The following is a 41,129-nucleotide window of genomic DNA, read 5'->3' on the forward strand; positions in this document are numbered from 1 at the left end:
AACGCCCTTTAATGATATTGTTGCTGTTTCCAAAAAAATCCATTCTTCTGAAGAAAGAAAGAGGTTGCAGAAAATCGTGGAAGCCATCAAAACTCCTAATTTCGGAGTGATTGTGCGCACCGCCGCTGAAGGAAAGAAAACTGCTGAACTGCACGAAGATCTGACCACGCTTGTTCAAACCTGGAAAAATATCCAGGCCAATCTTAGTGGCGCCCAGGCTCCACAGAAGATACTCAGTGAGCAGACAAAGACGACCAGCATTCTCCGTGACCTGCTTAATGAGAGCTTCAACCGCATCGTTATCAACGATAAGAATATCTACACAGATACCAAAACATATATTCAGAAGATAGCTCCTGAAAAGCAGGACATAGTTAACTATTATAATAATGGTTCGCCCATCTTCGATAACTTTGGTATCACCCGTCAGGTAAAAGCTTCTTTCGGTAAGACGGTGAACCTCGACAGCGGTGTGTACCTTATTATTGAAGCTACAGAAGCCCTGCACGTAATAGATGTTAACAGCGGATATAAGAGCTCAAGTAATAACCAGGAACAGAACGCTCTTGCCTCCAACCTGGAAGCTGCTGCTGAAATAGCCCGCCAGCTTCGTTTACGTGATCTCGGCGGCATCATCATTATTGACTTCATTGATATGAAACTGCCTGAAAATAAAAAGACAGTTTTTGAAGCAATGGAGAAATTCATGGCGCAGGACAGAGCCAAACATACAATCCTGCCCATCTCTAAGTTTGGTCTCATGCAGATCACCCGTCAGCGGGTGAAACCAGAGATCACCATTTCGGTTGCTGAAGATTGCCCGACCTGCAAGGGAACCGGCAAGATCGGAGCTTCCATGCTCATTCTGGAAGATATTGAGAAAAATCTCCAATATCTCCTTAATCATCAGCATAAAGGATTAACCATCCGCATACACCCCATATTACATGCTTATCTGACAAAGGGCTTCCTCACTTCCAAACAGTGGAGATGGTATTTCCAGTACAAAAAATGGATCAAGCTCAAAGCCGATAATAACTACCACCTTACAGAATATCGGTTCTTTGATGCCAATGATGAGGAAATAAAACTTTAGTATTTTGGGATTTGTGAATTTTGAGAGTTCGAAATTCCTAAATCCCAAAATATTTTCTACCTGTAATCATCTCTAGGAGGGCTGAAGCTATCTATAATCTTACAGTCTTCTACTGCGCGCCCACCATGTGGTACATTGGGAGGAATTACCAATACATCATGCTGTTGCATCATGTACTTTGTACCATTCATCTCCATTTCAAAAATACCTTCAGCGATATACGTAATCTGCTCATGAGGATGCTGATGCTGTGGAGATACAGAACCAGCTGTAATTTCCCAGAAAGCCAGTGTACTTTGCTCACCATGTACAAAACGGCCGTAAAAGCCGGGAATCGTATTTTTTGCAGGCATATTGCTTAATGCTTCAGGTTTGGTCATATGGGATCAGGTTTTGTTGTTTATCCAATATAGTCCACGAAATAGTTTTTCGCAAATGGTAACAGGATAAGTGTATATATTTCATACATTTATATCCAAAATGCAGTTTAATCCCAGCACTGTATACCTGTCATGTATGTTTTCAGCATAAAATACATCCATTACGCATATGAATATACGATTTTACACTCCCCTCGTCTTACTGGCCTTTATCATATTTGCTGCCTGCCAGCAGCAGGGCAAGGCACGTCGCAAAATGAAAGTCAGGGACACGACCCATTACACTAAACAGGAGTATATTGACCAGTCACTTGACAGCAATTACATCAACAGTTTCCTGGCTTCGAATCACTCGTTTGATTCTTATGATGAATACATCCGCAATTTCTATCGTAAACGAGATTTCCATTATGCATGGATAGACAAAGATAGCCTCACAGAACAGGCAGGTAACTTTATCAACATGATGAAGAATGACGCTTCTTATGGTATCAAGGACAGCAGTCTCATGAATCCGGAACTACAGCAGCTGATTGATACCCTGCTGATTAGCGACGTGAAGCTGAAACGTGGTGACACTTCCATCCCCCGGCTTGAAATGTTGCTTACGGCTCAGTTCTTTGCTTATGGAAATAGGGTATGGGGTGGTCTCACGGCAGATTCGGCAAAAGACCTGGAATGGTTTATTCCACGTAAAAAAATAGACATGGAAAGCCTGCTGGACTCCATGATCAACAAGAAATCAAATGCTTTTGAAGCTGATGAACCCGTAAACAGACAATACAAACTGTTGCGTGAGCAACTGAAGAAACTGGCTAACCTTGAAGCATCTACGAAATGGGACTCCATTAGAATTGCGCAGAAAGCCACTTACAAAAAAGGTGACTCTGCAGCGGTGATAGCTGTCATCAAATCAAGGTTGGAAGCTTTCGGTGATCTGCCGGGGAAAGACAGCAGCACCCGCTTCAATATGGCCTTGGATAGCGCTGTACGGTACTTCCAATCGAGAATGGGACTTAAAGAAGACGGGATTATTAAACAAAGCGTAGTAGACGCACTCAATACACCGCTGGAGGCGCGTATTCGTCAGGTACTGGTGAATATGGAGCGTTTACGTTGGGTGCCAGTAGAGCCGCCTGCCAGTTATATCCTCGTGAATATCCCGGAATTTAAAATGCATGTGTACGACAGTGGTAAGCTGGCCTGGAGCTGCAATGTGGTGGTAGGAAAACCGGGCGCCAATACAGTAATCTTCAGCAAAGATCTCCGTTATGTGGTGTTTAGTCCTTACTGGAATGTGCCTCCCGGTATCCTGGCGAAAGAAGTGCTGCCGGGGCTGAAACGTAGTGGTGGTGGGTACCTGGCGCGGCAGAACATGGAGATTGTAGGCGCTAGCGGAAAAGTGATCCCTGCAGGGTCCATTAATTTTAGCAAATATTCCGGCGGTAATTTCCCTTATATCGTAAGGCAGCGTCCTGGTGGCAGGAATTCACTGGGTAAAGTAAAGTTCTTGTTTCCTAATGAATATAATATCTACCTGCATGATACGCCTGCACGCTACCTGTTTGGGGAAAACAAACGGTCATTCAGTCATGGATGTATCAGGGTCGCTGAACCCAAACATCTTGCTCAGTGGCTGCTGCGCCATGATACAACGTGGACAGAACAGAAGATAGATGATGCTATGAATGCGGGCAAAGAGAAGTTTGTGACATTGAAAGAGAAGGTTCCGGTATACATCGGTTATTTTACAGCCTTTGTGGATAGTCAGGGCAAGATGAATTTCCGTGATGACGTATATGGGCATGATGCAAGACTGGCGACTACTTTATTTGGAACGAAGTAAGAACGCAGTATAAAACAGATAGCTTTTAGTTTCACTGGGAAAAGTAATTCCCAGTGAAACTAAAAGCTATCTGTTTTAAGCAACAGCTTAAAATTATAATGCGATCACAGAGATCTCTACGTTCACGCCTTTAGGCAAACCCGCCACTTCTACGGTTTCACGGGCAGGGTAATTGCCGGAAAAGTAACTGCCGTACACTTCGTTTACTTGTGGGAATGTGTTCATGTCAGTCAGGAAGATGGTGGTTTTTACCACATTGTTAAAGCTAAGGCCTGCTTCCTTCAGGATGGCTTCCAGGTTTTTCATTACCATATGGGTCTCATCCACGATACCTGATTTAACAAGCTCGCCGGTGGCCGGATTCAGGGGAATCTGTCCGGATACGAAGAGGAGGTTACCGGCTTTTACAGCCTGATTGTAAGGCCCGATAGGAGCGGGTGCGTTATTGGTATTGATAATTTGCTTTTCCATGAAAGCGAAAATAATTAATAATTGAGAATGGAGGAAGGTGGGAAGATGCAGATGTGCTATTATTAATGATTCTTTATTAGGTTTGCCGAAATTTATTGCATGAATATCCTGGTAATAGCAGATGCCCAGCGGTATGAAGAACTGCAGCAACGTGATTTGTCCAAGCATGAAGTGCAGTGGAAGACCAGTCTGGAAGAAGTATTGTCTGTAAAGGCGTTTGATCTGGTGATAGATCTTTTGTTTGACGACAGACCGGAGCACGCAGCCGTGTACGCGAAAAGTCCGGGTGTGCCGGTGCTGGCAGGGACGGTAAAGACTACTTTATCGGAGGTGATGCATCAGTATGCCTTTGAACAAGGATTCAATATTATCGGCTGTAATTTTTTGCCAGGGTTTATCAGTATGCCCGTACTGGAAACAACAGTGATGGATGAAGGGCAGCAGGAAGCACTGGCAGATATTATGCAGCAGCTTGGCTGGGAATATTCGCTGGTGGCCGACTCTATAGGAATGGTGACACCACGGGTGGTATGCATGATTATCAATGAAGCATATCTCACCGCGGAGGAAGGTACTGCCTCCCGCGCAGATATTGATACATCCATGAAGCTCGGTACCAATTATCCTTTCGGGCCTTTTGAATGGTGTGAGCGGATAGGTGTAAAGCATGTTTATGAAGTACTGAAAGCTGTGCACGACATTACTGGTGATGACCGTTATGAAGTAGCTGCACTGCTGCAAACAGAATACGAAGCGATTTAGCATTTATTATGGCACTTATACTTAGCATTGATACAGCTACAACTACCGGCTCTGTGAGTCTGGCGCGCGATGGAAAGGTTTTGCAGACCCTGGTGAATGAAAAACAGCAGGATCATGCAGCTACGATGGTAGTGTTTGTGCAGCAGCTGCTGGAAACACAGCAATTGCTGGCTGCTGATATTGATGCAATAGCCGTGAGTGCAGGTCCGGGGTCTTATACTGGTTTACGTGTAGGCGTGGCCACTGCTAAAGGGTTATGCTATGCCTGGAATAAGCCGCTGCTGGGTATTTCCACATTGCAGATGATGACGCAGGGGGCTAAGGATGCAATACATGATGATAGCGTTTGGTATTGTCCAATGATCGATGCGCGCAGGCAGGAGGTTTTTACCGCCGTATATGATTCAGCGTTAGTGCCCGTAATAGAGCCACAGGCAATGATCCTGGAAGCTTCTTCGTTTGATTCGCTGCTGGCGCAGCACAAGATTGTTTTCTTTGGTGATGGTAGTGCCAAATGGCAGCAGTTACTGCCTGTCAATAGTAATGCTGTCTTCGTTCCGCACGTAATGAGTGCAGCTCACATGGCGCCACTTGCCGAGCAACTTTTCAATAAAAAATCCTTCGCGGACCTCGCATATTTCAGTCCTTTTTACCTGAAACCCTTCTTTTTTCCACAAAAACCCTGACACATTTGTTTATTTTGTCATAATACTGTCAAATTACATCTAATTTGCAAGTATCCCCTGATTATATATGATAAAATAAGGTATAGAAATTTTTTTTATTGTGACAGATATTATATTTTTGTATAAATCGATAACCGCATTTGTTGTCTAACTGTTTTGCGATTACTGTCCGTTGATCCCTTTCATTTCATCATTTTTTAAAAACTATTATGCGATGGAAAAAACATTATTAACTACCTCTTCTAATACTCTTATTATTTCTAGAGGTAACAATGAAAAAGACCAGATCAAATTGGATTACATTGCCGTGAAAAAGGCCGCTATGGTTTTGCGGGCTATCAATCATAAGTTACGCCAGCAGATGATAAAGCTGCTGGAAGACCATAAGAAAATGACTGTGACAGAGATTTATGTGAAGTTGCGCCTCGAACAATCAGTAGCATCCCAGCATCTCGCGATATTGAGACGCGCGGGCATTGTAATCACAGAGAGAGATGGCAAATTTATCCACTACACTATCAATAAACAGCGTATAGCTGAGGTAGCGAAGTTTGTGGAAGAATTGGTAGGTTAATTTTATCAACTTTTTTAATACGAGTAGTATTATATAAAAAAGTAGCCATACGGCTACTTTTTTATTTTGGTATAGATTTTATCCATATCCCCCGGCAATGTATAATTCGTAAATTTGTGAAAATCAAAAACCATGTTCGTAAAGCAATTGTACACGAACTGCCTTTCTGAGGCGGCTTATTTCATTGAAGCCGGGGGAGTGGCAGCGGTAATAGACCCACTGAGGGATATAGATGTATATCTTGACCTGGCAAAAGAACAGAATGCAGTTATCAAATATATTTTTGAAACACATTTTCACGCTGATTTTGTTTCGGGGCACCTGGAGCTGGCGAAAGCCACTGGTGCGCAGATCATATATGGCCCTAATGCGGAAACCGGATTTGAAACCTATGTAGCCAAAGACAATGAAGAATTTGCTATTGGTCCATTAACGTTGAAAGTATTGCATACGCCAGGACATACACTGGAATCTTCCTGCTACCTGTTGCTCGACGAACAGAAAGCTCCATATGCTGTATTTACCGGCGACACTTTATTTGTAGGAGATGTAGGTCGTCCGGATCTTTTCAGCGGTAACCTCACCAAGGAGGAACTGGCAGGTCATCTCTTCGATTCTCTCAATAACAAGATTAAAGCTTTACCGGATAACGTCATCGTATATCCTGCGCATGGTCCTGGTTCCGCCTGTGGAAAGAACCTCGGTCCTAATACGTACAGCACCATTGGTGATGAAAAGAGTAGCAACTATGCATTGCTGGCGACCGATAAACAAAAATTCATTGAAGAAGTAACGAGTGGGCTTACTACGCCTCCTTCCTATTTCCCGATTAATGCGAGGATCAACAAAGAAGGCTATGATGCGCTGCAGGCTGTAATGGATAAAGCTCTGCAACCACTGACTCCTGCTGAGTTCAAGAAGCGCACTAAAGAAGGGGCATTGATACTGGACACCCGCCCTGCCACCGAATTCGGAGATGGTTTTGTGCCAGGTTCCATCAGCATAGGCCTGGAAGGCCGCTTTGCAGAATGGGCGGGCAGCTTGCTTCCGTTTGACCAGGAGATTATTCTTGTAACCACTCCAGGTAAAGAAGAAGAAACTGTGGTAAGACTGGCACGTGTTGGTTTCGATAACGTTAACGGCTATCTGAAAGGTGGTTACCCTGCCTGGGAAGCTGCTGGCGAGGCCAAGGATTTGATCATCACTGTAGAGCCGGATGAACTGGCCATGGACATTCCTCACGATGATCACCTCGTTATTGTGGATGTGCGTAAGCCGGCAGAGTACGCAGACGGACACATCAAAAATGCTATCAGCCTGCCTCTTGGCGATATGACAGATCCCGGTAAACTCGCAGATTTTGATGACCATCAGAATCTTTATGTACATTGCCAGGGCGGTTATCGCAGCATAATTGCCTGCTCTATCCTGAAGAGAGAAGGTATTCACAATCTCCGTAACGTGGATGGAGGATATAATAAAATGAAAGATGAAAAAGGTCTGGAAGTAGTACAGGAAAAAAATGTACTGAACTAATCCGATTCGTTTACACTAGCATAAAGCCTTTGGCTTTCAGCTCCCCGAAGGAGGAGACCGTTGAAAGTCAAAGGCTTTTTACAATTTGTTAATTCAAAAAAAATTGTCTGTTAACTGGTTATTCGCTAACTTCTTACACTAAAACAGTTAGCTATGAACAGAAAATCCTTGGCACTTGCCCTTATTATGCTCATGGGCATGTTCTTCTTCGCCTGTAAACCTTCGGATAGTAAGATACAGCAGGCAGTGAATGAAAAACTGAGTACAATTCCAGGCATCACTGCAGAGGTGAAGGGAGGTGTGGTAACTCTCTCGGGAGAAGTAGCAGACGAAGCGGCGAAAACATCTGCTGAAGAAGTACTCAAAGGTGTATCCGGCGTTAAGTCAGTAAGCAATAACATTACTGTAAAGGCGCCAATGCCTGAAGCACCAGTAACTATCAATCCTGATGATGTACTCAAGAAAACATTGGACTCAGCTTTTGCTGCAACCGGATTCTCGACTGTTACAGTATCCGTAGCCAATGGGGAAGTTACGCTGGAGGGCGAAGCAAAGAAAAGTGACCTGCGCAAGATTATGCAGACAGCGCAAGAATCAAAACCCAAGAAGGTTAATAATAAACTGAAGCTGAAATAATTTTCCAGGCAGATATTAAAGAGGCATCGGAAAAATAATCTCCGATGCCTCTTTGTATCTGCCTACATAGAAAACTTTATTGTTGATCTTCCTGATATTTATGTTTCCATCTGCGATGGCTCCACACCCACACTTCCGGTTGCTCCCGGATATTTTTTTCGAGGAAGTTGACAAAGGTTTCGGTGATCTTTCCGGGAGGTTCATTCTGCGGCTCTTCAAACATTACTTTCATATCGATGGTATAATAACCGCGCTTTACTTTCCGTATATCCACAAATACTACCGGTGTATTACTGCGCCTGGCACTCATTTCAGGCCCTTTGTAAAAGGGGGTCATCTGGTTCAGGAAAGGATACCATAAACAGCTTTTGGGATTGCCTGGGTTCTGATCTGCTACTAATGCAATGAGGTGTTGTTTGTGGTTCCAGTCTTTCATACTGTTGGCCATGTCATTGGCTGGTATGAGAACTGATCCGAACCGCTCGCGGAAGTAACGGAAAAGGCGATCCGCAGGCTTGCTGGTCAATGGCATATACACCACCAGGAAAGGAAACTTTACGTCCTGCATGCAATACAGATTAGCCCACTCCCAGTTAAAGTTATGGCCAAGGTGCAACTGGCAGCTTCTGCCCTGATCGTAGAGGCGGTGTAGCGGAGAGAGATCGCAGATAACATGTTCCCTTAGCTGTGCTTTCGTCATGGAAAGCGATTTGAGGGTTTCCACCATCATATCGGTGAGGTTGCGATAATATTTCTTAGCGAGTATTTTTATTTCTTCTTCAGACTTCTCAGGGAATGCCTGTTTCATATTTGCCATCACCACAGTTTTCCGGTATCCGAATACATGGTACACCAGCACATAGCATATATCGCTGATGAAAAATAGTACCGGGAATGGCAGCAATGAAATAACATAACAAATCGCAAACAGCAGGTAGTACATATTCCGGACAATTGTAATTGCAGCGCAAAGGTAACGAAAGCGCGCGCGCTTACAGTACGATATTTTGCACCAGATTACTCTTGTCAGGGTAATCGGTGTTGTAGTGGAGGCCTCTGCTTTCCTTACGGAATGCGGCGCCCTTTACGATCAGGTATGCAGCTGTGATCAGATTGCGCAGCTCGCAGAGTTGCGGCGATACAGCTGTTTTCTGATACAACTCTTCAGTTTCTTCATGAAGCATATCCAGGCGGCGCAAGGCGCGTTGTAGGCGCTCATTGGTTCTTACGATACCAACATAGTCACTCATGATCTGTTTCAGTTCCTTGAGACTTTGTGTGATAAGGATCATTTCTCTGGGAACAGTGGTGCCGCGGGCATCCCAATCGGGAACATTTTCCTTGAAATCAATAGACTCAATTTTACTGGTAGCATCCATGTAGCAGCGGTGTGCGAATACCATTGCTTCCAGCAGGGAGTTGGAAGCAAGGCGGTTGGCGCCGTGCAGCCCTGTGCTGGCACATTCGCCGCATGCGTAGAGGTTGCGTATGGATGTCTGCCCCCATTCATTGGTTTTGATACCGCCGCAGCTGTAGTGGGCTGCAGGGGCTACTGGAATCATCTGTGTGCTGACATCTATGCCTGCTTTCTTGCAGGTTTCATATATATTAGGAAAGTGATGGATAAATTTGTCGATGTCCATGTGGCGGCAATCAAGGTACACATACTCAGTACCGGTGATCTTCATCTCACTATCGATAGCGCGGGCTACTATATCGCGTGGGGCCAGTGACAGGCGAGGGTCGTATTTGTGCATGAAGTCTTCGCCGTGAATGTTACGCAGGATACCACCATCGCCGCGCACCGCTTCTGAAATCAGGAAGGAGGGGTTTACCCCAGGTTGGTGCAATGCAGTAGGATGGAACTGGATAAACTCCATGTTCTCAATACGTCCTTTGGCGCGGTATACCATAGATACGCCATCGCCGGTGGCAATGGTCGGATTGGTAGTGCTGCGATAGACCTGTCCGTTGCCGCCGGTGGCTAGTAGCGTGACTTTGGCCAGTATTTTCTCAATCTGTTTATTATCCAGGTTAAGCACATATACGCCATAACATTCGATGTCAGGTGTGGACTTGGTGACGAGATAGCCCAGGTGATGCTGTGTGATAAGATCCACCACGAAGCAATGGGTGATAAGTTCTATATTGGGACGGCGGTGAATGGCTTCCAGTAGCGCTCTTTCTATTTCTTTGCCGGTAATGTCTTTGTGATGTATTACCCTGAATACGGAGTGGCCTCCTTCGCGGCCCAGAGAGAACTCTCCGTCAGGGTTCTTATCGAAATTGGCGCCCCATTCAATAATCTCGTTTACCCGTTCAGGCCCTTCCGTGACAACAATCTCCACTATGCGCTCATTACAGAGCCCATCGCCGGCGATGAGGGTGTCTTCAATATGTTTTTCGAAGCTGTCGTTTTCCGGATCGTTTACCACTGCCACTCCGCCCTGTGCGTACTTGGTATTGGTTTCGTCTTCATGACTTTTCGTGATGACAGTAATTTTTTTATCAGGGCATTGCTGTGATACTTTGAGTGCATAGGTTAAACCTGCAATCCCTGAACCGATGACAAGAAAATCTGTTTGCTGCATAGTAAGCGAAATTACGAAGAAAAGTACTTAATACTGCCATATACCAGGCCGCATTGAGCAAGACCATAGGTAAGCATTACCCATATTCCGCCTGCCGGGAGTGGATGGTAGAATTTGTCTACTGCTATAAGAGAGTCCGAAATCATAAACAGTACCGCGCCTGTCATGCAATACCAGGCAGCCGGCTGTGTGCGGAAGTGAAAGCAGTGCAGTACGCTTTGTACCATGATGAAGATGACGGTGCAGTACACCATTACCGGGATCAGCATACTTCCAAGGTAAGGCAGCATGAACATGATGAAACCAATCAATAGTGCTGCATTGAGGAATATCAGCGGATACCTGCAAAGCACTACAGGGGGATTTGTATAACGTATCTTCAGGAAGAAAACAATGTAGCAGATATGTGCGCACAGGAATGCAATAAGCCCTGGCAGGAAAAGGTTGTTAAACAGCAATAATACATCTCCTGCAAAAGAGAATAGCAGTGCTGCAAACATAATCAGGCGTCTGTTCTGGGGCATTGGGGTGCGTGCGCTGAGAAAATATACGGCAAGTATCAGCATCAGCAAGGGTTTCGTTGCATAGCGATAAGGCTCCATCTGTAAACCGATAAGGATAAGATCGGCCAGCAGGGTAATAAAATAGATGATCAGCCATTTTGATTTCAACATGGAATAAAATTGTAAATACAATATAAGCATTCTTTAAGAATGCATCAGGTATTGAGTAAGATAAAAAACGTAGTACCGTTACCGTTATTGCCAGGGCTGCTGACTTTCAACTGGCCGCCGTGCATCTGAATAATCTGCTGGGAGAGGCTCAGCCCAATGCCGGAGCCGGTTTTTTTGGTGGTGAAGAAGGGAATAAAGATTTTATTCATGGCATCGGTGTCGATACCGGGGCCATTGTCCGTGACCTCAATGCATATCTGTTGAATATTGTTGAGATATACTTTCATGCTAATAGTGGGATCTGGAGTATGTTCCAACGCATCCATCGCATTTTTAACAAGGTTAATGAGCACCATCTGTAATTGAGATACATCCGCATGTATTTCCAGGTTGTCTGCTTCTGCGGAAAGATGGAAGGTAATGCCGGACTGTTTCATATCGGCCTGGAAAAGATGGCTTACTGAAGACACCAGGTTTCTGAGGTTTACATTGGTGAATTGTGGCTGGGGCAGGGTGGTGTAGTCACGGTAGGCATTCACGAAGTTCATGATGCCTTTGCTGCGGCTTTCCACTGTTTGCAGTGCTTCACGCAGATCAGTGATGCCTTCCTGGTTGGAGGTGCCTGGTGCGATGTCCAGGTCCACGATTTCCTGCATGGTGCCAATTAGTGAAACGATGGGGGTTACTGAGTTCATGATCTCATGACGCAGTGTTTTGGTGAGGTTCTGCCATGCTTCCAGTTCTTTTTTCTGCAGTTCAGAATGGATATTCTGAATGGAAATAAGTTTGATCAGGCGCCCTTGTAGACGCACCGTGGCGGCATGTATAGAGAGTTGTTGTTCCTGACGTGTGGCATACAGCAGCTTTGTACCGGATTCCATTTCCATGAGCATTTCGGCAAGCCCACGGTGTACTGTTTTCAGTTCATTGATGTTCCTTAATCGATAGATACCCATGAGCCGGAAAGCGGCCGGGTTGATCAGTTCTATCTTTCCGTCTATATCAAAAGAAAGTACGCCGATGCTGATATGCTGAATGATGGTATCAATGTATTTCAGGTTGGCTTCTCGTTCCGCTCTTGTTTGGCGGAAGGCTTCCAGTACTTCATTAAACTGATGGTTGAGCATACTAAAACTCTTGCCCAGCTTATTGTCTGCACTGAAGCGGATAGAGAAATCCTCATACCGGATAGACTCGAGGAATAGTGTGAGCTTGCGGTTGATCCGGTTCAGGTAGTGATAGATCCCATATAGCTGCAGTAGTACCAGTGGAATCAATATCAGTGCAAATAGCAGCATGTCATGCATAGACACCCACACGGTGGCGGCCAGTGTAAGTGCAAGTAACAGTACTCTGAGACTGATATTGATGCTGAAACGATTCATGGAACGGTGTTAACTGACGTCTATATGTTGTATTTTTCCAGTCTTCTGTAAAGGGCAGCTCTGCTCAGGCCTAGCTCTCTGGCTGCTTCGGTGATATTGCCGTTACATTTTTTCATGGCCTGGGTAATGATATTTCTTTCCATTTCTTCCAGGTTGTAACCGGTATCCATGGTTTGTTCGGCGTGATTGCTATTGCTTTTTACAAATACGTCTTTAGGCTGAAGGGTCTTGCTCTGGGAGAGGATCACGGCTCTTTCCATGGCATGTTGCAGCTCACGGATGTTGCCAGGCCATTCATATCGTTCCAGTTGTTGAACCAGTGAGTCGTGCAAGCTGTTTACCGGGCGCTTATATTTTTCGCGGTACAGCTGAAGGAAGTGTTCTGCCAGCGGAATGATATCTTCTCTGCGTTCACGCAGGGGAGGAAGATGTACTTCAATAGTGTTGATCCTGTAGAGGAGATCCTGTCTGAAAAGGTGCTGCGCAGCCTGTTGCTGGATATTACGGTTAGTGGCGCATATCAGTCTTACATTGATAGGAATGCTTTTATTGGAGCCTACTTTGGTAACGGACCTGTTTTGCAGTACTGTCAATAGTTTGGCCTGGAAAGGGATGGTGATGTTTCCGATTTCATCCAGGAAGATGGTACCACCTGATGCTTCTTCAAAGCGACCGGTGCGGTCTTCGCGGGCATCGGTGAATGCGCCTTTCACATGTCCGAACAGTTCACTTTCAAACAGTGTTTCACTGATGGCGCCAAGATCCACGCTCACAAATGGTTTTTCGCCGCGTTCAGAAAGCTGGTGTATATGTCTTGCCAGCATATCTTTACCGGTACCGTTTTCTCCGAGTATCAGGATATTGGCGTCAGTGGCAGCTACACGTGAGACAGTATCGAAGATGGCTTGCATAGCAGGGCTCTGACCTACAATGAGGTTCCCGTGATTGATCACCGGCCCCGGCCTTTCTGTTTTAGCAGCCCGTTTGTTATAGGCGGATTGTATGGTAGCGAGGAGCTTTTCGTTTTCCCAGGGCTTGAGCACAAAGTCAACAGCGCCGGCTTTTATTGCTCTTACGGCCATTTCCACATCACCGTAGGCGGTGAATAATACCACCGCAGTTTCTGGCTTAATATCCAGTATACGGTCCAGCCATTCGAAGCCTTCTTTGCCGCTGCTGAGATCACGTGTGAAGTTCATGTCCAGCAGTATCACATCATAATCAAAATTTGTGACCAGATAAGGGATCTTCTGCGGGTTCTTTTCAAAATCCACTTGCTCGAAATGTCGTTTCAGTAGTAATCGTGCTGCACGTAATACATCTACATCATCATCAACGATCAGGATTTTTCCAGGTTGCATTGTACTCATGGTAAACAAGATGAATGGGACAATATTACATAAAGATTCATATACATCCACGCTTATTTTCGGGCTGGTTGTAAAGTGTCCGCTTATGAACACCTGTTGTCCGCCAAAGGACATTTTCAAAAGGGTAAAACCTTTTGAAATGAGCTGTAGTAAAGGATTATTGGCTTTGGCATATGGATTGGATTTACCTGTTCAGCAAAATTTTTTCGCTCATAATATGGATAGAAAAATAGAAAAGAGGTTCTGGAACAAAAAGCGCATCCTGATGATAAGCGGAGGCGCGCTGATAGCTTTGCTGCTGTTATATACACTGATCTTTGCTGATCACAGGGCTTCGCTGAACGTTGAAAAAGACAAGATCACGATCTCCGCTGTCAAGAAGGGGACCTTCGATGTATACATCGCAGTTACAGCCGTAGTTATGCCGCTGAAAACTATTCGCCTGGATGCGATTGAAGGTGGTTATGTGAGCCGCAAGTATCTTGAAGGCGGCAGCATGGTGAAAGCAGGAGACTCTATCCTGAAGCTGGACAACCAGCATATGCAGATGCAGTTTGTAACACAGGAAACAGAAATCTACAGATTACAGAACGATCTGCAGAATACGCGTTTGAAGATCAGGCAGGACCGCTTTTCCATGCAACAGGCGATATATGATTATGATGCTAAAATAGCTGCGGCGCAGGATCTTTATGATCGTAACAAACAGTTGGTGGATGAGAAGATCGTGTCAAGACAGGAGTTTAATAAGAACAAGATCGAACTGGAAGGGTTGGTGAAACAACGCAATATCCAACTGGAATCACAACGCTATCAGGAAGAAAACGCGAAAATGCAGATTTCGCAGCTGGAAGGTACATTGGCCCGTACGCAGCGTAACCTCACGCTGATGAAGGAGAACCTCAACAGCCTCATTGTGCGCGCCCCGGTATCAGGACAACTTTCATCTATTGATGTGGAAGTGGGCTCCAGCATACAGGCTGGCCAGAACATTGGCCAGATCGATGACCTTAACGGTTTTAAATTACGCGCAGATATAGATGAACATTATGTTTCACAGGTATTTGCAGGACTGAAAGCGACATTCGAATTCGACGGAAAGTCATACGAAATGGTAGTAACCAAGGTATATCCGGAGGTGAAGAATGGACGTTTTCAGGCCGACATGAATTTTGAAAAAACTACGCCTGAAGGAATCAGACGTGGACAGTCCTCTCCTATCCGCCTTGTATTAGGAAAGTCCGCAGAAGCCCTCCTGTTACCACTGGGCGGATTTTTCTCCGATACTGGTGGTAACTGGGTCTATGTGGTGGACAGAGGTGGTAAGAAAGCCATAAAACGGAATATTACGCTGGGTCGCAAAAATCCATTATATTTTGAGGTGCTGGATGGGTTGCAGCCGGGAGACCAGGTGATCACTTCATCCTACGAAAACTTCGGCAACAAGGATGTGCTGGTGTTTTAATCTTCATCCATAATTTTATATATCACAACTTAAACAACATCTATGATACGCACCGTTAACTTACAGAAGTTATTTACAACCGAAGAGGTAGAGACTACGGCCCTCAATGGCATCAACATGGAAGTGCAGGACGGGGAGTTTGTGGCCATTATGGGACCCTCCGGTTGCGGGAAGTCGACCCTGCTGAATATACTGGGGCTGTTGGATAATCCAAGTGATGGTGAGTATCATTTCTGGGGAAAGGAGGTCGCGAGAATGAGCGAGCGGCAAAGAGCCCAGCTCCGTAAAGGCTCCATAGGCTTTGTATTCCAGAGCTTCAACCTGATTGATGAGCTGACAGTTTTTGAAAATGTGGAGCTGCCATTGCTTTACCTGAAAGTACCTTCAGCTGAAAGAAAGCAACGTGTGGAAGAAGTGCTGGAGCGTATGAATATTATGCACCGTCGCAACCACTTCCCACAGCAACTTTCCGGTGGTCAACAGCAAAGAGTGGCTATTGCGCGTGCTGTGGTAGCCAAGCCTAACCTGATCCTCGCCGATGAACCTACCGGTAACCTGGACTCCTCAAATGGTGAAGAAGTAATGAAGTTGTTGCAGGAGCTTAACAACGCCGGTACTACATTGATTATGGTTACACACTCGCCCTATGATGCGGGCTTCGCGCACCGTATCATCAACCTGTTTGACGGACGTGTGGTGACAGAAAATATCAAAGAACAATTTCACGTGTGATTTTATTATCGCTATTCTAAAACCACATCAATACCTGAGTAATATATTTCGTATATGCTTTTTCGTTATATACATATCGCATTCAGGAATCTCCGTCGTCAAAGGCTGTTTGCATTCATCAATATTGCGGGACTGGCCGTGAGCATTATGGTTTGCCTGATAGCGCTGATGTCTGCCAGAAAGAACCTGAGCTATGATCTGTTTCATCCGGATATAGCGCATACCTGGCGTATTACTTCCAAAGTACAGACACCGGATGGCCGTAAATATCACATGGCAAGCGCTCCACTGGCCCTGGGAGAGGTGCTTCGCAGCAACTATTCCATGGTGCGCGAGGAGGTAAGTATTTATGCCGCTTTATCTGGTGAGGTGATGATAGGCAGAAAGAAGATGAACATCTATGCTGCCTATACAGAACCTTCATTCTTTGCCGTGTTCGGATTCCGACTGAAAGCCGGTGATCCGCGCACGGCGCTATCTTCACCTAACAGTATTGTTCTTAGCAGCGATGCGGCGCTGAAATTCTTTGGTCACAACGATCCTATGGGCAAGGTGCTTCACATACCCTCACGTGGAGATTATACTGTGACCGGTGTCCTGGAACCTGCTCCCGGGGCATCTCATATCGACTATGAAGCTTTTGCTTCCTTGTCTTCTGTACCATCGCTTGAGCAAAGCAAGACACTGCCGGAGAGGCTACACAACTGGGACATCTTTCAGGATGCCTATACTTACGTGGTATTACAGCCCGGCGTGACGAAGGATGGCCTGGAGCAGGCACTTATGGCAGAGGTCCATCGTTATGACACAGGGCCTGTTGAGAACAGGACAAAGATCGAATTTGCACCGCAGGCATTGAATAAGATCACACCTTCGCAGGAATTGTATAACGACATTGGTGATGGCGCGCCCTGGGGTAAAGTGATAACAGTACTGGCAGTAGCCCTCACTATTCTGTTGAGTGCCTGCTTTAACTACACTAACCTTTCTATTGTGAGATCGTTACAACGGGCGAGAGAAGTGGGCGTCCGCAAAGTAAACGGAGCACTGCGCTGGCAGGTGTTTGCGCAGTTTATAGTAGAATCCGTAGTGATCTGCCTGTTGTCGTTGGTAATGGCATTGGGGCTACTGGTATTGCTCCGGAGTTATCCTGTACTTGGGATACCGGTAAATAATGACATGCCACTGGATGGGCCTATGATAGGAGGTTTCCTGTTATTTAGTATAGCCACTGGCATTATAGCGGGTATCATCCCGGCATGGGCTATCTCGTCTTTTCAGCCGGCAAAAGTGCTGAGGAATATGGTAGATATTAAGTTGTTTGGTGGCCTGGGGTTGAGAAAAACACTCATTGTTATTCAATTCAGTCTGTCACTGATTACCGTGATATTCTTTGTTACCGTATACCGGCAGTTTCAACTCAAAGCGAATATGGATATGGGGTTTCACAGAGACGGTATTTTGAACGTGCCACTGGCCGGAGCTGATTACCAGCTGATGAAAGACCGGCTGGCGCAAGTGAAAGGAGTGGAGACAATCACCGCCAGTTCTGGTACATTGGGAATGCCCAGGGAGACGGGCTTCTGCCATATGAAAGCAGAGAATGGTAAAGAAGCGCTGGAACTGGGGTATTATGCAGCCGATGCTGATTTCCTGAAAGCCATGCAGCTGCAGCTCGTGGCAGGTGAAGGATTCCCGGCATCTGTTACGGGAGGGAAGGAGAAGTACATTATCCTCAATGAAAAAGCTGTTGGGGCAATGGGGATCAAAACACCTGCTGACGCAATCGGAAGAACTGTCTGGTTGTCAGATTCAACACCGGTAAGCATTACAGGGGTAATTAGAGATTTTAATTATCAGCCTATAGAAGTATCTATCCGCCCGATGGCGATACGCTTTGTTCCTGACGAGTTCCGGCAACTTCAGCTGGTAACGTCAGGTACGCATAAAGAAGAACTGGTGGCTGTTGTGAGAAAGGCATGGGAGGAAATGCATCCGGGAGAAATATTTTCATCCGGGTGGATGGACGAGGAACTATACAGCCGCAACAGTGGTGAAGATACGGTATCTGTGCTGGGCTTCCTGGTATTTATGATTACCATGATTGCCGTTATGGGGTTGCTGGGAATTGTATCCTATACCACATTTACACGGAGAAAGGAAATTGGTATCCGTAAAGTAATGGGGGCCACTGTGGCCAACCTGGTGTTCATGCTGTCGAAAAATTATCTGAAGCTGATCATAATAGCGGGCTGTATTGCATTGCCACTGGGTTTTCTGGGCAGCAGCATGTTCCTGCAGATCTTTACCTACCGGGTGAGCATCGGCGTATTTACACTGTTGGGCAGTTTCCTGGCATTGTTGGGTGTGGCATTGTTGGCTATTATGTCGCAGACCTGGAAGGCTGCCGGCATCAACCCGGCGATCAGCTTACGAAATGATTAAAAGTTACGAGTAGAATAACAAGTGAACAGCAAACCGGAGTGTGTATCTACGCGCCCTGTTTCCTTAAAAAAAATCAATTGAATTATGATCAGGAATTATCTCAAAATCGCATGGCGTTCATTATTAAAGCAGAAAATATTCACTGCTGTCAATGTGCTGGGAATGAGCGTAGCTATCAGCGCGGCGTTGATGCTATCGCTGACGGCTTACCGTGAATGGTCGTTCGATAACTTCCATGAGCATGGCAAAGATATATACCAGGTTTACCGTAAAGACAGAGACCAGCGACGTGGATCGCGGATGTTTACCAGCGTAGCAGAGCCATTCGCTGATGTATTGCGGAAGGAGGGACAAGGTGTGAAATATGTGACCAGGGTGGCAGGGGGAGATATGCCGGTGAGATATGGAGAGAAGCTGGTATATTTTAGTGTACAGATGACAGACCAGGATTTTCTGAAAATGTTCAGCTTTCCGCTGCTGAAAGGAAATCCGGAGAATGCACTACAACAGCCTAATCAGGTGATATTGACACAGAAGACAGCGGCGGCCCTGTTTAAGGATCAGGAGGCTGTCGGCAAAACCATAGAAATAAATATTAACAACAGTTGGCACCCGTTCATTGTATCGGGGGTAGCGGCTGATATTCCGGATAATTCCGGTATCTATTTTGAAGCGCTCACCCGCTTTGAGAATGCGCCTGACTATGCAGAATCTAAGGGGAACTGGGACGCTTCCCATTATCCGCTGTTCATGCAGCTGGAACCGCGTATGACAGCTGCGGCCTGGGAAAAGTCCATTATGCCGGTTTTACATAAGTACTACGCACCACAGATAGAAAGCATCAAAACGAGCGGTAATACGCCAGATGAAAACGGAGAATGGCTGATGATGAAGACTATTCCATTGAAAGACTTTCATCTCACACCCGGAAGCACTTTCGGCAATGGGTCCAATCGTTTCTATCCCTGGCTTATGCTGATCCTTGCCATTATGGTGATCGGTATTGCCTGCATTAACTTCATCAATCTTTCTGTGGCAAAATCGTTTATCCGTGGCAGTGAAGTAGGGCTCAGAAAGGCGCTGGGTGCTATGAACCGGCAGCTGATGATACAATTCTGGAGTGAAGCCTTCCTGCTCTGCGCAATTGCGCTGGTGCTGGGTATCATATTTACAGTGCTACTGTTGCCATACTATAATGCATCCTTTGGTCAGCAGATCGGCCTGAGACTATTTGCGGATGCGAAATTGCTGATAGTGGCGCTGGTAGCGTTTTTTGCGGTCACCCTGCTCGCTGGCGGTTATCCTGCCTGGCGGGTATCTGGTTTCAATATTGTGCAGGTGTTGAAAGGAAGAGTAAGTCTTAGCAGTAAGAGCACACTGCGCAGCAGCCTTATTCTGATACAGTTTGTTGCAGCAGTAGCCCTGATCAGCAGCACCGCCATTATCTGGCAGCAAATGAATTTCGTACGATCTACACCGTTAGGGTATAACACAACCAGTGTAATCAGTATACCATTCGATAATGCCCCCTTGCAGGCTCTCACTGCTTTACGGAACAGGCTGAGCGCCGTGCCGGATGTAGAAAGTGTTACGGCGGGCTTACAAAACCTGGGCATTGGTAATGATGATAACTCCGGCAACTGGAATCGGGGTTTCACTTATAAAGGCCGCCAGATCAACTCACAGTGTATTGTGGTAGACTATGACTTTACCCGTACACTGGGTCTACAAGTGCTGGCTGGTCGCGACTTTTCAAAGAACTATGGAGCAGATAGCTCGGCGGTAGTCATCAATGAAACGATGGCAAAACAGCTGCAGGAGAAAGACCCGGTAGGTACAGTGATCAACCTTGGCGACGGCAAAATGCGTGTAATAGGTGTTGTAAAGGACTATCATTATGAGTCTTTACACAGAAATATTGATCCGCTCATCATGACAATGAAAGAGCCTCAGGCACTTAATTACATCTTTGTAAAAGTAAACACTCCCAACCTCGTAGGTGTCATGCAAAAAATAGCAACTGCCTGGAAAGAAATAAACCCGCTGGCCAAAAATGATCCTTCGTTCCTGGATGAAAATGCACGCCGTCAGTACCGCCAGGACCAGCGATTTTCAAAGGTATTTATGAGTGGGGCACTGCTGGCAATATTTATATCCTGCATGGGACTATTTGCCATTGCGGTATTGGTGATTACGCAACGGAAAAAGGAGATAGGTATAAGAAAAGTACTGGGTGCTTCCGTAAGCAGTATTGTGGTGCTGCTGTCTGGCGATTTCCTGAAGCTGGTGCTGGTGGCTGTATTGATAGCCACGCCATTGTCCTGGTATTTAATGCAGCAATGGCTGGACGGGTTTGAATTCCGTGTAAGTATCCACTGGTGGGTGTTTGCGCTCACCGGCCTGTTGGCAACAGCAATTGCATTTATCACTATCAGCCTGCAATCTGTAAAAGCGGCTCTTTCCAATCCAGTAGAAAGTCTGAACTGCGACTAAACGATAAAGTATCGAGTATGTGGAAGAATTATCTGAAAATAGCTGTAAGAAACCTGCTGAAACGCAAATTGTATACAGCTATCAACATCTTCGGCCTGAGCACTGGCATTGCCTGTTTCATTCTCCTGGCCCTATACCTGCAAAATGAATGGACCTATGACCGGTTTAATCAGCATGTAGATAAGCTGTATCGTATACGCCTGGATTATGGCGAAAAAGACCAGCCGCTTACACAAACTGCCATGAATCCCAGTGCGCTGGGACCTCAGTTGAAGACTTTCCCGGAAGTGAAACAGATGTCCAGGGTGTATTATTCTCCGATTACCGTCAGGTATGGTGATAAGGCAGCTAATGAAAAGCGGTTTATATACGCAGATGAAGCGTTTTTCAATATGTTCTCTTTCCGGTTGCTGCAGGGCAATGCAGCAACGGTGCTCAAAGGTGCCGGCACAATGGTAGTCTCAGCAGACATGGCCAGGAAGTATTTTGGAGATGTTGACCCAGTCGGTAAAACCATGCGTATCGGAAAGGATAAAGACTTTCTGGTAACCGGTGTAATGGCCAATGTACCTTCTAACTCTCATCTGAAATTCGACTTTGTAGCCAGCTACGCATCACTGGGTATTGCAGATACATGGAATGCCCCCAACTATTATACATATGTACAGCTCGACAGGGTACAGGATACAGCTGCCTTGCGCAGTAGTCTCCGCCAGATGCTGGTAGCGCGATTTGGTAACGAGATGCGCAGGAGCGGCGCTACATTTGATTTGGTACCTGAACCTGTCGCTGGTATTCACTTGTATTCCCAGGCGGGCAACTCTCCGGAAGTGGGTGGAAATAGACAATACAACTACCTCTTTATGGTAGTAGCTATGCTGTTGCTGGTAATAGCCAGTATTAATTTCATGAACCTGGCAACGGCGCGTTCTGCAGAAAGAAGCCGTGAAATAGGTGTTCGTAAGGTACTGGGAGCTCAGCGCATACAGTTGTTCAGGCAGTTTATTGCCGAATCAGCGTTGATTACCTTCATTGCAATGATAACAGGAGCACTGAGTGCATATCTATTATTGCCTGTCTTTAATAAAGTTGCAGGAACGGGACTGGGAATGGCCGTAGCAGGAGGACTTCGCATTATCGCTATATTGGCAGGCATCTTTGTAGTTACTACACTGATGGCTGGTATATATCCAGCCCTGGTACTTTCCGGGTTCCGGCCGGTACAGGTATTGAAAGGCAAAACATCGGGCGCAAAAGGCGGCGGTTTAAGGAAAACATTGGTGGTATTTCAGTTTGCAGCTTCTGTATTCTTTATTATCTGCACTATCGTTGTTGAACGCCAGCTGCATTACATCCAGCACAAAAAACTGGGACTTAACAGGTCACAGCTGCTGGTACTGGAAGGGCGGCGGTTCAATGCGGAAACGCTGGCATCATTTAAAAGCAGGGTAGTGGAAGATAAGGACGTATTGGGGGTAAGTGCCTCTTATGATTCACCTGTAGCTGTGGGCGGAGGATATGGTATTGGAAATATTGAAGGAAAACCTGCTGAATACGGTATGGATGTAACTGCTATTCCGGTAGAGAAGGATTACCTGAAAACAATGGATATGAGCCTGATCAGCGGAGAAGACCTCACCAATGCCGATATACAGGATATACTGAAACAAGACGACAAGGCGCGTGTATATCACTTCTTTCTGAATGAAACGGCTATACGGCAATTGGGATGGTCGCCGGAAGATGCTCTGGGTAAGCGTCTTTCTATGAATGGACGAAACGGCACGGTGAAAGGGGTGATCCGGGATTTCCATTTCGCTTCCATGAAGAATAAAATTGCCCCCATCATTGTATTTCCGGAATATGACTGGTTTGGCGAGGTTATAATCCGGCTGGCCCCAGGTAATGAGAAAAAGGCAATAGAGCATATCGGCGCTATCTGGCAAAACTATCTTCCCGATATCCCTTATGAATATCATTTCATGGATGATGAGTTTAACAGTTTATATAAGCAGGAGTACAGAATAGCAGCTGTGTTGAGCGCTTTTGCCACAGTGATCATCCTGGTGTCCTGCCTGGGTTTGTTGGGACTTGCTGCTTTTACAGTACAGCAACGCACGAAGGAGATCGGTATCCGTAAGGTGATGGGCGCATCTGTAACTAGTGTGGTAACACTGCTTTCAGGCGATTATATTCGCCTGGTGCTGATTGCCTTACTGATTGCAACTCCGGTGGCATGGTATATTATGCACGGATGGCTTGGCGGCTTTGCTTATCATACCAGTCTTCAATGGTGGATGTTTGTGGCAGGCGGCGCGGTAGCCTTGCTCATAGCAATGCTTACCGTAAGCATACAGTCGATAAAGGCTGCAATGATGAATCCTGTTACCAGTCTTAGGTCCGAATAAACTGTGATAGGTATGCTGAAAAATCATTTTCTTGTTGCTGTCAGAAATATCTCACGTAACAGTGCTTTCTCCCTTATCAATATCCTGGGGTTGGCATTGGGAATCAGTGCTGCACTGGTTGTATTTCTGCTGGTGTTTTATGAGAACAGCTTTGATAAATTTCAGGCTGCCCAAAGACGAACCTACAGGGTGGTATCACACATCTATTTCAGTGGGGACAGCGTTTACAACAGTGGAGTATGTGTACCGCTTGCTGCGGCCGTGAAGCAGATTCCAGCAGTAGAGGATGTAATACTATTTTTTGTGGACGATATTACCGGCAGGATTACGGTAAATGGGAAAGACTTCAGAACCAGGGAAGGAGATATTGTTTATGCGGACAGATCTTATACAGATCTTATCGGTTACAGGTGGCTGTCCGGTTCGCCGGAGTCTGCGCTACAACAGCCAGATGCCATCGTGCTTACCAGTAGCCGCGCCGAAAAATACTTTCCGGGGCTGTCACCGGAAAAGATAATGGGTCGGGAAATCCTTTATGATGACACAATTCGTTTAACCGTTACCGGTATAGTTGCAGATATACCGCAGCAGACTGATTTCGGCTTTAAGGAAATCGTTTCCTCATCCACCATCTATACAAACAATTACAAGAAATATTATAATGTAGACAACTGGGATAATGTTTCTTCTTCTGTACAACTGCTATTGAAGATGAGGCACGAGGTAGATATAGATAGAATTAATGCAGCGCTTGACGCTATCAGGTATCAGGGAAAAACCAAGGATAAGAATTTCTATACAGACCAGGTTTTGCAGCCTTTGAGTATGATGCATTTTGATACCCGCTATGGCTCTTATGCACGGCTTGCAGAAACTTCGAAGCTTCGCGCGCTTGGCTGGGTCGCATTGGCATTACTACTGCTGGCCTGTATCAACTTTGTTAACCTTACCACTGCTCAGACTGCGCGCAGGGCAAAGGAAACCGGTATCCGGAAAACAATGGGTAGTACAGCAGGGCAGTTGATGGTGCAGTTTTTAAGCGAAACATTCCTGCTGACACTGCTCGCTGCGGTACTTTCACTTATAATGGCGCCATTGCTTATTTTCTTTTTTAGGTCTTTTCTACCTGAAGGGTTTTCTCACATACAATTATATCACTGGCAGGTACCAGTATTCCTTTTACTGATGGTTATTGTGATAACACTTATATCAGGTATTTATCCGGCGGCTGTACTAACCAGGTTTCAACCGGTAACGGTACTGAAAACGCAGACCAATTCCACCGGAGGGCGGTTATGGGTACGCAAAACGCTGACTGTTTCGCAGTTTATGGTGGCCCAGTTTTTTATTATTGCTACACTGGTGGTGAGTAAACAGGTACATTTCTCACTGAACACGGATCTGGGTTTCAGGAAGGATGCGATTATTACGGTTAAGACGCCATTTCGGGATACAAATGAGGATAAACGTAGGACACTGAAGGAAAAAATAGCCAATATCCCGGGGGTGGAACTTGTGAGTATGGGGAATCAATCGCCCATAATAAGCGGATTTATGACATCTATATTTAATTATAAGGATGGTAAAAAGGAGTTTTCCAGGAACCTGGAAATGCGTTATGGTGATAGTAATTATACAAAGGTGTATCAGCTCAGGGTTATAGCGGGTAGAAATCTGCAAACGCCCAAAGACAGCACAGGAGAGTGGCTGATGAATGAAAATGCCGTAAAAGCCTTTGGATTCAGCAATCCACGGGATATAATAGGAAAGGTGATTGAGAGTAACCCTGTTGTGGGGGTGGTGAAGAATTTTAACTCCACCAGTATGAGTAAAAGTATACCTGCGCTCGCCATTGGTAATGGCCCTGTAAATAAATACCAAACCCTGCATATCCAGCTTGGGGGGCCTGGTAAAAATGCTGCTGTCTGGAAAGAGGCAATTACAGGGATGGAAAAAGCCTGGAATGAGGTGTACACGAAAGAACCATTCAGTTATAATTTTCTTGATAAGTCCATCGAAGCACTTTACGAAAGTGAGCGAGACACGGCAGTGCTGCTAAACTGGTGCGCTGGTATTGCATTTTTTATCAGCGCGCTGGGGCTGCTGGGGTTGGTAATTTATACTACTAACCAGCGTACCAGAGAAATAGGTATCCGTAAGATACTGGGAGCTACTGTCTGGCAGATGATTACACTGCTTACAAAAGACTTTATGAAGCTCGTAGGTATTGCTTTCGTACTGGTGATACCGTTAGCCTGGTGGGCCATGCATAACTGGCTCCAATCATATGTATATCGTACCTCTCTCAGCTGGTGGGTGTTTGCCGTAGGTGGTATGAGCATGACACTACTGGCGTTGGTAACGATGAGCTTCAAAACAGTAAGGGCGGCATTGGACAATCCTGTTAATGCATTAAAGTCAGAATAATTTTCCGGCCATTTGCAATTATATTGCTTACCGGTTCATGAAGACATAAAGTAAAAAGTTAAGAAAAAAATAATAAACATGATTGAGTTGCAGAAAATATCCAAACATTACCCTGTGGGATTTGGTAAGAATGATATACTGAAAGATGTAGACCTTACTATAAAAGAAGGGGAATTTGTTTCTGTGATGGGGCCATCAGGTTCCGGAAAATCCACACTGCTGCATATTATGGGCTTGCTGGAGGAGCCTTCCGGCGGGGAGTACTATTTCCAGGGCGAGCGTGTGGATAAAATGAATGAGAAAAAACGTACGCAGCTTCACCGTGGTGCTATCGGTTTTGTGTTTCAGGCATACCATTTAATAGATGAACTGACCGTTTATGAAAATATTGAAACCCCATTGTTGTATAAAAATGTTTCTTCTTCAGAAAGAAAAAGCCGGGTTGCCGATGTACTGGATAGGTTCAATATAGTAGCCAAGAAAGATCTCTTCCCCAATCAGCTTTCTGGCGGGCAGCAGCAATTGGTAGGTATTGCGAGGGCTATCGTTGCTGAGCCCCGTGTAATACTGGCTGACGAGCCAACCGGTAACCTGCATTCAGACCAGGCCAAGGTGATCATGGAGCTGTTTAAACAGCTGAATCAGCAGGATAATATCACCATTATTCAGGTTACACACTCTGATGTTAATGCTACTTATGGCAATCGTATCATCCGGATTCATGACGGGAGAATCATGGAATAATAAAACGGTTCTCTTTTAATCAAATCTGTAAAAAAAAGAGTATGTTGTACACTCGATTGGTAAGGTATGGTGCCATACCTACTAAAATTTTGCCTTTTATCACGAAGGGTGAAAAAGTATCATCACAATTATTATATTTTTGGCATGTTATGAGAAAATCCCAAATTACAGGAGTGATCCTGTTCTTATTCATGTTTGCTAACATAACACCGGCTGTAGCGCAGGATACGTGGAGTTTGAAACGTTGTGTGGATTATGCCTTGCAAAATAATCTGACAGTAAAACAACAGGAAGTGCAGAAACGCCTTGCTGATCTTACGTATCGGCAAAGCCTTCTTTCTCAGGTGCCAGGAGCGAATGCGAGTGTATTCGCAGGGTACTCTGACGGTCGTGCTCCCAGTATCACGGACAATACCTATGTTAACCAATCTATTTTTAACTCAAACGGTAATTTAAATGTAGGGGCAGATTTGTTCAACTTCTTTTCCAAAAGAAATACGATAGCGGCCAACAGATATGACGCAGAGGCAAACAGTTTCCTGTTACAGAAAGCGCGTAACGACCTCGCCTTTAATGTTGCAACAGCCTTTCTGCAGATTCTGTTGAATAATGAAACAGTAAAGATCAACGAGAACCAGGTGAGTACCACCCGGTCCAACCTTGAGAACACAAAGAAGCTGGTGATTGCGGGCTCTGTGCCTGAAAGCAACCAGGCTGACCTGGAAGCCCAGCTCGCACAAGACAGTACGAGCCTGGTAACTGCTCAAAACAACGTAACGTTGTCTATCCTTCAGATGAAAGCGTATCTTAACCTCGGTTTTGATATTCCTTTCCTGCCGGAGGTTCCTGAGAACGTAGGGCAGCTGGCTCTTACCCCGTTGGCAGAGATGTCACCTGAAATGGTTTATAGTGCGGCGCTCACTTCTTATCCTCAGACGAAATCTGATGCCCTGAAGATTAAAAGCGCTACTAAAGCGTATCAGTCAGCCCAGGGGCAACTTTATCCTACGTTGAGTATCGGAGGTGGACTTTCAGCGGGCTATGCCAATAACTTCTTTGAAAGAGATCCATTAAACCCTACCGCTCCTCCCAAGTTGGTACCTTTCGGCAAGCAGCTCGATAATACTTTCAATAAGAATATCGGACTTACGCTGAAGATCCCTATTTTAAGCGGCTGGCAGCAACGGACCACTGTGTCGAAAGCTAAGATCAACATTTACAGCCAGGAACTTCAAAGAGACCTGAACAATCAGAAACTCAGGCAAGATATCTATACCGCTCATACCAATGCCGTAGCTGCGTTGCAGAAATTCATCGCTTCCTCCAAAGGCGTGGATGCTGCACAAAAAGCCTATGACTTCGCCACCAAACGGTTTAACCTCGGCCTCATGAACACCATTGATTATATCACGACCCAATCAAAATTGTTCAAGGCACAAACAGAAAAAGTATCTGCTCAATACGATTATATCTTTAAAATGAAATTGCTGGAATTCTACAGGGATCAAAAAATATCTTTGTAGCAGCTCCAGGAAATACAACTGCTTTATGAAGAAGAAGAAACTTTATTGGCTCATAGGCATTCTTGGTTCACTCGTTATTTTATTCCTCGTATTAAAAGCATCGGGGGTTATTGGTAAAGAAGAAGGGCTGAATGTTGCTGTAGATAAAGCCGCAAGAAAAAACATCACAGAGGTAGTAACCGCCAGCGGAAAAATTTACCCTGAAATTGAAGTAAAAGTAAGCTCCGATGTATCCGGTGAGATTACTGAACTCAACGTACTCGAGGGCGACTCCGTAAAGAAAGGCCAGGTATTGGCACGCATATACGGAGATATTTACGGCTCTATGGTGGATAAAGCCATGGCTTCTGTAAGTCAGTCGCAAGCACAGCTGGCCAATAGCGCCGCCGGCCTCAATGCATTCAAGGCTAAACTTGAACAGAACAAAGCAGCCTACCTTCGTAACAAAGAGCTGCTCAGCCAGAAAGTAATATCCAGGGTTGAGTTTGAAACTTCAGAAGCTGCCTATCTTTCCTCGCAAGCGGATTACAACGCTGCTGTGCAACAGATCAACAGCGGAAAATATGGCGTACAGAGCGCCCAGGCCAACCTGAATGAAGCTAATAAGAATCTCGGCCGTACTACCATCATGGCTCCCATGAACGGCATCGTATCCTTGCTTTCTGTTAAGAAAGGTGAACGCGTGGTAGGTACTGCACAGATGACCGGTACTGAAATGCTTCGCATTGCTGATCTGAGCCGGATGGAAGTTCAGGTGGACGTTGGTGAAAACGATATTCCTAAAGTAAAATACGGAGATACTGCCCTGATAGAAGTAGATGCTTACAATAACCGTCGCTTCAAAGGGATAGTAACACAGATAGCCAGTTCCAGTAAAGGTGCTGCTGCTGCCACCGCCAGTGGTACTTCCGGCAGCTCTGCGGAGCAGGTGACCAGCTATATTGTGCATATCCGTATTCTGCCCGATAGCTATAAAGACCTGATCACTTCACAATCATACAAGGCATTTCCTTTCCGCCCCGGTATGAGTGCCAGTGTGGATATTCAGACAAGACATGTAAATAATGTTCTGTCTATTCCTATCAATTCAGTAACTACCAGGGATACCACCAGCAACGAAAAGAAACCCGCACAGGAAGAGGATAACACTACGCCCGGCTCTTCAGCCAACACGAAACCCGACCTCAATGAAGTGGTGTTCGTGTTGCAGAAAGATAATTCCGTGAAGATGGTGTCAGTAACAACCGGTCTTCAGGACGATACCAATATCCAGATCCTCTCCGGCCTCAATGAAGGCGACCAGGTGATCAGTGCACCATACAGCGCTGTATCACGTACACTGGCCAATGGTAAGAAGGTGAAAGTCGTGCCTAAAGCACAGCTCTTCGAAGGACAATCCAAATAAAATAAATCATTAGCAGTAAGGTGTCAGCCATCAGTTATATCAACTGATGGCTGACACCTTACTGCTAATAGCTATTTTTGCTACCTTGCGTTAAATTTTGCATTGTGAGCAAGGAAAACAGTATCGGTATTATCGGGAGTGGCAGCTGGGCCACTGCACTGGCTAAAATATTAACTGACAACGGTCAGCATATCCACTGGTGGATCAGGAATGAAGATACCATCCGGCATATGCAGCAGCGTCATCACAACAAGCATTATCTTACTTCTGTCTATTTTGATACCAGTTTATTGTCGCTTAGCAACAACCTTTCATCAGTAGTAGAGGCTTGCGATGAACTGGTCCTGGCTGTGCCTTCGGCCTTCCTCGAAGATGTGCTGGAGCAATTGCCTGCAACAGCATTACAACAGAAGAAGATCATTTCTGCTATCAAGGGGCTGGTGCCGGGTAGCAACACACTTATTAATGAATACCTCGCAACACGTTTTGGATTACCGTTAACTCAATACTTTACTATTACAGGTCCGTGTCATGCGGAGGAAGTGGCGAATGAAAAGTTGTCGTACCTTACTTTTTCAGGTGTGGAGCAGGACGTAGCACAACGTATAGCCGACAGATTTACAGGTAATTACCTGCAAACTATTGTAAATACAGATGTGATAGGAGTGCAGCTGGCGGCAGTGCTGAAAAATATCTATGCGTTGGGCGCCGGTATTGCACACGGACAGGAGTATGGAGATAACTTTCTCAGTGTGTTTATCACGAATTGTTTTCGTGAAATGCAGGCTTTCCTGGAACAATATGAGGCATATAAGGCCAATGTGCAGGGAATGCCGGCAATAGTACATAATTATAGTGCCAGTGCATACCTCGGCGATTTGTTGGTAACCTGTTATTCGCTGCACAGCCGTAACCGTACTTTCGGCAATATGATCGGGAAGGGGTACAGTGTAGTAGCGGCTCAACTGGAGCTGAATATGATTGCAGAGGGGTACTATGCCAGCAAGTGTATGTACGAGATGAACAAGGCCATAGGAGCCTATATGCCGGTTGGCCAGGCAGTGTACAATATCTTGTGGCAGCATGTGCATCCTGCAGAAGCATTTATGGCGCTGGAGAAAGGCTTCATCTAACGCTTTGCGGAACATACCGGGGAGTATTCCCCGGTATGCAGGAGCATGATACTGTTTTATAAAAGACTATGGAAAGTAGTATTTATCAGCAATCTTCGTAATCATCGTAATTATCTTCTCCCGTTTTCACAATTGCCTTCACATTGGGAAAATATTGTTTGATGAGGGACGTGATCTTCTCAGACAGATAATCATTTAATACCGGGCCCTCATAGTATTCTACTTCATTGGTTACATCAGAAATAATATATTCTGTTATCGTTCTGTCAATAACCGCCTGGAACCTTCTCTCCTTATTTACTTTTCTGAGATTGATTTTGGTTGGAATGCCATCGACATTCAGAGTACAAGCAATGTTACGCATAAACACCTGTCGTTTTTGAGTTGAGAAATGTGGACACTAACTGGTTAATGGCTTTTTGTGGTTTACTTGAGACTTAGATATGGTTTGTTCTCGCTAAAATAAGCAAGATTGAACAATAAGCAAAATTGTTTATTAATGTATATTTATTGTGTGATAATTGCGCTGCGAAAAGTAACGTGTATATAGAATGGTGAATAATATCGAATCATTTTGACGAAGCCCTTCTTTCTCGACTGTAATAATTATTATTTATTTTTTTTGTTAATCAAATCTTAACAAGGGTATTTTCTGGAAAAAAATAGTGACATGCCGCCAGATCCTTACTTTTTGCAATCCAGTTGGGATATTGCATGAAAAAAGGGGGTTCCGGGTAAGAAATGACCATGATAGAACCAGCATCAGTATTGGATTAGCGGAGTATAGGTGGACTTGATGCGGAGATGATCCGGATATGATGTTGCCGAAAACAGGGGGAATCGGATCTGGATAAGTTTCAATTTGAATCCTGGGGAGCCCGGCCAGAAAACTGTAGAAATTAATCCCCGGTTTTTATCGACCTCTGAGCCGGGCGCCTGTATGCACTGTGTTGGATTGATATTTGAAATTATCCCATGTCCCGGCCTGGTTGAAATTGCCTGGAAATGATTTGTGTACTAAAACCGTGACCCATGACTAAGACGTTGCTTTTTGTTGCATCTTACCCCCCAAGAGAGTGTGGTATAGCTACTTTTGCGCAGGATTTGGTAAATGCACTACTTAAAAGTTTTGAAGGTAGGTTGAAAATTAAAGTCTGCGCATTACAGGAAGCTGGAAAACCTCCACAACAGAAGCAACACCCTATAACTTACACCGTTGATCCATTCGATATAGATAGCTGCATTGCTTTTGCTCACCGGGTGAATGAAAGTCTTGAAATAGATCTGCTTTGTTTTGAGCACGAATTTGGCCTCTATGGCGGAGAATACGGCCATAATCTCCTGGCTATGCTGTCACTGCTGGATAAGCCTTTTATAGTGCGTTTTCACACTGTACTTCCATTTCCTGATGAAAAATGCAGGAAGGTAGTAAGCCTTATCAGTACACTGGCGGCCAAAGTAACAGTAATGACACATGCCTCAGCCAATCTGTTGCAGGAAGTGTATCATGTGCCGGCAGAAAAAATTGTGCATATACCTCATGGCACACATGCGCATATTGTGGAAGATAAAACAGCGTTGAAAAGACAACTTGACCTTGAGGGTAAAATAGTACTCAGCACCTTTGGGCTGATCAGTGAAAACAAAGGACTGGAAACGGGGATCAGGGCAATGAAGGAAATCGTGAAACATTATCCTGATGTTATTTATCTGGTACTCGGAAAAACACATCCTGTGATATTTGCACGTGAAGGAGAGAAATACCGTGAATCACTGGAATCACTGGTGAAAGAATCCAGCCTGGAAGACAATGTAAGATTTGTAAATTCATATCTTACGCTCGATACACTGCTGGATTATTTATCTGTTACAGATATTTATCTTTTTACGTCGAGAGATCCGCACCAGGCAGTGAGTGGAACCTTTGTATATGCCATGAGCGCGGGTTGCGCTATTATCTCCACCGCATTTGTACAGGCCAGGGAAATGCTGGAAGCCAGCAACTGCGGATGTCTCATTGATTTCAACGATGCAGCACAGCTGGCTGTAACTGCCATTGACCTGCTCGGCGACCCAGAAAGAAGGACGGCCATGAGCCTCTGTGCCATTGAGAAAACACGTAGTTCTATCTGGGACAATGTAGCGCTTGCCCATATGTCTATGTTCAGCGAAGTGCTCTCTGAAGAAAAAGTACTGATGCCTAACTTACCACCTCCTTACCTCGATCATATAGACCGGATGACAGATGAATTCGGGATGCTTCAGTTTTCGAAGCATGATATCCCCGATCCGGCTTCCGGCTACACACTTGACGACAATGCCCGGGCATTAATAGTCATGTGTATGTATTGTAATGAAATCAGGCCTAACAGCTTTGTAAATGCGCTTCTGCGCAAATACATCAACTTTATATCATACTGTCATCGCCCTTCCGGAAGATTCTTAAACTATGTAAATATAGAAGGAAGCTTTACGGAAATGAATGAAGAGGTTAACCTGGAAGATGCCAACGGACGTGCGTTGTGGGCATTGGGATACGTGATGTATTCTCACCGCAATCTCCCGTTTGATATTGTGCAGGAAGCATTTGCTATGTTCAGGCCATGTATGCGCTGGGTGATGGAGCTATCGTCTCCACGCGGCATTGCCTTTGCGATCAAGGGTTTATATTATTTCCTGCAATACCGGAAAAATACAGAGGCAGAACAGCTGCTTCGCAGCCTGGCGGAAAAATTGTATGCGTTATACCAGGTGGAAGCTGACGAGAAATGGGAATGGTATGAATCCTACCTCACCTACGGTAATGCTGTACTGCCTGACGCAATGATGCTGGCCTATGAATTGACCCGTGAGGAAGCCTACCGAAAGGCTGCAGAACATAGCCTGGAATTTCTGTGCAGCAGAACATTTACCGATGGATATATGAAACTTATCAGTAATAAAACATGGTTCCATAAGGGAGATCCGGATTTGCAACCAGAAACAGGAGGTGAGCAATCTATAGAAGTAGCTTATACAATGTTGGCATTCCACACATTTTATAATACCACCAAAAATCTATTGTATCTTGAAAAAATGCGTGTTGCTTTCAGTTGGTACCTGGGTAATAATCACCTGAAACAACTGATCTATAACCCACTTACCTTTGGATGCTATGATGGTCTGGAGCAGAATAACGTCAACCAGAACCAGGGAGCCGAATCTACAGTGTGTTACCTGATCGCCAGGCTTTTGATGGAACAATGGAATAAGCACAAATACATTTATGCTACAACGAAAAAAGGCAGCCTGGAACCCGAAAGGGTCAGCTCCAACTGAAGTTAATAGTAAGACGATGAAAGATCCCTGTATACTGATCATTGACGACGAACCAGACATATGCAGGTTATTGCAGCGTAGTCTTGTTAGGCATGGATACAATGTGAAATACGTTCATGCACTGAATGAAGGCCTGCAATATCTTCAGAAACAACAGCCTGATTTGCTGTTCCTGGATATTCACCTGCCTGATGGTTCTGGTCTGGATGCTCTGCCAGCAATAAAACAAAGCTGCCCTGGCCTGCGCGTGATAACGATAAGTGCATATGACAATGGGCTGGAAAAGCAAAAAGCACTCAACGCAGGGGCTATGTATTTCCTTGCTAAACCCTTTAGTGTAAAGCATGTTGATGCCCTCATCGGGAACATAAAAAGTTGAGCAGACGCATTATTATTAGTAACTTTAAATTGTGTAACGGAACGCCACGAATATTAGAGAAATATGAAAAATATCCTGATCGTTGATGATGAAATAAATATCTGTACGCTCCTGAGTAAATTTCTGGGCAAGCATGGCTTTGACGTGGAAACGACCATGACCGGAAGTGGTGCGTTGAAACTGATGAAAGAGAAGAAGTTTGATCTGGTGTTGTGTGACTACAGGCTTAAAGATACTGACGGTGCACAGTTGCTGCAGGATATCCGCCAGATCAACCCTTATACGATAGTAATTATCATAACCGGTTATACAGATGTAAGGGTGGCAGTTGAAATGGTAAAGAACGGAGCTTACGATTATCTTTCGAAGCCATTGTACCCGGACGAAATCCTGAACCTGGTGCACAAAGCATTTGCACACAAAGAGTCTGAGATGGAACGCATGGCTGTTCGGCCAATAGAAACGGCCAGCGTACCTGAAGCCCGTGAAACATTACTCTCACGCAATTTGAATGATAAGAACGATAAGTATGTGTATGGTGAGGGTGAAAATTCAAAAGAACTTATCCGGCAGATTAAACTGGTGGCGCCTACAGATTACAGTGTGATCATCTTTGGTGAAACCGGTACGGGTAAGGAATCGGTAGCGCATCTCATTCACCACCATAGCAAACGTAATACACAGCCCTTTGTAGCGCTGGACTGCGGCAGCCTTTCCAAAGAACTGGCCGCCAGTGAACTGTTCGGACATGAGAAAGGAGCTTTCACCGGCGCCATCAATACCAAGATAGGCGCCTTTGAACAGGCCCAGGGCGGCACGCTCTTCCTGGATGAGATTTCTAATCTGTCGTATGATATACAAGTGGCCCTGCTCCGCGTATTACAGGAGAAGCTGATCCGCCGTGTAGGTAGCCTGAAGGAAATTCCAGTGGACGTGCGTATCATCGTGGCTTCTAATGAAAAGCTGTCTGAATCCGTACAACGCGGTAAATTCAGGGAAGATCTTTTCCACCGCTTCAATGAATTCACTATCTACATCCCGCCGCTGCGTGAACGCACAGAAGACCTGCCACTGTTTGTGGAAGCATTCATCAGACAGGTGGAAGGAGAGCTGGAGAAAAGCTGTGGCAAAATCTCACCGGAAGTATGGGAGTGTTTCCAACAGTATAACTGGCCAGGAAATATCAGGGAGCTGAAAAACGTGATTAGGCGCGCTTGTCTGCTTACGCCTGAAATGCAGGAGATTACTATGTCTGCACTGCCATTGGAAATGAAAGAATCATTTCAGCAGATTACTGAAGAAATGCCTGGGGGTGCAGATATGGCTATCATCACCAACGACAATGATCTCAAAACCGTTGCCTTGCAGGCAGAATACAATAAGATTATCAATGTACTCAAAGAAGTAAAATATAATAAAACAAAGGCTGCGCAATTGCTTAATATCGACCGCAAAACACTCTACAACAAGCTTCGTCTGCTCAACATAAATTACTGAGTTTGTTTTTATCTGGCTATCCGGAAATCAAATAGCCAGATACCACATAAAAGGTCAAATAGCGCCAAGGGGAAAGGTAATAGTGAATACTGTACCTTTCCCCTGTTCACTGTCTACGTGAATGGTTCCCTTATGATTCAGCAATATGTTCTGGGTGCTGGTAAGTCCTAACCCGGTGCCTTTTGATTTACTTGTATAGAAAGGATCAAAGAGGCGGGGTAGTTTATCCTGTGGAATACCTATGCCATTGTCCACGATCCTGACCTGCACCTTATCATGATTTTGTACGCTCGCTACTGTCAGGATACCTCTACCGGGTACCATAGCCTCTATGGCATTGATAATAATGTTCAGTAGGGCAATCACAATTTTTTCTTTGTCTGCATTTATCAGTGGATCCGGAGTTGCAAGCTCTTTGTGCAGTGTCATCTCATGAAGTTGCAAGCGGTCCTGGGCAAGTTCCAGGGCGCTTTCAATAAGATGATTGATGCCATACTGCGAAGGATGCAGCTCAATCATGCGGGTACTGTGCAGCAGCTCTGTGATCAGCTGGTTGATGCGGGTACAATTCCGTTCAATGATGTCTGTATATAGCGCAGTCTCGCTTTCCGGAGCCGTTTCTTCTTCTTCCTCTTTAAACTGGCTTACTGCCAGCAGTATGTTGGTCAGCGGGTTTCTCACTTCATGGGCAATTACCCTGGCGATACGCCCGGTGATGACAAATTTCTCCTGGTGTTGCTTTTCCTGTTCTTCTCTCTTTTTTTCTGTAATATCCTGGATAACGCATAGAAAAATCTGTGCCGTTTCATCAAGGATAGCAGTATTGATCAGGACTACCAGTTTTTTATTTTCCTTTGTTTTAAATTCATACTCTTTTGCAGAAGAATTATTGCTACCTATACAGTTGAGGAATTCAAAACCTTGTTCTGCAGACATAAACAGCTCGCTGAGATGAAGCTGCAATATCTCTTCCTTGGAATACTGCATGGTCCTTAATGCTGCAGGGTTGGCATCCACAATGTTTTTGTTGCCATCCGCAAGAATGATCAGGTCGTGAGCTTTTTCAAAGATGCCGAAATACTTTCTTTCACTTTCTTCGATGGTCCGGAGGTGGCTGTATTCATCCAATGCATAACGGATGGACCTTTCGAGCAAATCGGCAGTGATCTCCCCCTTCACGAGGTAATCGTAAGCACCAGCCAGCATTGCTTCCCGGTCAATAGCGTAGTCGCCCTTCCCGGTCAGCATAATGACAGGCATCTGATAGTGCATCTGTTGAAAGTGATGCAGGATATCAAGGCCTGTATTGGGGCCTAGCCGATAGTCGACCAGGAAGACGTCATGTGTTCTGCGGTCAATCGCCTCAATGGCTTTCTGAAAGGTTGGCGCCCACTCCAGTTCGTACTGACCAGGGGATATGTCACGCAATAGTTCTGTTACCAGAAAAAAATCATCTTCGTCATCATCTATCATTAATACTTGAATCGGACGTTCACTCATCTGAAAAAAATTGGGAAGTTGGTCAATCAGCACAATTTTCCACAGCAATAAAAATGCTAGTTTTCTCTTCAGCCGTGAATATCGATGCTGTTGCCCTGCATGAGTGGCAATATGATCACAAAAGTGGAGCCTTTACCAGGATAACCATAGGCCATGATATAACCGTTGTGGCTGTCAACAATCTTTTTGCAGATGGCTAGCCCGATGCCTGTGCCTGTATATTCGCTGATGCCATGAAGCCGCTGGAATATGAGGAAGATCCGTTCCGCAAAGGTCTGATCAAAACCGATTCCGTTATCTTCAATACTAATGCGACAGAACGGTGTATCCCAGCGGTTTTCCTTTACAAAGCCCAATTCTTTCCCTGGGAGGATCTCATGATGTATATTGATCTCCAGCAGACGATCAGGGTTGGAGAATTTAATGGCGTTGGCGAGCAGGTTCTGAAACAGCTGATGAAAGGACGTAGCACTTCCTTCAATGACGGGAAGTGTATCATATTTTACGACAGCATTTTTCTCGTCCAGCGTTACTTCCAGGTCGCTGAGTACTTCCTGTAACAGGACGTTCATATCCACGCTGGTGATGTTTTCCGGCATGATGCGCCCTGCACGTGAAAATATCAGCAGATCGTTGATCAGTACGCGCATGCGGGATACTGCGGATACCATACGATCTATCAGCTGTGTGGCGTCGGAAGGAAGCTGGTCGCGGTACTTCATCTGCAGGCGGTCGCTGAAGGTGGATATTTTCCGCAGTGGTTCCTGAAGATCATGTGATGCAACGTAGGCAAACTGTTCCAGCTCCTGGTTGCTTTTATTCAGCAGTGAAATATTCTGTTGCAGATCGCGTTGGTAAGATTTCATCTTGCTCTCAATATGCATCTGTAGCTTGAATTCCCGTGTGAGTATCACATAGGAATAAATACCGATCAGGATAGCTACCAGTGAAGAAATAAATATCACCGGCACCCATAGTACAGAGAAGAAATGAAACTGCGCAGATTTTTTGTGTATCTGTGTATCCTCAATATGCTGCATATCCAGCACTTTCCGGGCGAGGCGGTCCATAGACCTTTCGCCTTCCTTTACAGAGGTTTGTTGTTTTTCGTCAGTACTGTTGTGATTATGACTGCCCGCAATCAGTTGTTGATATTTGACCGTGAGCAGCTGGTGCAGGGTATCCAGGTGCCATTGCTGTCGGGGATTTTCAGCAGTTACTTGGCGGAGCAGGTTATATTCTGCTTCTATCTGTCTGCAACGTTGTTCCATGCTGGGGGCCAGGAAGGCGCTGTCTTTGGTGAGGTTATAACCTCTCAGCGCTGCTTCGGCTTCCTGGAGCTGTTTAGTGATTACATCAAGGCGTTTGGAGACCTCTATTGCATGAGTAAGCCGACCTGCATTGTCAAGGAGATTTTTGGCAACGAGATAAGAGAATACGGATGCGGCTATGATTACAGTTAATGCAATGAAGAAACCGACACGTATTTTTTTGTGAACTGAGAGATGCATTTATTTAACGAAAATATATTTTCAGGGAAAGTGTTTCAAGTTACTATTTATAAGGCAGATTCAAACTAAAAATTATATGATATCTGTATGTACACGATAATTACCTGAGCAACATTTTCTACATAGTGCCATTAATTTCTACGGCGCTTGCGAACGCAACAGAACACTGTTAAACGAGTACAGCGGGCGTTGGCCTGATGCGGCTTAAATCCTTTATGGGTGAGCATTTTGGTGCTTTTTTAGTGTGAGTGGATGCCTGGAACCCGGCATTGGAATGAACTTTGATTTTTTTTGGTAGTTCTTTATCTATATAAAAAACAAAAAGATTATGAGCGATTCCAATAAAAATAACCCTGGCAAGGAGCCTACTCCCGATAAGCAACAACCTGGAAAAACAGATCCTCCGCCAGTGCAACCCTCTCCGGATAAACCAGAGATAGAACCAACTCCGGAAAAGGTGCCAGAGGAAGTTCCGGACAGGGAAGTACCAAGAAAACCTGCTGACCCTCAGTCTGAGCAGGCTTTTAACAGAAAATCACCTGATTAATAATATTTACTGATCTAAAAAATTTAATACCATGCCTACTTCGAAATTCACCGGAAAACAGTCTAAAACCAGTGGCGGTAATGCAAATGAAACCAGGTTCCATAATTTGTTTATGGATGAACTGAAAGACATTTATTGGGCAGAGAAGAACCTCATAAAAACATTACCCAAAATGCAGAAGGCCGCTACATCCAGTGAGTTGGCAGAAGCTATTGCTACGCATCTGGAAGAAACCCAAGGCCATGTATCAAGACTGGAAAAGATTTTCGAGATGATGGGTAAGAAGGCACAGCGCAAAAAATGCGAAGCGATGGAAGGCCTCATTGCAGAAGGACAAACTGTACTGGAAGATACTGAAGAAGACAGCATGGTGAGGGACGCGGGGATTATTATCTCTGCTCAGGAGATAGAGCATTACGAAATAGCTGCTTATGGAAGTCTGCGTACATTGGCGGCGCTGATGGGGCACAATGAAGCGGCAAAGCTGCTGGAACAGACATTACAGGAAGAAAAACATGCAGACAGCACGCTTACTGAAGTGGCAGAATCCTCAGTAAACGAGGCTGCCTTGCGGGAATAAGATAAATGCCATATGGCAGATCCGGTTATAGTTGTTGTTAAATAGAAAACTGCAAAAAGGTTCCTGTATTAATTTCCAGGGACCTTTTATTTTTATGCAGAAGTCACAACCTCAGAAACCACAGCGTCCTGCCCGGAAACAACTGCGGCAGCCTTCACTGGACAGATACTGCATCCAAATGGGGGAGGTTGTCAGTGCGCTGAACCTGCTGGCTGATCTGGAGCCCTTTGCCACACTGACGGAGTATCGCCGAAATATTGTGGAAATTATAGACAATGTTGCGTGCAAACCGGGGAATACACGCGCGGTATGCAGAAAATATTATATCCATCCCCGAGTACTGGAAACGTATGAAAGCGGCCGCCTGACGCCATGGTTGGAAAAAGTACAGGCTGCCCGTAAAGCAGCAACCCCACCGGATGCAGGGTTGCATGCAGATGAAAAAGTGTTGTTACAATTTCTTTCAAAAGAGGCAGCATTATGTTTTTTATAGTTTTGCAAATAATAACTGGTCTTCCCGGTCTTCTACCCTTATTTTCTGAATAAATTCGTCAAAACCAGCTTCTTCATGCGAGCTATATACCCCATAAGCGTCCAGGATATAGCTTTTGTCTCCGTCCTTATCCTCCAATATGTATAAAATTGATGAGTCGGACGGATCTGATTCTCCCTCAAAGCGATATGTTTTAATGATAGTAAGATCTTCCGGATTGTAAATCTTCTGCCTGTCAGGAGACTGCATCCGGCCATGATCACTCATTTTCAGCTCATGATCATAGTCCCGTTCATGTAACTTCTCCAGTACGCGGGTTAAGGTCGTCATTTCTCCAGGTTTTTCCATAAAACAGTATTTGGTTATTGTCCTAAAAACCAAAATTTATGCCGCGGTGTTTTATATGAACAAGGCCACTATGGTATCATTTGTGTTGATTAATTCATTACTAAAACTGTTACATTATGCGTTCTATATGGTCAGGATCAATAGGTTTCGGACTGGTGAATATACCGGTGAAAC

General features: G+C 45.1%; 34 protein-coding genes. 23 read left to right on the forward strand and 11 right to left on the reverse strand.

Going from position 1 to position 41,129, the window contains the following annotated elements:
• Positions 1 to 1,096: Rne/Rng family ribonuclease (locus VM802_RS25870; protein ID WP_325536164.1), on the forward strand; the 1,096-nt coding region annotated here is incomplete at its 5' end.
• 56 nt (positions 1,097 to 1,152) lie between these two features.
• Here the strand turns inward: VM802_RS25870 and VM802_RS25875 are convergent.
• Positions 1,153 to 1,476, reverse strand: a complete 324-nt coding sequence (locus VM802_RS25875; protein WP_325536166.1) for a cupin domain-containing protein — start codon at positions 1,474 to 1,476, stop codon at positions 1,153 to 1,155.
• 169 nt (positions 1,477 to 1,645) lie between these two features.
• On the opposite strand from VM802_RS25875, the gene VM802_RS25880 reads away from it, so the two are divergent.
• Complete coding sequence (locus tag VM802_RS25880) at positions 1,646 to 3,322, forward strand: L,D-transpeptidase family protein (RefSeq protein ID WP_325536168.1); 1,677 nt, start codon at positions 1,646 to 1,648, stop codon at positions 3,320 to 3,322.
• Positions 3,323 to 3,415: 93 nt separating this feature from the next.
• On the opposite strand, the gene VM802_RS25885 is transcribed toward VM802_RS25880, so the two are convergent.
• Complete coding sequence (locus VM802_RS25885) at positions 3,416 to 3,793, reverse strand: RidA family protein (RefSeq protein ID WP_325536170.1); 378 nt, start codon at positions 3,791 to 3,793, stop codon at positions 3,416 to 3,418.
• Positions 3,794 to 3,892: 99 nt separating this feature from the next.
• Here VM802_RS25885 and VM802_RS25890 point away from each other — a divergent pair, with 99 nt between their 5' ends.
• The 5 genes from VM802_RS25890 to VM802_RS25910 all read left to right on the forward strand — a co-directional run bounded on the left by VM802_RS25890 (position 3,893) and on the right by VM802_RS25910 (position 7,987).
• Positions 3,893 to 4,555 carry a 3-hydroxyacyl-CoA dehydrogenase family protein gene (locus VM802_RS25890; RefSeq protein WP_325536172.1) on the forward strand — a complete coding sequence of 221 codons (663 nt, stop codon included), beginning with the start codon at positions 3,893 to 3,895 and terminating at the stop codon, positions 4,553 to 4,555.
• Between the two features lie 8 nt (positions 4,556 to 4,563).
• The gene (gene tsaB / locus VM802_RS25895; RefSeq protein WP_325536175.1) at positions 4,564 to 5,241 is read left to right on the forward strand and encodes a tRNA (adenosine(37)-N6)-threonylcarbamoyltransferase complex dimerization subunit type 1 TsaB; all 678 of its coding nucleotides are present in this window, start codon (positions 4,564 to 4,566) and stop codon (positions 5,239 to 5,241) included.
• Positions 5,242 to 5,455: 214 nt separating this feature from the next.
• Positions 5,456 to 5,815, forward strand: a complete 360-nt coding sequence (locus tag VM802_RS25900) for an ArsR/SmtB family transcription factor (RefSeq protein ID WP_073084462.1) — start codon at positions 5,456 to 5,458, stop codon at positions 5,813 to 5,815.
• A 132-nt stretch (positions 5,816 to 5,947) separates the two neighbouring features.
• The gene (locus VM802_RS25905; RefSeq protein ID WP_325536178.1) at positions 5,948 to 7,351 is read left to right on the forward strand and encodes an MBL fold metallo-hydrolase; all 1,404 of its coding nucleotides are present in this window, start codon (positions 5,948 to 5,950) and stop codon (positions 7,349 to 7,351) included.
• A 153-nt stretch (positions 7,352 to 7,504) separates the two neighbouring features.
• On the forward strand, positions 7,505 to 7,987 hold the full coding sequence (locus VM802_RS25910) for a BON domain-containing protein (protein WP_325536180.1): 483 nt from the start codon (positions 7,505 to 7,507) through the stop codon (positions 7,985 to 7,987).
• Positions 7,988 to 8,063: 76 nt separating this feature from the next.
• On the opposite strand, the gene VM802_RS25915 is transcribed toward VM802_RS25910, so the two are convergent.
• Genes VM802_RS25915 through VM802_RS25935 form a run of 5 tightly spaced genes read right to left on the reverse strand, consistent with a single transcriptional unit; the run spans position 8,064 to position 13,998 of the window.
• A complete protein-coding gene (locus tag VM802_RS25915; RefSeq protein WP_325536182.1) occupies positions 8,064 to 8,930 on the reverse strand; it encodes a lysophospholipid acyltransferase family protein in 867 nt (288 codons plus the stop codon).
• 49 nt (positions 8,931 to 8,979) lie between these two features.
• A complete protein-coding gene (gene nadB / locus VM802_RS25920; RefSeq protein WP_325536184.1) occupies positions 8,980 to 10,578 on the reverse strand; it encodes an L-aspartate oxidase in 1,599 nt (532 codons plus the stop codon).
• 11 nt (positions 10,579 to 10,589) lie between these two features.
• Positions 10,590 to 11,252: a lysoplasmalogenase gene (locus tag VM802_RS25925; protein ID WP_325536186.1), complete on the reverse strand. Its 663-nt coding sequence runs from the start codon at positions 11,250 to 11,252 to the stop codon at positions 10,590 to 10,592.
• Positions 11,253 to 11,296: 44 nt separating this feature from the next.
• Positions 11,297 to 12,637, reverse strand: coding sequence for a sensor histidine kinase (locus VM802_RS25930; RefSeq protein ID WP_325536188.1), 1,341 nt, complete (start codon positions 12,635 to 12,637; stop codon positions 11,297 to 11,299).
• Between the two features lie 20 nt (positions 12,638 to 12,657).
• The gene (locus VM802_RS25935; RefSeq protein ID WP_325536190.1) at positions 12,658 to 13,998 is read right to left on the reverse strand and encodes a sigma-54-dependent transcriptional regulator; all 1,341 of its coding nucleotides are present in this window, start codon (positions 13,996 to 13,998) and stop codon (positions 12,658 to 12,660) included.
• A 226-nt stretch (positions 13,999 to 14,224) separates the two neighbouring features.
• Between VM802_RS25935 and VM802_RS25940 the strand changes: the two genes are divergently transcribed.
• From VM802_RS25940 to VM802_RS25985, 10 genes are all read left to right on the forward strand, one after another.
• Positions 14,225 to 15,472 carry an efflux RND transporter periplasmic adaptor subunit gene (locus VM802_RS25940; RefSeq protein ID WP_325536192.1) on the forward strand — a complete coding sequence of 416 codons (1,248 nt, stop codon included), beginning with the start codon at positions 14,225 to 14,227 and terminating at the stop codon, positions 15,470 to 15,472.
• Positions 15,473 to 15,514: 42 nt separating this feature from the next.
• On the forward strand, positions 15,515 to 16,204 hold the full coding sequence (locus VM802_RS25945) for an ABC transporter ATP-binding protein (protein WP_325536194.1): 690 nt from the start codon (positions 15,515 to 15,517) through the stop codon (positions 16,202 to 16,204).
• Between the two features lie 54 nt (positions 16,205 to 16,258).
• Positions 16,259 to 18,649, forward strand: coding sequence for an ABC transporter permease (locus VM802_RS25950; protein ID WP_325536196.1), 2,391 nt, complete (start codon positions 16,259 to 16,261; stop codon positions 18,647 to 18,649).
• 84 nt (positions 18,650 to 18,733) lie between these two features.
• On the forward strand, positions 18,734 to 21,142 hold the full coding sequence (locus tag VM802_RS25955) for an ABC transporter permease (protein ID WP_325536198.1): 2,409 nt from the start codon (positions 18,734 to 18,736) through the stop codon (positions 21,140 to 21,142).
• A gap of 17 nt (positions 21,143 to 21,159) precedes the next feature.
• The gene (locus VM802_RS25960) at positions 21,160 to 23,550 is read left to right on the forward strand and encodes an ABC transporter permease (RefSeq protein ID WP_325536200.1); all 2,391 of its coding nucleotides are present in this window, start codon (positions 21,160 to 21,162) and stop codon (positions 23,548 to 23,550) included.
• Positions 23,551 to 23,562: 12 nt separating this feature from the next.
• Positions 23,563 to 25,977 (forward strand): ABC transporter permease, encoded by a 2,415-nt coding sequence (locus tag VM802_RS25965; protein ID WP_325536202.1) that lies wholly within the window; start codon positions 23,563 to 23,565, stop codon positions 25,975 to 25,977.
• A gap of 78 nt (positions 25,978 to 26,055) precedes the next feature.
• A complete protein-coding gene (locus VM802_RS25970) occupies positions 26,056 to 26,721 on the forward strand; it encodes an ABC transporter ATP-binding protein (RefSeq protein ID WP_325536204.1) in 666 nt (221 codons plus the stop codon).
• 149 nt (positions 26,722 to 26,870) lie between these two features.
• The gene (locus VM802_RS25975) at positions 26,871 to 28,244 is read left to right on the forward strand and encodes a TolC family protein (RefSeq protein WP_325536206.1); all 1,374 of its coding nucleotides are present in this window, start codon (positions 26,871 to 26,873) and stop codon (positions 28,242 to 28,244) included.
• A 25-nt stretch (positions 28,245 to 28,269) separates the two neighbouring features.
• Positions 28,270 to 29,649: an efflux RND transporter periplasmic adaptor subunit gene (locus VM802_RS25980; protein WP_325536208.1), complete on the forward strand. Its 1,380-nt coding sequence runs from the start codon at positions 28,270 to 28,272 to the stop codon at positions 29,647 to 29,649.
• Positions 29,650 to 29,753: 104 nt separating this feature from the next.
• Positions 29,754 to 30,782 (forward strand): NAD(P)H-dependent glycerol-3-phosphate dehydrogenase, encoded by a 1,029-nt coding sequence (locus VM802_RS25985; protein ID WP_325536210.1) that lies wholly within the window; start codon positions 29,754 to 29,756, stop codon positions 30,780 to 30,782.
• 85 nt (positions 30,783 to 30,867) lie between these two features.
• Here VM802_RS25985 and VM802_RS25990 read toward each other — a convergent pair whose 3' ends face one another.
• Complete coding sequence (locus VM802_RS25990; RefSeq protein WP_325536212.1) at positions 30,868 to 31,146, reverse strand: hypothetical protein; 279 nt, start codon at positions 31,144 to 31,146, stop codon at positions 30,868 to 30,870.
• Between the two features lie 668 nt (positions 31,147 to 31,814).
• Here VM802_RS25990 and VM802_RS25995 point away from each other — a divergent pair.
• From VM802_RS25995 to VM802_RS26005, 3 genes are all read left to right on the forward strand, one after another.
• Positions 31,815 to 34,100 carry a glycosyltransferase gene (locus VM802_RS25995; RefSeq protein ID WP_325536214.1) on the forward strand — a complete coding sequence of 762 codons (2,286 nt, stop codon included), beginning with the start codon at positions 31,815 to 31,817 and terminating at the stop codon, positions 34,098 to 34,100.
• A 16-nt stretch (positions 34,101 to 34,116) separates the two neighbouring features.
• Entirely contained in the window at positions 34,117 to 34,479 is a 363-nt protein-coding gene (locus tag VM802_RS26000; protein ID WP_325536216.1) for a response regulator, read from the forward strand.
• Positions 34,480 to 34,542: 63 nt separating this feature from the next.
• Positions 34,543 to 35,976, forward strand: a complete 1,434-nt coding sequence (locus VM802_RS26005; protein WP_325536218.1) for a sigma-54-dependent transcriptional regulator — start codon at positions 34,543 to 34,545, stop codon at positions 35,974 to 35,976.
• 54 nt (positions 35,977 to 36,030) lie between these two features.
• On the opposite strand, the gene VM802_RS26010 is transcribed toward VM802_RS26005, so the two are convergent.
• Both VM802_RS26010 and VM802_RS26015 read right to left on the reverse strand, forming a co-directional pair.
• On the reverse strand, positions 36,031 to 37,476 hold the full coding sequence (locus tag VM802_RS26010; RefSeq protein WP_325536220.1) for a hybrid sensor histidine kinase/response regulator: 1,446 nt from the start codon (positions 37,474 to 37,476) through the stop codon (positions 36,031 to 36,033).
• A 68-nt stretch (positions 37,477 to 37,544) separates the two neighbouring features.
• On the reverse strand, positions 37,545 to 38,987 hold the full coding sequence (locus VM802_RS26015; RefSeq protein WP_325536222.1) for a sensor histidine kinase: 1,443 nt from the start codon (positions 38,985 to 38,987) through the stop codon (positions 37,545 to 37,547).
• Between the two features lie 328 nt (positions 38,988 to 39,315).
• On the opposite strand from VM802_RS26015, the gene VM802_RS26020 reads away from it, so the two are divergent.
• From VM802_RS26020 to VM802_RS26030, 3 genes are all read left to right on the forward strand, one after another.
• Positions 39,316 to 39,534 carry a hypothetical protein gene (locus VM802_RS26020; protein WP_325536224.1) on the forward strand — a complete coding sequence of 73 codons (219 nt, stop codon included), beginning with the start codon at positions 39,316 to 39,318 and terminating at the stop codon, positions 39,532 to 39,534.
• A gap of 31 nt (positions 39,535 to 39,565) precedes the next feature.
• Complete coding sequence (locus VM802_RS26025; RefSeq protein WP_325536226.1) at positions 39,566 to 40,114, forward strand: YciE/YciF ferroxidase family protein; 549 nt, start codon at positions 39,566 to 39,568, stop codon at positions 40,112 to 40,114.
• A gap of 94 nt (positions 40,115 to 40,208) precedes the next feature.
• Positions 40,209 to 40,607, forward strand: coding sequence for a hypothetical protein (locus VM802_RS26030; RefSeq protein ID WP_325536228.1), 399 nt, complete (start codon positions 40,209 to 40,211; stop codon positions 40,605 to 40,607).
• Here VM802_RS26030 and VM802_RS26035 read toward each other — a convergent pair.
• Positions 40,602 to 40,955: a hypothetical protein gene (locus VM802_RS26035; RefSeq protein WP_325536230.1), complete on the reverse strand. Its 354-nt coding sequence runs from the start codon at positions 40,953 to 40,955 to the stop codon at positions 40,602 to 40,604. The genes VM802_RS26030 and VM802_RS26035 overlap by 6 nt on opposite strands.
• Positions 40,956 to 41,129: the final 174 nt, after the last annotated feature.

It is taken from the genome of Chitinophaga sp., assembly GCF_035538455.1.
Classification (GTDB): Bacteria; Bacteroidota; Bacteroidia; order Chitinophagales; family Chitinophagaceae; genus Chitinophaga.

Excerpts from the sequence above, each read along its gene's own strand:
- VM802_RS26030 (WP_325536228.1), top strand. The coding sequence starts at position 40,209 with ATGCAGAAGTCACAACCTCAGAAACCACAGCGTCCTGCCCGGAAACAA.
- VM802_RS25940 (WP_325536192.1), top strand. The coding sequence starts at position 14,225 with ATGGATAGAAAAATAGAAAAGAGGTTCTGGAACAAAAAGCGCATCCTG.
- VM802_RS26010 (WP_325536220.1), bottom strand. The coding sequence starts at position 37,476 with ATGAGTGAACGTCCGATTCAAGTATTAATGATAGATGATGACGAAGAT.
- VM802_RS26020 (WP_325536224.1), top strand. The coding sequence starts at position 39,316 with ATGAGCGATTCCAATAAAAATAACCCTGGCAAGGAGCCTACTCCCGAT.
- tsaB (WP_325536175.1), top strand. The coding sequence starts at position 4,564 with ATGGCACTTATACTTAGCATTGATACAGCTACAACTACCGGCTCTGTG.
- VM802_RS25930 (WP_325536188.1), bottom strand. The coding sequence starts at position 12,637 with ATGAATCGTTTCAGCATCAATATCAGTCTCAGAGTACTGTTACTTGCA.
- VM802_RS26000 (WP_325536216.1), top strand. The coding sequence starts at position 34,117 with ATGAAAGATCCCTGTATACTGATCATTGACGACGAACCAGACATATGC.
- VM802_RS26035 (WP_325536230.1), bottom strand. The coding sequence starts at position 40,955 with ATGGAAAAACCTGGAGAAATGACGACCTTAACCCGCGTACTGGAGAAG.
- VM802_RS25915 (WP_325536182.1), bottom strand. The coding sequence starts at position 8,930 with ATGTACTACCTGCTGTTTGCGATTTGTTATGTTATTTCATTGCTGCCA.
- VM802_RS25995 (WP_325536214.1), top strand. The coding sequence starts at position 31,815 with ATGACTAAGACGTTGCTTTTTGTTGCATCTTACCCCCCAAGAGAGTGT.
- VM802_RS25875 (WP_325536166.1), bottom strand. The coding sequence starts at position 1,476 with ATGACCAAACCTGAAGCATTAAGCAATATGCCTGCAAAAAATACGATT.
- VM802_RS25945 (WP_325536194.1), top strand. The coding sequence starts at position 15,515 with ATGATACGCACCGTTAACTTACAGAAGTTATTTACAACCGAAGAGGTA.
- VM802_RS25880 (WP_325536168.1), top strand. The coding sequence starts at position 1,646 with ATGAATATACGATTTTACACTCCCCTCGTCTTACTGGCCTTTATCATA.
- VM802_RS25890 (WP_325536172.1), top strand. The coding sequence starts at position 3,893 with ATGAATATCCTGGTAATAGCAGATGCCCAGCGGTATGAAGAACTGCAG.
- VM802_RS26005 (WP_325536218.1), top strand. The coding sequence starts at position 34,543 with ATGAAAAATATCCTGATCGTTGATGATGAAATAAATATCTGTACGCTC.
- VM802_RS25965 (WP_325536202.1), top strand. The coding sequence starts at position 23,563 with ATGCTGAAAAATCATTTTCTTGTTGCTGTCAGAAATATCTCACGTAAC.
- VM802_RS25950 (WP_325536196.1), top strand. The coding sequence starts at position 16,259 with ATGCTTTTTCGTTATATACATATCGCATTCAGGAATCTCCGTCGTCAA.
- VM802_RS25960 (WP_325536200.1), top strand. The coding sequence starts at position 21,160 with ATGTGGAAGAATTATCTGAAAATAGCTGTAAGAAACCTGCTGAAACGC.
- VM802_RS25925 (WP_325536186.1), bottom strand. The coding sequence starts at position 11,252 with ATGTTGAAATCAAAATGGCTGATCATCTATTTTATTACCCTGCTGGCC.
- VM802_RS25970 (WP_325536204.1), top strand. The coding sequence starts at position 26,056 with ATGATTGAGTTGCAGAAAATATCCAAACATTACCCTGTGGGATTTGGT.
- VM802_RS25990 (WP_325536212.1), bottom strand. The coding sequence starts at position 31,146 with ATGCGTAACATTGCTTGTACTCTGAATGTCGATGGCATTCCAACCAAA.
- VM802_RS25905 (WP_325536178.1), top strand. The coding sequence starts at position 5,948 with ATGTTCGTAAAGCAATTGTACACGAACTGCCTTTCTGAGGCGGCTTAT.
- VM802_RS25935 (WP_325536190.1), bottom strand. The coding sequence starts at position 13,998 with ATGCAACCTGGAAAAATCCTGATCGTTGATGATGATGTAGATGTATTA.
- VM802_RS25900 (WP_073084462.1), top strand. The coding sequence starts at position 5,456 with ATGGAAAAAACATTATTAACTACCTCTTCTAATACTCTTATTATTTCT.
- VM802_RS25975 (WP_325536206.1), top strand. The coding sequence starts at position 26,871 with ATGAGAAAATCCCAAATTACAGGAGTGATCCTGTTCTTATTCATGTTT.
- VM802_RS26015 (WP_325536222.1), bottom strand. The coding sequence starts at position 38,987 with ATGCATCTCTCAGTTCACAAAAAAATACGTGTCGGTTTCTTCATTGCA.
- VM802_RS26025 (WP_325536226.1), top strand. The coding sequence starts at position 39,566 with ATGCCTACTTCGAAATTCACCGGAAAACAGTCTAAAACCAGTGGCGGT.
- VM802_RS25910 (WP_325536180.1), top strand. The coding sequence starts at position 7,505 with ATGAACAGAAAATCCTTGGCACTTGCCCTTATTATGCTCATGGGCATG.
- VM802_RS25980 (WP_325536208.1), top strand. The coding sequence starts at position 28,270 with ATGAAGAAGAAGAAACTTTATTGGCTCATAGGCATTCTTGGTTCACTC.
- VM802_RS25955 (WP_325536198.1), top strand. The coding sequence starts at position 18,734 with ATGATCAGGAATTATCTCAAAATCGCATGGCGTTCATTATTAAAGCAG.
- nadB (WP_325536184.1), bottom strand. The coding sequence starts at position 10,578 with ATGCAGCAAACAGATTTTCTTGTCATCGGTTCAGGGATTGCAGGTTTA.
- VM802_RS25885 (WP_325536170.1), bottom strand. The coding sequence starts at position 3,793 with ATGGAAAAGCAAATTATCAATACCAATAACGCACCCGCTCCTATCGGG.